Raw genomic sequence first — 57,671 nt, forward strand, 5'->3', positions numbered from 1 at the left:
GCATAAAGGTCCTCAATTCGTTGAGGCGGTTGATCTTGAACCTGCAGGTCATGGGCATTTCAAAACGCCTATGCGGCCTTTAAGTGCTGTCGATGAAAATATCGATACACCAGACTCAAGCAAGGAGAAACACCATGATTGATTTATCTCTGATTTGGGTTGGAATCATCGGCCTTGGTGTTCTGATCTATGTCATTTTGGACGGCTTTGATCTCGGGATTGGCATTCTGTTCCCTTTTATCAAAAGCAGTCAAGAACGTGATGTGATGATGAATACCGTCGCGCCTGTGTGGGATGGCAATGAAACCTGGATGGTACTCGGTGGTGCTGGCCTATTCGCAGCCTTTCCACTGGTCTATTCAACGGTGCTTTCAGCCTTGTATATGCCGATTATCTTGATGGTAATTGCACTGATTTTCCGTGGTGTGGCCTTTGAATTTCGCTTCAAGGCCAATCGCACCAAGTATTTATGGGATCAAGCCTTTATTTGGGGATCAGTTCTCTCCAGCTTTCTGCAAGGCGTGATTCTGGGTGCCTATATTCAAGGCATTCAAACCACCAATGGTATTTTCTCTGGTTCAGGCTTGGACTGGCTGACTCCATTCGCTCTATTTACAGGGCTGGGTGTGGTTGCGATGTATGCCGCTTTGGGCTGTGGCTGGCTAATTATGAAAACTGATCATAAGTTACAAGATCAGATGTATGGATTGATGCCTAAACTGATCATCTTGCTGTTTGCGGTCTTTGCAGGGGTGAGTCTATATACCCCACTCACCCATCCTGAAATTGCAGCACGTTGGTTTGCCTTGCCAAATCTACTGTACTTTAGCCCAGTGCCGATCTTGGTGTTGTTGTTTACCTTCCTGATTTTAAAGGCATGTCAACAACGTCAGGATTTCAAGCCGTTTATCTATACTTTGGCGCTTGTGTTTTTGGCCTTTACTGGATTTGTGATCAGTCTCTGGCCCAACATTATTCCGCCGTCCGTTACCATTTGGGAAGCAGCTGCACCGCATTCCAGTCAAAAGTTTGCTTTGGTTGGTGCATTGATTCTGATTCCGATCATTATCGCCTATACCATCATGTCCTACTGGGTATTCAGAGATAAAGTACGAGTTGGTGATACGGGCTATCACTAGGAGGCGATGTCATGAAACTATCTAAGACACAATGGTTTATTGTACTTTGGCTCGCTGGATTCTTCGGTTTATTGGTGATTGCCATGTTCTTTAGAGTGTTGTTAAAACTCGCTTATTAAGCTGAATTTTGTTCTTTCAATTCAAAAGACTATACTTCGGTATAGTCTTTTTTCCAGTAAGTAACTGATCACTTTTTATTTACAGTGCTTTGGTAAAACTGATCAATCGCATCCACCATTTGTGATAAATAAGACTGTTCTATCAGCAGAATTACAACAATTTGTTATCACATATTCGATATTAGATTACCAAGTCAGTTTAAGAAAAAAATAAGATCAAGCCTTAAGCATAATTGGCTTACAATGCGATCAGAGTTTCCGACCAAGTAAAATTCAGAACAGTTAAAAAGCATGCTAATATCCAAATACTGACAATATACTATGTCAATTTATTTGGAAGGGTTCCAATATGCTAAAAACACAACAAGTTAAGATAACACAAGAATTCGATGCGCCAGTAGACAAGGTCTTTGCAGTGCTCAGTGAACATGAAAACCTCAGTAAAATCTTTGCACCTGCAAAAATTACGCGTATCAGTAATGGTAAGGATGCACGAAATGGCGTGGGTTCTGCACGTAAAATGTCGATCCCTTTAGCCCCTTCTTTTGTAGAAACCAACTTGGTCTATCAAGAAAATGAATTGATTGAATATGCAATTACCAGTGGAATCAGCCCGATTAAAGCGCATCGAGGAATCATGAAGTTTAGTGATTTAGGCGCAAATCGTAGTCGATTGGATTACACCATTAGCTTTAAAGGACGTGTTCCTTTTATTGGCCCAATTATTAAAGCCGCCCTACAAAACGGGATCAATCGTGGGCTTAAAAAACTGAAATTTTGATGTGATTGATGAGTATCTCCTTGACAGTTTAACTCTCTGTTAACGTCAAGGATGATCTGCCTGAACTATGATCCAACTATGCTGAGTTGTTCTTTTCGAGTTGCTGAATGGTCTGGATTTCGCAGTAAAATTAATGCAGAGATTGCAGCCAATAAAATCATTGGAATACTGGATGCAATTACCACAATTTCACTTTGTCCCGTTCCCAATAAATAACCTGCCACCAATGGGCCTGTAACTGCACCTAATCGCCCTACAGCAACAGCAGCACCAACCCCTGTTCCTCGCATTTCCGTTGGATAATATTTTGCTGCTAAGGTATATAAAATTGACTGGCAACCAATTACAAACATTCCGCAACTTGTCGCAAACAAGATGAAACTCGACGCGCTATTGGAGTAAGCCAAACCAATTAAAGAAGCCAGAATACCAACATAAACAATGGCAACAATAAAGAATTTATTGAGTCGATCCAGCATCAGACCTAAAAGTAATACACCAATTGAACCGCCTAAATTAAAACCAATCTGGATATAACTGGCTTGTTGTTTATTAAGTCCTAGCCCAGAAATTAAAGTCGGTAACCAGTTTTGAAATAAAGCCAAAACCAGCAAAGTACCAAAAAAACTGAGCCATAGACTAGAGGTCACCACAACACGTGGTTTGGCAAACAGTACCGACAACACACTTTGTTTTTGTATTGTGACCTGAGGAATTTTATTCAAATATGCTTTTGATTCAGGTAAAAATAAAATCAGGATAGGCACAAGAAGTAGAGGTGCGATCCCACCAATATAAAAGATATGCCGCCATTCGTGATCTGCGGTTAGCGATAAAGCCACCACTGAGGTTAAGACCCCACCGATCGGCATACCACAATACATGGCACTGACCGCTGTTGCTTTATACTTTTCAGGTACTGCTTCAGAAACCATGGTAATAACAATCGGTAAAGCCCCACCCATACCTAAACCAGTCAGAAAACGGACTAAAAGTAAGGAGTTTAAGTCCCTAGTAAAAGGAGTGAGTAAGGACATCAGGCCAAAAATGGCGATCGAAGTAATAAAGACCTTTTTACGCCCTATCGAATCAGCAATTCGTCCCGCAATCAATGCCCCAGGTAATGTTCCTAATACGGCGGCACTAAATACCCATCCCATCTCGGCACTATTTAACAACATTTCTGCTTTCATCCGCGGTGCAGCAACGCCCATAGATTGCAAATCGAATCCTTCAATAATCGCAAAAATAAAACAGAGCACTAATGTGATTATGATTGCTTGTTTTGAAGCTCCTGCCTCTACATTGGTCTCTTTTAACATTGTTATCTTCCCTTTTTTGCTTCTTCCAGTTGATTTATCTAAAATTCCAAATATAGATTTAAAGATCTTTATGACAGTTAAAAAGACTAGCAGAGCAAATATAGTTACGCAATATGCATTAAAATTATGCAATATGTAATTCATACAGCTCGAGGCATTTCATTTGAAATATAAGAAAAATACCACTTTAAAATCCCTATTCTTGGCACCTGTTCCTTTGCTGTTCTTTATGGCCGTTGTTTTTATCCTACTGAACAGTGAATTTAAACTGAGTTCAATCTTTACTGTGATTGCTGGACACATACTGGTTTATTTGGCTTATTGTCTTTTAGCCGTCCCTTTATCATTTTTACTCTCACTGCTCTTGAATCATTATCAGTATTTAAATTTTTTCACGATCTGTCTTAGCGCATTGATTATGGCGGTACCTTTTTTATTCTTTTAGGTTGGAGCCACACAGGTCAACTTCCTGAGTGATGGTGGTTGGTCTATGCGGATATTTTTGTCTTATTTATTGCGCTGATTCCAGCAGTCTGTTACTGGCTGTTTTTAATTAACTTTAGATCTGATCAAAGAACAAGCCAGCTTGATTCATAAAATCTTAGCCAAATCAGATAAATGCTGAATGGTATGGGTGATATTTAATTGCAACTTATTCGGTAGATTGTTGGGATTATACCAACAGGTCGAGATCTGACATGAGGCTGCACCTTGTATGTCAGCTTCGAGACTATCCCCAATGAACAGGACTTCCTCTTTGGCGATCTGGCTTCTATGCAAACATATTTCAAAAAAACGTTGATCTGGTTTTTCAAAACCAATGTCATCAGAAATATATAAATCAGAAAAATGTGGCAATAAACCTGCCAAATCTAAACGCGCTTTTTGTTGACTCAGTATGCTGTTGGATGCAGCAAAGAGCTTATATTTTTGACTTAAATAATGAATGGTTTCAGCAGCACCAGCTTCGAGGGTATGCTCTTTGGCTAAATTTCCCTGAAAAGTATCGCGGAAATGATCATGATTAAGTTTAACATTTAATGCTCGGAATAATTCTTTAAATCGATTATTAATCACATCCTGTACCGTAATTTGACCTCGCTTCTGCTTCTCCCACAAATGATGATTAATCTCTTTATAGGTCGAATAGGTCAAATCATCATGATCTAGATTAAACTCAGCAAAAGATTGAATAAATGCAGAACGATTGGCAACGCTAAAATTCAGCAAAGTATCATCAATATCAAAAAATATAGCCTTATACATCTGAGCAAACTTATAACCGAAGCAAATCTTGAAATAATTTTATTATACCGAGAGATCAAAGAGCAAGCCGATGCGACCTGCTCAGGAGCCGATATTCTATTCTGACAATGCTCTCAATCTTTATCTCGCATCCACATCCAGAGCAATACAGCTGCCATGCAGGCAATCAAAGGATAAACCACCCATGGATGTGGAATAGTCCAGATCATAATGCCAGCTGCAATGCTCATGCTTACGGTCGAGATATATTTTGCTTTTTTGGGGATACGTCGGTTTTCTTGCCACTCATGGATGATCGGTCCAATCAAACGATGGTTGAGAAACCATTGATACAGCTTTTCAGAGCCTCTCGCTGCAAAGAACACTGCCAACAGAATGAAATCAACCGTTGGTAGACCAGGAATAAAAATCCCCAGAATACCTAAGCCGATGCATAACCAAGCCAGACAGATAAATAATAATCGCCACCAAACCGAACGCGCTAACTTGCTGACTGGCTGCGGTGATTGCGACAACAGTTCTGTTTTCACATCATTATCCATACGATGAATGCGCTCCATACCAAGTTATGCCTCTGCTTTTCATTGATTATTTCAATTCGTCGAGCTGGTCCAATGCTTTACCAAAATAGCCAAAGGCATCTAGCGCACCTTGTACAACCCGATCCTGTAGCACCTGATCAAAAGCAGCCTCATCCAGTGCTTCAACAAAGCGTTTCCACACTTTCGCCCGACCTTCTGGATAAGCCGCCAGATTTCGTGCTGCAAAGGTTTCCGAGAAACCTAACTGCTTCTGCGCTTGTTTAAACAGAAATGCGGCACCTAAAGTTGAACCTTCTGACACATAGATCCACCCCAGTGCTTCAGGTAATTTAACTTCTGCACTTTGTAATGCCTGACCTGCGGGCTGAATACCCAAATCCTGCAAATCATCGAAGGCTTGTTTAGAACGACCACGGATGCCCAAATCTGGAATCAGTCCAGCGACCCCGTCTTGTTCAAAAAGATGCTCAATTTCCTGCTGGAAATAATATTGCGACAAGGTAAATTGGGCGTATTTCTCCTTGCTTGAAAATACATCTGCTTGCGCCATTAACTGGTGCATACGCTCATGTTCTGCCGCTGTTTCCTGCTTTAAACGCTGAGAAAGGCTATTGGCAATCATTTGCTCTGTTGCTGCGTTCATCATCATTCTCCTAAAAAAGAATAGTATTCATCGGTTAACGACTACGACTAAGTTTGAGTTGCACGGGGAAATCCACAACAACGGTCACTGCACGACCGTTGACTTTGTAGGGTTTGAATTTGGACTGGCAAGCAGCCTGTAGAACACGCTGATCTAGGCTGCTAATGCCTGAACTTTGTTTGATTAGAATTTCGATGGGCTGACCGTTTTCATTGATGCGTAGCCGTAATTCAACCACACGGTTTTGTTGTTTAAGTTCCCGATCATCGTAAGCAAGCTTGCCAAAGCTCAATACATCAACACGACTAACTTGAACAGGTTCATCACGATCAACTTGGCTTTCAGGTGCACGAGCCAATTCCTGTTGTATTGCTGCTGTATTTACACCACCCGACTGGGATTGAAGCTGTCCAGTTTGTTGTTTCTGACTAAGCGGATTTTCGGTCAACATCTGTGATAACTGATCCGCTTGGGTAGCTTGTTTCACTTTATTTTCTGAAGCTTGGGCCGCTATTGCTGCTGTAGACTTCGCGGCTAAAGTCGCAACTTTATGGCTGCTTTGTGGCTTGGGTACTTCATGCACAGCACTCTGGCTGGTTATTACTTTTTGTTCTGTGTTTTCAGTATTGGTCAGAGCAGCGCGAGTGCTTGTTTGTTTTTCTAACGCAGATATTGTTGATGCTTGGGCAACTTCAACTTTTGCAGTTGCTTGAGGTGATGCATGTTCTGAAGCTGATAAAGATACAAAATGCACTTTCAACGCATTCACTTTGGGTGAAGCTGCCAAAGTATAAGGCTCAATAAAATGGCTCAAAGACCACAATCCTAATAGATGCAAAACAAAAACCAGAATGACCGTGATCCACTTTTGCTGAGTGCGCGAATAGAGCCAAGCCATGGGCTCTTTATTCGCCAATGCATCACCTAGATCGAAGAATTTTGATTTCATCGCCATCCCTCTAGAAACGGTGATCAAGCTTTAAGCTGATATTATGTTTGTCGTAGGAATACAACCAATCCACATTGCTGTTATTACGGTTATAGCGATAGGTCAGGTTCGGCGTCATGCCATAGAATTTGAAACGAGGCATTTGCAATACAAAGGTGTAGTTTTGCTCAAAATCTTGACGACGTGTCTCAAATGCTGCCACATAACGATCAAACTGACGCCAACGATAGGAACTGAACAAGGTCGTGTTTAATCCAATATTCCACGGTTTGCTCAGACCCAAACGAACACCTTGTTGCTGATAGGCTGCCATATATTTTTCTTGAGTATCGTGATCTAAGACATCCACACCACCAAACAGAGTCCATTGTTCAGGTAGGATTTTCCAAAAGGTCAGCATGGCGGAACTTTCTTTACCATCTAAAGTTTTATATGTTTGATAATTTAAATCTTTGATTTCAGCTTCAAGCTTGAGTGCTTTATCGGCGGAGATAAAGCGCATCCATTCTGCACGCGCGCCCCAAGCATTGTACAAACCATCATTGGCATAACGTTTGTGCTCAAATAACGGTGCAATGGTGATTTGATTTTTTAAATCAAAAAAACTATAGCCTGCATTGATATTGAGGGTGGATTCATTAAAGTCGGCATGATCGTCATAAGACTGTCCATAAGCCAAACCACGTAAGGAAACCCCATGATTGCCATACAGAGAAAAGCGTTTCATTAAACTGGCTTCGTAGTCCACACCCGTTGCCGACTCAGCTTTAGGACTTCCACGGGTAATCTCCTGAATGGGGATCACATTGCCCTTTTGGTCAATGCCATACAACATCCAAGTTTTACTTTGTTCAGAAGAACTATTTAGATTCGTGGCATGGATTGGGCCAATCGCAACACTGCCTTGCCATGCATCACGCTGATCAAGTGCTTTAACAAACAAATTAACCGTTTGTTCAACCTCTGGTGGAATCACACCACGATCACTCTGCCCCAATTTGTTTTGAATCGATGTAAAAAGGCGTGCTGCTTGTTTGTTCTTCTGCTGTTCAAACAGCACGCGCGCTAACTCAAGTTCACAAATAAGGTTATTCGGTTGTTTATTGAGACTGCTTTGAAATTTTTGTTCGGCTAATTTGAGCTGGCCTTGCGCACGAGCCAGTGCTCCCTCGGCAAAATCGGTTAATGCTTGGTCATAGCCATCATATTGTTGATAATGCTTTAGATAAACAGCAGCATTACCCCATTGCTTTTGCATAACAGCCAAATATAAAGCTTTTGCGAGGTCATCTTGATTTTTTGCAACTTCGAATACTTGACCGTTAATCACAATATTCGGTAGTTCATCGGTGCTTCGAATTGCACCTTGTTGTTGTAGTTGGTGCTGTTGTTGTAATAAATTCTGGTCAAGGCTTTGATTCAGGCGAAGTTGTGTCTCATCATCTGCATGGAGTGATGAATTCGCCAATAAAATCAAACAGCACAGCAATGTTCTTTTCATAAAAACCGTAAAACAAAAGTAAAAAATCATTCAGTCATAAACAAGAAAAAGGAACCTACAGTTGTAGATTCCTTTCGCCCTGATTAGTTTTTCGCACCACCAAATGCAGTGTTATAAGCAGCATTATTAAACTCGGCAATACCCGCTAAAGCTGCGGCATTTGCACCAAAGAAGTGTCCTTGAACAATACCTGAATTATTTAGCCCAGCCGTACCATTTGCACTTGCACCGCCACTGAATGCCGCAGTACCTGGATTAAATGTCACACCGTCCAAGCTTAAGCTTGAAACAGCAGTCCCTGTTCCAGTTAATGACCCTTCTAAAGTGCCTGCACCAAAGTTAGCAGTTAAATTACCACTTAACAGATTGGTTGCTGAACCATTAATCCCTGCAACGGTATAAGTCGCCGTACCAGAAGTCGGTACTGTCGTATTGGTATTGTCACCTGCGTAATAAACAGTATGACTTGCATTTGCTGCTGTATCGCCCGCTTTCCACCATTCACCAAAATAGACTTCCTGTGTGCCCACCTGACCAAAATTGAAATTACCTAAGGCACTATGTGAAGGTGGCATTGCCGAAACAGGAATATGGGAGATATTAAAAGTTTTAGTACCGACAGTAACATCAGTATTGCTAGCACCACGTGCAGAGAACGCTTGTGCCAAACCTTTTAACGAGCTAAAACCTGTAAATGCATTGTATGGTGCACCAGCCGCTTGTACAGAAACAGCCGCTACACCGCCTGGGTGGCTGGCATTTGCAGCAGCACCAATAATGATATTGTTTTCATTACTTGAAGCACCATCAATACCTGCATGTGCAAACACAGCAGAACATGCAACAAGACCGATGAACAGTTGAGAGATTTTCATTTATTGTTACTCCATTTTTCTAAAGCTAAGTTATTGTTTCAATAAAGATAACGCTATCGTTATCTATTTAGTTATAGGAACAGTAAGATCTATAACCGCCCCTAGTTTTGTAAATAATAATCATTCAATATCATTATTTACCTTTATCTAATCCCGACTAATTTGAAAGTTGGAATTAAATTCTGTGTTAAAACTTGGTGGTCCAGCTGACTTTCAACGTACGGCCTGGTGCAGCCATCGCACTGCGAGTGAGTGGATCGATATAAAACTGGTTTGAAAGGTTATTGCCAACAAATTCAACTGTGTTATAGGTATCAACTTGATAGCGTGCATAGGCATCAAAAATCCAAGTATCATCCCAAGCAAGAGGCACATTGAGGTAATAGCCTTTATTGATACCTGCATCATTATTTTTACGTAATGGACTTTCATAGCCTTTGTAGAAAGTTGCTCGCGCACCCAGCTCAAGCCTTTCATCTAGAAAGCGCGCGCCGAATAAAGCATGTGCGCTGAGTTCAGGTGTCGACATCGTCACGAGATAGCCGTTTGGAAAACCATCATCGACGCAACGTTGATAAGCATCGCGGAATTGAATGCCTTGATCTGTTTGTATTGTGCCGCTATTAATCATTTTATTAATGGCGCTATTACTGTCACAGACTTCATTTTTAAGGTTATAAGCCATGCTTAAATCAGTAAAGAAAGCACCATTGTCAAAACGGCTTTGCAACTCAAGGCCAGAAAGATTTTGCTCATCCATATTGGTAAAAATCAGATTTTGATTTCGCTCAATTACATTTTTGGTTTTGTTGTAGTAATAGGCCAACTTAATATCGGCATTGCGAGCTGAACTGAGCCAGTTACGCATGTCATAAACATAACCTACTTCATAATTAAACGCATGTTCGGGTTTAATTGCTTGAGATGGCATCATCGCCGAGAAGCCGATGGTACTTTCAAATAAGCTGGGTAAGCGATATTCCTCTGCATAGCGTATATAAAGCCGATTGTTTTCAGTCAAATGAATGGATGCGCCAAGTTGAGGTGCCCAACCACTGTCTTTTACTTTCTGAGCCGATTCAATCGGAGTTTGCTCAATTACAACAGGTTGGAAACCACTGCCGATCACCACATACTTCTGCCCTAAGGCATTCAGTTGGTTTAATATATTATCGGCTAGGGCCAAATGACCATTTTCATCAGCTTTCCAAGTGAGTGTATTTTTCTGTGACCAAATTCGGCTGTACAAAGCCGTTTCTGATGCAGGCACCGTTTCTAAACGGCCATCCCAATCAGGATTATTGGCTGCATAACGTTGCGTTAAAAGGTTTAGCATACGTTGTTGCTGAGCATCATAACTCTTAGGCATGGTTCGATATTCAAAGTTGTATTCTTTGACTTTACTTTTCTTGGTAAATAACGGATTTAAAGAGGGATCAATACCATCTCTGATCGATTTATTTAAGAAGTCATCAAAGGCCCAATAAGAGCGATAACGCATACCCGCATCAAAGCTTAGCCAAGAAGCTGGTCGATAGTTGAAATTAAAATCAAAGGTCTTTTCTTCACGGCGTCCCGCACGAGGTAAAGCCTGATATAAGGAATAACTTGGGCCATATTCACCATAAATATCATCAGAAGTGAGCTTTTCTTTTAAGAAGCTTCCGCCTAAAGTTAAATCGAGCTGACCAGTTAATTGTGCTTTATTACTGATACTAATGCCTTGACGTCGGTTGTCTGAGTGACTGATTGCTGTATTGATCAGTCGATTATCTCTAAAATCAATAATCGTTGGCCATCCGCCTCGTGTGTAAGTTTCGCTTTCGGTATCGGTTTGCCAAATATTGGCATAGAAATCGACCCACTGATTGGTCTCAGGTTTAAACTTATATTCTAAGCTGTAGGCTTTAGAACGAATATGACTGAGTGGCCATTGCGGTACACCAATTTCAGGGGTGAGTCCCCATTCAATTCGTGAAGGCATGATCTCACCAAATCTATTTTTGGTATCTCGATAAGTGAATTTCAGCGCTTGATCATCGCTTGGTCGATAACCTGCCTTAAATAGCCAAGACTCCATCTGACTTGAGGTGTTCGGTACTTCATTGCCAGGCTTATAGGAGTGAGCGAAATATGGAATAAAATCAAGACTATTGCTTGGCTCAGCCCGTTTGTAATAGCCGGCGCCATGTGTGCCTGAAAAATAATTGCCTCGTTCACGAACAGCATAAACAGCCAATAAATCAAATTTATCCTGTTTCATTGCCAATGCGAGCCGGCCCGCTAAATCATCCCCAGAGAAGTTAGAATTATCATTTCGGGTTCGGTTCTTTTTATAAATATCTGGATCGTATTTTTGACCATTAATATCCTCCCACGGCGTCGTATCATTATAGTTCTTGCCAATTTTACTCATGTCGGGCAATGAAGGATCAATCGAGTTGGTAGAACCTTCTACTTTTAATTCTGCGCCAAAGGTTTTACCTGGACGAACAATATCATCTGCTTCTAAGGTCTTGACTACAACACCACCACCGACTGAGGTTGTAGTATTCCGTTCCAGTGATGGGCCTTTAATGACTTCAATGCCCGCAATCAGATTTGGATCAATATAATTTCGGTTGTTCACCCCATTATAGCCACGCCACACCGCAATCGACTGCTCAGTACCGTCAATGGTTAAGGGCACTCGACCTACCCCTTGCACACCACGTACACTCGGATCTAAAGCACCACTATTACGGGCATCACCACTATAGACCCCAACCATACCTTGCAAAACATCGGCAGGATTGGTGCCTTTAAAGCGCTCAATGTAGTCTTTACCTGCATAAACAGAAGATCGATTGGCATCATAAACCCGGTTACTGCCTTGTGTATCACGATCTTCTTGGCCATAAACCACCAATGGTGTCAAACGAACGGAGACTTCTTTATCACTGGATTGAGCAGGTGCTGTTTGAGTTGTAACTGTATCGAAAGCATTTGATGTCGCATTGCTATTTTTAGCTGTCTTTTTTGTCAGCGTATATCCTTGCCCGACTTTGACTGCATTAAATCCTGAAGCAGCAAGAATATGTTGAAAGCCTTGTTCTAAAGCATAAGAGCCCTTTAAGCCTGAACTGTATTGTCCTTTGAGCTGCTGTGCATCAATCGCAATTGCAGTCCCCGATTGTTCTGCAAATTGGTTCAACACATTGGCCAGTGTACCTGCTGGAATATTGTAGGATTTTACAGCAACTGTTGCTGCATAAGCCGGTTGTAAGGGAAAAGCCAAGCTGCCAATACACAAGCTATGTACTGCAAATGCAAGTGTTGAGAATCGAAATACGTTCCGATTTCGCATTTGACCTTTTCCGACTTTCTTCATTTTACCCGCCCCAGTAAATGTAAATAAGAATCATTAAACCTATTGAAATAAAATGATCCCAAATTTATTGCTTCTACTTACTATGACGAACAGCTTTTAAAAAGTGGAACCTGAATTTTAAAAAATTTAAATTTTTTTCTTGAATACAAATATTCAAAGCACTTATTCAGGTATTCTAAATATTATTTTTTGATGAAATAACAATAAGATAAGGTGTTATTTGATAAATCTTTAAATTTGGGAAAACCGTTGCCAATAATTTGAGCGCATCCTGTGTTTGATCCAAGGGCAAAACGGCATTCACTTGGATATGACTTAAAGCTTCTGCATTAAATAGGATTTTACCTTTATAATTTTGATCTAATTCCTTTAATACCTGATCGAGCGGTAAATCCTCTACCATCAACTGATGTTTATTCCATTTTTGTTGTTCATTATAAATATTGAGTGCTGAAAGTGGTTGCACTCCGTTCTGATTCATACTCACAGCCTGCCCTGCACTTACAATCACTTGCTGTTTTGCATAGGGATTTGATGCAGCCTGTACACGTACCCGAGAATGCAACATTTTCAGCTCAGTTGCCACAGGTGTATAACTCACACTAAGAGTAGTTCCAAGCGCTTGAATCTGCCCATGTTTGGTTTTGACGAGAAATGGTCTTTGTGGATCTTTAGCAACATCGACATAGATTTGCCCCTGCACCAATTCAACAACGCGCTGATTGGCTTGGAAATCGAGATTAACTGCACTTTTACTACGCAGAATTAAACGGGAACCATCTTGCAAGGTTTGTGTAGTCCACTGCGCTGAATCGCCCTGTATATCAGCGCTTAAATATGCAATCGTGTTATCGGTCAAATAAAAAATACTACCACTGACTGCGAGCAATGCAATTACAAAAGCACTGCCTGCTCGCAGATGCTTATAAGATTTAGCGGAACCTAGACCCGCTTTAAGTGCTGACTTCACCACTTTTTTATGATGCGTATTTTAGGATACTTTCTGAATTGAGCGGATACACTGCTCAATATCTGCTGCAATTTTTTGATGTTGCAGGCTGCTTTGTTTCCATTGATTAAACTTTAATTGTGCATTTTTTCGGATCGACTCATCATCTGAACTGAGCTGCACGATCCATAACGCAGCTTCCTCTACCAGTTGGTGCTGCTGTTTATCCATTGCCATTTAAATACTGACATCCATTTCTAAGCGAGTCTGATAACATCGAATTAAACAACTGGCGAGATATTTTTGGATCATTTTGGTTGAGACACCCAATTGTTCTGCGGTCTCTTTATGGGTATAGCCTTCCAGATAATGTAAGATAAAAGCTTGTTGTGCTTTGACAGAAACATCTTCCAAGGCTTTACAGAGTTGGTCGAGTGCTTGAATAATCTGCATCTGATCTTCAGGCGAAGCAACCGCATCCAGCATGTATTCCATCTGGCTTAAGCCATCGAGATATGCTTGTTCAATACGTTTACGACGAACCTGATCAATCAGTAAGTTTTTTGCAATGGAAGTAAGGTAAGCACGTGGTTCCTTGATACCCAAAAGCTCATCACGCGTCTGTAGCAGCTTAATAAATGTATCTTGAACCAGATCAGCGGCCTGATCAGTATTCCCAAGTTTTTGCCTCAACCATTGGTGAAGCCAACCTCTATGGTTTCTGTATAATTCATCTATAAGCAGAGGTGTTCTGTTCACAATGATCTGACTCAAAACAAAGTGTTTTTAAATGATAATAATTATCATTTAAAAAATCAAGCAAGAATCTTACAATCTTGTATTGGCTGTTATTTTTCCATCTTCGCTAGATTGCAACCAGTTATAGCCCATTGCATAGACCGGGAAATTAAATTTTTTAAGATGTTCTATCTCTTGTTTATTAATTGGTGGAAATGATTCTTTAGGAGTCCATATTTGGGATTCGTTCTTATCCAATAAACTTTGCCACTCATAAATTGATTCTTGTTGCTTGATTTGCTGAATACCCACCATTCCTCCTCCATTTCCCAGCTTCCAGACAGGTTTTTTGAGTGCTGTATTAAAAATATTTGACCCCATAATTCCTGGTACAAAGATAACTGGAATGGTATCTTGCAAAGGAATTTCCAGATGAGTGCCTGTTTTATTAGATGTCGGGCTTGTTGCAGATTTTGTTTGTGAAACGATCTCAGCCATTTTATTTTTCCTTCTTGTTATTTGGTGAAATTTGAAGACTATTTAAAATAAAATCATGCAATTGAAATACGGCTTTTTGGCTAATCGTTGACTGTAATGCTTCATCACTATGGACTAGCTCTGCACTTTCTAGGCTGTAATGAATAAAAGGATCATTATCATTCTCTAATGAACCTAAATACTGCCATGCCGCCGACTCAAAGCCGCGCTCAAAAAAACCCCTACGGTGTGCATGACCAAATATCTCTTCACCTGCCAAACCATGAATTACTTTTTTCTGTTCTCTTAGATTTTCTGTGCTCATCATTGTCTTAAAAATCAAAGGGGCATTGGCTTCATTTTCTTTCACCATTTCAATCAAAGGGCGATCTGACTCCAACCGAACACGATGCTCAATATCGACTCTAACTCGAGGGTAGCTTGGAAAGCTAAAATGCAAATATCCACCTGTAAATGGGATATTTTTACTCATATCGTCTAAGATAAAAAATTCTTTCCAGCATAGACCAGCCTGCTCCTCGCCTTTAGTAGATCTTATTTTTATACTTTTAGATTATGTTGTATTTCTGTTATTGCTTCATCTAAAAGATCATTGCTTGCACCACTTTTTAAAATCAGAAATTTATTGGGTCGAAGATATAAATAAGCATAAATTTCATAGGAGCCTTTTGTATATTCTGTTGGCCTATAGACGACAATATGGCTTACTGTATGACCAGTTGAGTCTAAAGGACCTTGCATTTCTTGCTTTAATAAAACCCCTTCAGTTTCATGCGGTTCATGCTTTAAATACTGAATTTTATCATCAATCAATTTTTGAAAAGCATCATAATTTTTTATATCTTCTAAAACTTCAATACGACTTCCATTGTAGTTAAAATTGCTATATTCCACTTCTGTTTCTTTCGGTACAGTCATTTCAATACGACCAAAACATACTTTCTTTGGATTACTATAATCAATCACTTGAATTCCTTCTTTCTGTTTCTCAACATTTGAACATGCACTAAAAGAGATTACTGTTAGGGTACAAAGTGCTAAGCACTTAAATAATTTCATTATTAACCTTCCGTGATGCTTTATTCTGGAGAAAATACTTCAATATTGAGCGCAGTCATTACATCTTTAGAAAACACACTGGTTTTACCATCTTCACCAGATACGCCTTCAAAAACCTGTCCATCTTCAGCCGTGATTTTGTACTTCAGATTTTTTGCAGGTGCACCATCTGGGTAATGTAAAATAAAATGTTCATCATAAGTGAAAATAGTTTTTCTCAATTCCAAAAGACTATTCACATTAATTTTAGAAAATAGATGCCATAAAATGATATTTCTGCCTTTCAGGCAGATACATTGGCATAATTATTTCACTTTGCTAAAAATAGTTTATAGAAATATAGAGCTTACACAAAAATAATTTACAGGCTCCTTACATATTTAAAACCTGAAGCGAAGGTCATCTATACGCCCCCTTTAATTTATCTAAACTTCGGCTGAATATTGTTTTCTTTGATGATCTTTACAATCGAGTAAAGTACAGAACGTTTGACATGGGCATTGTTATAACTACCTTGATGATCAAATCCCGTCATTTTAAAAACTTGTTTTACTCCCTTTTGTTTTAACGGCGCACAACCTGATTGATAAGGCACAGTGCCATCACCTGGTGCATCTTGAGTAGAGATTGCAAAACTACCTAGCTTGCCACTCGATAATAAGATATAACGAATACCATTATTCTCAAGGGCTAAGTCTCGGTTATTAACATCAGATCCTTTACCTTCTTTAATTTTTTCTATTTGTTCTTGAACGGTTTTTTGACGATATATCCCAATTTGTTGTGCCGTAGCTCTTGGTAGAGTTTGTAACTGTCGGGGGCTAAGCCCTCTCAGTTGGCGATCAAGTGACCAAGTCAATGTCCCAAAGCTCATAAACTTCTTATCATGCCCATAATTGACATAGGTACAAGCATGATATTGTTTAGCTATCGAGGCGTGGAATTTCTTAACCTTATCAATTTTAAGTTTATAAACTTCTTTAGGATTATTATCAGGGTTGTCACCTTTTACCATCTTTGCTGGGTCAACAAGCTCTTCTCTTACCATTTCCCACCAGACTTTGTCGGCCTTATAAATTTGTTCATAAGGATCAACCTCGCCGCGAACATTCTTAGTCGGGAGCTTTACCTGCATTAATTGATTATGCTCATTCTTACCTTGCAAGGTTAACCATGGTTGACGGTTATTGTATTCCGCATTAGGTAACAGTTCTAAGCCACCTGGAGAGTTAGCCAATACTGCGGTAACATGTTCAGTATCTTTACCCAATACAAAAGAGGTGACCCAAGGCTTGACACCCCCACCTTCATAAGATCCAGAGACAATCCTACGATAGGCCGCAGCCGCACCATCAGCGGGCATAACACCATGGACAACTCCTGCGATATCATCTCCACAGAGTTGAGCTAAACGTCGGGTGACCAAACCTCCCATTGAATGCGTCACAATAATAAATTTATGAAATTTGGAACCATACTCGGCTTTTATTTTTTCTAATTTTTTTACAATTATTTGAGCGGAATCTTCATTAGATTGGAGCCAGTTATAGCCCATCGCATAGACAGGAAAATTAAATTTTTTAAGATGGTCAATTTCTGCTGTGGAAGCTGCTTGAAATGGTTCTTCAAATTCCCATTTTGATGTTTCATTTGAGCTAAGTAAACTTTGCCATTCATAAATTGCTTCTTGTTGTTTCATTTGGACCATAACAGCATATCCACCTCCAACCCCACCGCCATAGAGGGGCCTATCTTGTAAACTAACATTGTTCAATGCTAATTGTAAGTAGGTTAAAATATTGCCATAACTATCCCAATGAACTGTCCCCCAATAACGTTTCCTAAGCGTTGCTTCATTCAACCTTAAGCGTTGATCAACCTGAATAGTGCCTGAATCATCAACAGATGTTTGTTGAGGATCTAATTGTCGTTGTAATTCTTCGGGTTTTAGTTGGGATCGTTTATTTGCTGTTTTCAGACCTCCTACTGTGCTATTTGGCATGTCCCATACTTTACCAAGTTTTTGATGTTTAATATTTGAGCCCATGATCCCTGGTACAAAAATGATAGGAATGGTATCTGGCAATGGCACTTCTACGGTAGTCCCCATGCGATTACTTGTCGGTGATGTTGCTGAATGAGCGGTTACCACAGATGAATTATTACTTTTCCCCATCTTTGTTAACCTCATTATTGGAGCTGACTCGTATGCTACTTAATATAAAGTGTCCCAATTGCACAACAGCTTTCTGGTTAACCAAAGCATCGCCATAGCCTTCATTATCCTTTTCATTTTCACTACTTAGATGAAAACCAATTAAAGGATGATGCGGATCATCTAAATTTCCTAAGTATTGCCAGTCCATAATCTCAAACCCGCGTTGAAATGGTTTGCGAAGAGCCGTATTAATACTATATTCCTCTCCTAATAAGCCATTAACCTCTCTTTCTGCAATATTGATTTCTGTATCCTTGGTCAATGTCTTGACCTCAAGAGGGAGCTCGGCTTTATTTTGCTTAACCATTGCAATAAAGGGGGCATCAGATTCATATCGCCCCCTATTATCGACATGTGCCCGTACTTCTGGATAGGAAGGAAAGGTAAATGATACAGAGGCATTAAAATGCCTATTTTCATCCATATTATCCACAATAAAAATTTTATCCCAACACAAACCGGCCTGATTTTCACCTTTAGGCGCTCTTATTTTTATACTTTTTAAGTTATGCTGCATTCTATTAATAGAGCGATCTAAATATTCATTGCTAGCACTACTTTTAAGAATGAGCAGTTGTTTCATACCCAAATAAAGGTAGCCGTAAATTTCATATGAGGTTTTCGTATATTCTGTAGGTCTAGATACAAGAATATAACTTATAGAACCATCAATCGCTTTCATCGGACCTGGCAGTTCTTGTTTTAAAAGCGTCCCTTCTGTTTCATGTGGAGAATTTTTTAAAGTTTCAATCTTATCCTTAATATATTTTTGATAATCTTGATAGGACTTTACACTTGCCTCTATCTCAAAATCACTGCCATTAAAGTTCAGTGGGCCATAAGTCACTTGGGTTTCTTTAGGGACATTAACTTCCAGGCGACCAATACATACTGTTTTAGGTTGGTTATAATCCATCTCTTTAATTCCTGGTTGTTCTTTATTCGGAGAAGAGCATGCATTTAAGGAGCATATTGCGATTAAGCCAATAACTAGGCTCTTACTTAATTTCATCAGGTCTTCCTGCATTTTATTCAGGTAAAAGTACTTCGATTTTTAAAGCACTCATTACATCTTTTGTACAAACGTCCGTTTTACCATCTTCACCAGATACTCCCTCAAAAACCTGTCCATCTTCAGCCGTGATTTTGTACTTCAGATTTTTTGCAGGTGCACCATCTGGATAGTGCAAAATAAAATGTTCATCATAAATGGAAATAGTTTTTATCAATTCCAACCAAAAGATGATTCACATTGATTTTAGAAAAATAAATGCCACAAAATAATGTATCTGCCTTTTAGGCAGATACATTGGCATAATTATTTCAATTTTCTAAAAATAGTTTATAGAAATATAGAGCTTACACAAAAATAATTTACAGGCTTCTTACATATTTAAAACCTGAAGCGAAGGTCATCTATACGCTTCCTTTAATTTATCTAAACTTCGGCTGAATATTATTCTCTTTAATAATTTTCACGATCGAGTAGAGAACTGAACGCTTAACATGTATGTTGTTATAGCTACCTTGATGATCAAAGCCCGTCATTTTAAACACTTGTTTTACACCACTTTGACCTAACGGCGCACAACCAGATTGGTAAGGTACGGTACCATCCCCATCTGAATCTTTATCCGATATTTTAAAGGTCCCAAATTTTCCACTGGTTAACCGAATATATCTTAGCCCATTATTATCTTTAATATTTGCTTTCATATAATACATTGCACCTTGTCCCATAGATATTGCATCCTTGGCTACACCTTGATTATAAGCTTCCACCTCTTGCGCACTTACCCTTGGTAATCGTTGCATTTGCTCAGCGGTTAAACCTCGTAACGCTTGATCTAAGGTCCATGTCAGTGTCCCAAAACTTGAATGTTTGGGGTCATGCCCATAATTGGCATAAGTACATGGATGATATTTATTAGTAATTTTTGAGTGAAAATCATTAACACTGTTAATTTTTTTCTTATAAATATCTTTGACATTTTTATCTGGGTTATCCCGTTTGACCATATTAGCAGGATCAATCAACTCTTCTTTAACCATTTCCCACCAAACGCCATCAGCTTTATAAATTTCTTCATAAGGATCACTTCTAGGTAAAGAAACCACATTGGTTTGTAAGTCTTTCCCATTCATCAACCCTGAACCATTGAGAAATAGCCAAGGCTTACCACCATTATAGGCCTTACTCGGTAATAGCTCTAAGCCCCCAGGGGCATTAGCCAGTACTGCTGTGACATGCTCAGTATTTTTACCCAATACATAGGCTGGTAAAGCACCAACATCCGCAGAGCCTGTTACAATCCGACGATACGCAGCTGCTGCACCCTCAGCAGGCATTACCCCATGCACCACGCCCGCAATATCAGCACCTCGTAATTGTACCAATCGGCGTGTCAGCAATCCGCCCATTGAATGGGTGATAATAATGAATTTACGAAACCTTGCACCATACTCTTGTTTAATTTTATCGAGTTTTCCTGCAACGATAGCTGCTCCATTTTCACTAGACTGTAGCCAGTTATAACCCATCGCATACACTGGAAAATGAAATTTCTTTAGATGTTCAATTTCTTGTTGATTGGTTGCGACAAATGCTTGTGATGGCTGAGGAAACCATTGCTTTGTTTCATTTTTATCTAAAAGACTTTTCCATTCATAAATCGCTTCTTGCTGCTTCAATTGATAAGTTACAGCCGCACTACTGCCTATCCACCCACCCACAATCGGCTTTTCATTTACGTCCACATTATTGAGTACCAATTGTAAATACGTCAGTATTCCACCATAACTATCCCAATGTACTGTCCCCCAATACCGTTCTCTTAATATTTTTTTACTGAGTTTAAGTCGGTTATCGACTTGTATTTCCCCACTTTCATCGACTCGGGTATGCAAATAATCTAACTCCGTTTGTAATGTGGCTGGACTTTTGCCCATTTGCTTGGTTAGCGTAGAGACTTGCCCCGATATTCCATTACCAATCATCCATACAGGTTTTTTGAGAGATGTATTAAAAATATTTGACCCCATAATTCCTGGAACAAAAATAATTGGAATCGTATCTGACAATGGCACTTCGACATAAGTTCCAGATTTATTTGTCGTTGGGCTAGTCGCTGAGCTTGCTTGAGCAATTGCCTTGTTCGCCATCTTATTGCTCCTTCTTATTATTTGGAGAGACTTGAAGACTATTTAAAATAAAATCATTCAACCGAATCACTTCTTTCTGGCTCACCACAGCGTTTAAAGGTTCATCTGGATTGACCATGTCAGCACTATCAAAACTAAATTGAATGTATGGATCATTATGATTATCCAGTGTGCCTAAATATTGCCATTCCCCCACTTCATAACCGCGTTCAAAGTGCCCTCTTCGTGACATATGATTCAATACTTCTTCACCAGCCAAACCATTGATAACTTTTTTCTGTTCTCTTAAGTTTTGGATATTAATCAGCGCCTTTGCGACAGCGGGCAGTTCATTCTGATTTTTTTGCATCAGCTCAATTAAAGGTTGATCTGATTCATAAGTAACTCGATGCTCAATATCAGCCCGAACTTGCGGATAACTTGGGAATTTAAAATGTAGATAGCCACCACCAAAAGGATGGTTTTGACTCATATCATCAGCTATAAAAAAATCTTTCCAGCAGAGACCTGCCTGTTCTTCCCCCTTAGATGATCTTATTCTTATACTTTTTAAATTATGTTGTATCCGTTGAATAGAACGATCAAGATATTCATTACTTGCACCACTTTTTAGGAGGAGTAGTTTATTAGGACGAATATATAAATACCCATCAATATTGAATATTTCTTTATCATACTTATTTTCCCTATATACAATAATATGGCTAACTATACGCCCAGTTGGATCTACAGGGCCTTGCATTTCTTGTTTTAATAAAACCCCTTCAGTTTCATGAGGCTCATGCTTTAGGTAATTAATTTTATCATCAATCAATTTTTGAAAAGCATCATAATTTTTTATATCTTCCGCAACTTCAATATTACTGCCGTTGTAGTTAAAGTTGCTATATTCCACTTCTGTTTCTTTCGGTACAGTCATTTCAATACGACCAAAACATACTTTCTTCGGATTACTATAATCAATCACTTGAATTCCTTCCTGCTGTTTCTCAACATTTGAACATGCACTAAAAGAGATTACTGTTAGGGTACAAAGTGCTAAGCACTTAAATAGTTTCATTATTAACCTTCTGTGATGCTTTGCTTTATTCTGGAGAAAATACTTCAATATTTAGCGCAGTCATTACATCTTTAGAAAACACACTGGTTTTACCATCTTCACCAGATACGCCTTCAAAAACCTGTCCATCTTCTGCCGTGATTTTGTACTTCAGATTTTTTGCAGGTTCCCCATCTGGATAATGCAGAATAAAATGTTCATCATAGTTAGATTTCAATTCAGGCATTGCTGGAAGCTGACTAGACAGTGACGCTCCACCACTAACCTTTACTTGACCAGCTTTAAGTTCCATTAAACCAGGACAGGCAATTTCAATATTTCCACCTTCGATTTTGATATATCCCCCACCACTAGTGATGAGAATACCTTTCCCACTTTCTACTCGTACAAGGTCATTGAGTGAATACACATGCATTTGTTGCTTTGAAGAAAGCGTCATTTTTCCTTTTTGTGCTGTGACATCCACATCACCTTCACCAGATTTAATCTTGATCCCTGCATGTTTTGCAAAAATACTGATTTTATCTAATGCCTTTGCAATCCAACTTTTACCTGTGAAAAACTGGAGATTTTTCGGCGTACTGACGTCAATATTCTGTTTTGCTTCGAGCAACATGTTCTCTTTACTGTTGAACACCATTGCCGACTCACTATGTAAAGCGACTAAAGCGTCTGAACCTTCATTCCACTGTTCAATCTTTTCTAAGAGAGAGTTTTGAGATTCTAGATCAGGTTCATCAACTTCATGGGCTGAAGCCAGCTCTTTAAAATATTGATTACTTTCATTATGAAACTTTAAATTTTCATTCATCTTGGATCTTGTTAACTGTTCACCTTGCGCTTGCTCTGATGACTCTGAAGATAAAAGAATTCCCTTTGACGCACGGATCGCCCCCCATGAATCAGTCCTTAACTCAAACCCCTCACCACGACCCTCACTTTCAGCTTTGTCTTTCGGATGGCTTAAATTACCGAGGTTTAATTGAGTTGAACCATGACTGCTATGTAATTGGGCACTGATTTGTCCTGTCGTATCATCAAAACGCAGTTGGTTATAGCCTTCGCCACTGACTTCCTTTGAACGAATCCCACTGAGTTTTTTGGTATCAGGGAGCTGTCCTTTGATATCGAACTTGGTTGGATTCCGTTCTGCTTCATGGATACGTCCTGTCACAAATGGACGGTCAATATTGCCATCAAAGAAGTCAATCACAACTAATTCATCTTTACGAGGTAAAAAGCGTGCGCCATAGCCTTCACCGGCCCAAGGCGTCAGTACATCTACCCAAGCAGAGTCTGTATCATTATCATTTGAACCTGCACCCCCATCATGACTATGATCATCTGTACGAGTGAATAGGAATCGAACTTTAATACGTCCCCATTCATCCACATGGATTTCTTCACCATCTGTCGTAACTTTTGCTCGTTGTACATGTGCAACTGGGCGATGTTGTAATGGATCATATTCAGGAACAACTGCAATACTTCGACGTACAAGCATCAATTCATTGGCTTGGCGTTCTTGTTCGCTATCTTTACTTGTTTCCCAATGACTGAGGCTAAGCAACTTTTCCAATTGATCTTTCAAATCTTTTGGAAGGTTATTCTGATTGTAATAGTGCTTATTCAGTAACAAAAACTCACGATCATCCGAACTATGATTTTTTTCAAGTTCGGGATGATCGACAAGTTGAAACCAATATCCAACTTGAGTATCTCGGACACTGCTGTGTGCGGTAAAGTATTTGGATTGTAAGGCTTGATATTGATTCAGTTGTTTGTTGAGTTTATCTAATTGGCTATTGCTTGATTTTGTGGCTTGATCTTCACCTTTAAGATCACTGATCCATGCAGGGGAAATACTCCATGCTTGTTCTAGGCTGAGACTTTCATTGTCCCGATTGGAACTGTGTTTATGCGAACTGAGTACTGATCCACTAGCATCTTCTTGACTTAAGCTATCAGCTTGCCAGCGTTGTACATGGATCGCTGTAGGTTGTAAGCTACGTTGTGCGATAAAGCTAGTGATGCTGTCATGCTGCTCTGTTGCATTCGACCTATGGTAGCGTATGCTTCGACGTTCAATGGCTTTGAATTGTGCATTCTCATCGACTAAACGTAGTTTTTGTGCTTCAATACTTTGGCTATTACTTGATACAATATAACTAGCCTCATCAATAAGCCAATTGATTGATTCTTCACGCATTAATCGGGTTAGGTATGCATAATCGCTTTCGTTTGACTGCATCGAGAATGGACGAATATCATAAGACTTAGTTAGACCACTCGTATCTAATTTTAGGCTTGAAGCAAATAGAGCACTTTTAGATTGCCATTCCTTGAAAATTACTTCAATAATTTCAACAACATTCTTATTCATAAACACACGGCTATTACGTCGTTTATGCCATAAGCTGGTCGGGTCTTGCATGGTCAAGCGGTATAGACTTAAAGCACCGTCAGATTGTCCTTGAGAAGCGCCTGTAATAATGCCAGTCGTTCTAAACAATCGACCTGAATCAGTCACTTGATCCACAGCCACTTGGGAACCAATAAATTGTTTGAGTTCTATAAATGGATTCGTTGATAGGCAGATCAATTCCGCTGACATTCCTTCATTGATGCCATGAAAGCCATCAATACGTTGTAGCATAATCTGTGAATTAAGTTGTGCATTTGAAAATTGAGCAGAGATGGCACGTTTTTGTGTTCCAAAGCCAAACCTATCTAAAATGCCAAAAATATTATCCAACATTGTTATTTATTGCCTTATTCTTGATCAAAGAAACCTATCAGAATGATTTGTCTGTTTCAATTCTGAATGAGTTTCGATTTGTTTCAATTCAGTTAGAAAGTTGCGGTAGCTTCTTATTACATGTCGACCAATTTGATATTTTTTTTGTAATTCGACAATTGTCATGGTTTCGAGATCAGATTGATGTTGTTTTACCCAATTTATTTTTTGTTGAGTATGTGAAATGTTAAGTATTTTCCTTAATTGGGCTCGACATCCACTTATAAAAAACTTGTTCGTATTAAATTTTTGAGCAATTTGTTCCAATGGAATATCATTTCGTAATAACTCAATCTGATGATCCAGTATCCACTGCCTCTTGTCTTTTAACTGTTGTTGCCATTGTTCAGATTGAGTCGGTATATTTTTTTCTTGGCATGCTAAATCATGGATTATTTTTGAAATATAGTATGAGAAACCAAATTGCTTTTCTATCTCTTTAATATTGAGCCCAGACAACTCTTCTTTATTTTCTTGAAACCATTGAATATGTTTTCTTTCGCAAGTTGATTCACGTTGTAGCTGTTTACGCACAATACCATGATGGAGTAAACGGTTTGTATACGAAACGATTTGGGGCTTTGTAAGGCCATATTTTTGAGATAGTACTTCATAACTGTCATAAAGAATTTCATCTTGGTGTTCAAGAATCCATTCAAAATTGTACGTTACGGGATGGGATAAGAAGAATCCAATCATTTTTCTAAACCGTCGAACAACAGGCTCAGAAAAACCTAGCGTATTAGTGATGTGGACAATACTATGTTGTGTTATATATTCTGCAATTTCATTGGTTAAAATATAATAAAAATTAGCTTGCCCACCATTTTGAGGTGTTTCAGCATATGGCCATCCTTTATAAACCATGATGCCTGCTTGAGTCTTGTATTCTTCGTATACATCCCAGTATTCACCTTCCCAGTCTTTTATAGTCATTATTTTGAAAATTTTATACTTTCCCATTTGTTGCTTTATTTCACCTTCATTATTTTTTAACTTACTGGTTGAAGCCTTATTTAGTCAATAGAGTAAAGGAAATTTCATTTATGCAAATAATTTCATTAAAATTTTTTAAGAAGTCATCTCATTTTATTTCGGTTTGTCCCACTTAATCCCAGTATTCTTTAAATATTGCTAGTGGTACGTTTGGAATAAGAATGACTGGTACGGTACGGACAAGAATGGGTGGTACATGAATACAAGAATATGCAATTAAAAATCTTTAGACAATGCATTGAATCAAGCAGAAATACTCGCAACAGAATTAGCACTTTCTCAGCAACGAAACAGCGAGTTGCATGTTGAATATGAATAATCTCGCTATCTAAAATAAGTAGAAGATCAATGGATTAAGTTTATGGACAGCATGATTCTTATCGGTCACTTTTTCCATTTTCTCTTTAAATTTTCTACTGATGAAAAATTCATGATTTAGCTTCTAATCCCTCAATAATCGCATAGGCCGTGATACGGGCAGAAAATGGATTTTGACCTGTAATCAAGTTTTGATCTCGTACTACATTGGGTAGAAAAGGAATGAATTTTCTTTCATAGAGTGCGCCACGTTGTTTAGCAAGTTCTTCGGCGTTATAAGGAACTTTCTTTGCGACGCCAGCCAACACTTCTTCGCACCACGCAAAACCAGTCAGCTTTTTTCCAGTAATTAAATACTGTCCCGTAGAAAGTCGAACATTAAGCAATCCACAATAGCCATGACAGACACTGGCAACAATACCACCCTTTTCATAAATATTTTTGGTGATGTCCTGTAATTCTGCATTATTCAAAAAGTCCCACATCACACCATGTCCACCCGTGTAATAGATTGCATCATAATCTTGCCAATTAATCTCGGACGGCTTTTTGGTTGTCTCAAGCAGTTGCATAAATGCAGGATCATTTTTGCGTTTCAGGACAGATGAATCGGCAACAAAACGCTCTAATGATTTAGGTTCTATTGGCGATAAGCCACCGTTTGGACTGACAATATCCTGAATATAATTTTGCTTTTCAAACTCATCATAGGCATGGGTAAGCTCACCTAACCACAGTCCAGTCGGTCGATTAATGCCTTCATACTCAGAGACATTGGTTACAACATGCAGGATACGTTTTGACATCTTTCACCTCGGTTTTTAACTTTATTGTTAGGCTTGCTTTTACATCACTATAAGCTTAAAGTTTGCTTGAATGTCAAGAGGAAAACAGCAAGATGAATATCAGCGAATTATCAAAACAAAGTGGTTTAAGCACGCCAACCATTCGTTATTACGAACAAATCAAGCTGTTACCTAAGGCAAAACGTAAATCAAATGGTTATCGTGAATACAATGAAAATGATCTGAAACAGTTATTCCTGATCCAGCAAGCACAGCAAGTCGGCTTTTCTTTGACAGAAATTAAATCCTTTCTCCCTTCCAATTTAACAACATGGAACCATGATATTTTAATTGGCCTGCTCGAAAGTAAAATCAAAGACATTGAAGAACTTGAACAAAAATTAGCAATCAGTAAACAAAATCTGCAATTGATGATTATGGCCATTAATAATAAACCGGATGAAATTACCTGTGAGGAAAATGCACAGCGCTTACTTAATCTTTACTATGTTAAAGATAAAACCTAAGCATGGTATCCAATAAAAGCCATTTATCAGAGATCGATAAAAGCACTTGACCTTAAACCCAACTTTAAACATAGCATTTATCTCAGCTAATCAATGAGGAGCCTGTCATGTTTAAAGCGTGGAATTTTAACAACTGGTTGATCCGTATTTTCATGCTGATGTTGGCGAGTAGTCCAGTCTATGCCGCTGACGCTGCGAAACAGCAAGCTAAAATCAAAGACAAGATTTTAGTGGTCATGACCAACCACTCTGCTTACCCCACTCGATCAGATCACACTGGCTTATGGCTAACCGAACTCACCCATTTTTATGATGTCGCACAAACTGCAGGTTATGACATGGATTTTGTCAGCCCCCAAGGTGGTGCAGTCCCCTTGGATGAGCGTAGCCTCAAGTCAATTTATATGGATCAATCCGCAAAAAAACATCTGGCTGATCCTCAATTTATGCAACGCTTAAACAATACTCTGACGCCCAAAGCTATTGATCCTTCCCACTACAAAGCAATTTACTATACGGGTGGTCATGGCACCATGTGGGATTTTCCCAATAGCCAAGGCTTAAAGCAGATCAGTGAAAAGATTTATCAGCAAGGCGGTGTTGTATCTGCGGTATGTCACGGCGTAGGCGGATTATTGCCGCTTCAAACCGCAACGGGTCAAGCACTCATTGCAGGTCGTACGGTTACAGGCTTTGCCAATATTGAAGAGACCTTTTCAGGGATTAAGTCCCAAGTTCCGTTCTCTTTGCAAGATGGATTGATACAAAGAGGAGCAACATATAAACGGGCTTTTCTTCCCTTTACTTCTTATGTAATCACTGATGATCGGATTATCACTGGACAAAATCCACAATCCAGTAAAGAAATTGCAGTGGCGGTCGTTAAGCGCTTAAAAATATTAAATTAAACATCAGGCCTAAAGCCAGCTCAAAAGAGTTGGTTTTTTATCGGCTCGATGATAGTCAATGGCACAGTCTGTCTGAGGAATTAAATACCTTTGAATTTGGACAGAAGCTATTTCATAAAATCTCCAATTGGTTCACAAAAACCAATGACAGATTTTTCTATCATTGGTTTTTGCTCGATCAATCTATTCTATTGCCCTAGTATTGACAACTTCTTGCTCAGTTTAAGATGAAAATGAATAGGTGCGCATCCGTTTTTTATATTGGCGCGTACGGCAAGTCATTGCTGTTTGCTGTAACGCCAATGCCCAGAGTGGAGATACCTTTGGATTGGTGGTTTTACCCAGACTGAGTTTACGTAACTGGAACTTCACTGTTGCCATGTTGGCAAGCGATGCTAAAGTTTTATTTTCCCATCTAATCGGTTTGAGTTCAGGTGCGTTATTTTGCCCTTGTTTCCATTCATTGGGGAGGTTGGGATCAATCGCGAGTGCTGTGGCAATCCCCACCATGTCAACACCGCTTTCAATCACCTGTTCCGCCACTTGTTTACGACGAATACCACCCGTCACCATCACAGGCATTTTTGCAACTTTAGCAATCTCTTGGGCAAATTCTAAGAAATAAGCTTCACGTGCCAAAGTACGCCCATCGCGTGCCTGACCTTGCATGGCAGGTGCTTCATAACTCCCACCAGACAGTTCGACCAAATCAACAGCCTGTTCATTCAACATCATAACCACTTGCTGCGCATCTTCAGCACTGAAACCACCACGTTGGAAGTCAGCAGAATTGAGTTTGACTGCAACTGTAAAAGTGTCTGAAACCACAGCACGTACTGCTTTGACAATCTCGATCAAAATACGCGCACGGTTTTCTAAAGAACCACCCCATTGATCTTGACGTTGATTGCTCAAGGGCGAAAGAAACTGACTCAATAAATAACCATGTGCTGCATGAATCTCAACACCAGTAAAGCCAGCTTTTTCTCCCAATCGTGCAGTATTGGCAAAACGTTGGATCACTTCATCAATCATGTCTTGGGTCATTTCAATCGGTGTATTAAAACGATCTGACATTTTGCCTAAATCCAGGGCAACTTCTGAAGGTGCCCAAGTTTCTTGACCTAAATTGGCTTGCATTTGACGACCAGGATGATTAATTTGCAACCAAACTTGCGCCCCTTTAGAACGGCCAATTTTCGCCCAGCGTTTGAATGTATCCAAATACTTTTCATCTTCCAGAACCACGCCACCAGGCCCTGTCATGGCACGACGATCCACCATCACATTACCCGTGATAATCAAACCAACACCACCATCTGCCCAAGCTTGATATAAGCGCATCAGTTCTTCAGATGGCGCATGATTTAAATCCGCCATGTTTTCTTCCATTGCAGCTTTTGCAATACGATTTGGGATATACGAACCATTTGGGAAAACTAATTTTTCAAACACTTTCATTTTTGTCACCTCTTTGACGATGTCTTTACTTTAAGATTAAAGTAAACTTTAATGTCAAGCGGTTTTATCTCCGTTCATATATGCGTTCTTAAAATAAAAAAGAGAGGCATCAATGCCTCTCTTTTTCAGTTTAAACTTGAATATCATCAATCACCCTTATGCGCGGATAAATGCCAATAGATCTGGATTAATCACATCCGCATTGACCGTGAGCATCCCATGTGAGAAACCTTTATAGGTTTTTAAAGTCCCATTTTTTACCAACTTTGCAGACAATACCCCAGAGTTTTCATAAGGTACAACCTGATCATCGTCACCATGCATTACCAGTACAGGGACTGAAATCTTTTTTAAATCCTCAGTAAAATCAGTCTGAGAAAAAGCCACAATCCCATCATAATGTGCTTTGGCACCGCCCATCATGCCTTGACGCCACCAATTCCAGATTACTGGCTCGGAAGGTTTCGCATTTGGACGGTTAAATCCATAGAAAGGACCTGCGGGTAAATCATAGTAAAATTGCGAACGGTTTTTAAATAACTGGTTTTGCAAGTCGTCGAAGACTTCTTTCGGTAAACCATTTGGATTACTCGCTGTTTTCACCATAATGGGCGGAACTGCACTGACCAAAACTGCCTTAGAAACATTTGCTTCACCATGGCGTGCAATATAGTGAGCCACTTCACCGCCACCTGTTGAGTGACCAATATGCACCGCATTTTTTATACCGAGATGTTGTACCACCGCAGCGACATCGTCTGCATAATGGTCCATATCATGACCATCCCAAACCTGACTTGAACGACCATGACCGCGACGATCATGTGCCACAACACGGAAACCTTCATTCAAAAAGAATAACAATTGAGCATCCCAATCATCTGAGCTGAGCGGCCAACCATGATGAAAAAATAAGACCTGTGCATCGCGAGGTCCCCAATCTTTATAAAAAATATCTACACCATCTTTTGTCGTAACGTAAGCCATCTTTGTTTCTCCTGTGTAAGATTTACACTGTCGAGTTCTGATCTATGTTCTAATCAATGTTCGTGGAATCACATATTTTTCAAACTATCCGCATGGATAGTGACTCTATACTAAGATTAAAGTTAGCTTTAAGGTCAACATAATTAGTCCCATTCTGATAACAAAAATGTAATTTAATGCTTAATAACTCACAGTGATTGATCCTGCTTAATATTTGAAATCTAAATTTTTATTTCTATAGCACAGACTTTTTGTGCGAATTATCTTTACATTGTTATAACGAATCCGTGATGTGTGTTTCAAGTCATCAATTTTCCTACTTGACTTTAAAGTTGGCTTTAATCTTATAGTGACTCTCAAGCAATCAATGTGCAGGTCTTGGCATAAGACTGGATGGATTGGGTCAATATAGGTTAACCAACATGAATAGTCGTCAGCAATTTACTGAAGTTGAATTTGGAGAGCAAAAAGTCAAAGTACCGAAAGGTGGTTACTATGATCGCTTTAGCATGCATCCCGATTTAGACCAAGTCGCTCAAGATCCTGCAGCGGGGAATATTGATTTCTTCCGTAAGATTCCTAAAAAACTGCTTGAATCCAGAGTCGGCCCTGTTTGGGCTCCCAATTTTTATTATCGTAGCGCTAATGTGCAGGTCCTGATGCTCGCACCGCTTAAACAACTCAAGAAAAAACTGCCTGCTCCTTTAGAACCACTACAGGCTTTTCCGGGTTATGGACTGGCCGCACTCACCTTCTTTACTTATTCTGTTTGTGATAACGACCCATATAACGAAGTCTCAGTCGCAATTGTAGTGCGCCAACCCGATGCACGTGGCCCACATGCACTGGAACTGATCAACTCGATTCGGCAACGACATTTCTATGCTCATGTTTTAGCTCTACCAGTTGATACAGAAATAGCACGGGTACGCGGCGTTTATGGCTATCAGTTGCCCAAGTGGCTGACTGAGATTAATGTCGACATCAACCCGATCGAGGTGAATGCCAATTTGATGGATACGGAAGGAAAAATTGATTTAAGCCTCAGCGCAGCAACGCCACCTTTACAGCAAGTGCAGTCAGAGACACGAACCAGTGAAGCAACAATGCTACATTTGGTGGATCACAAATGGCATCAAACACACGTGCAATCGAATATCCTCTCTTTTGCACAAACCTTGTTGCCGAGAAAAGTGAATTTGGTTCGTCATGGTGGGCCTTTAAGCCAGTTATTGGATGAACTTGGTGCATCGAAAATTCTTCGTTTAGATGTGATTCAAGATGCCCAAGTTGCGCTACATTTACCGCAAGCACTTTAAAAATTCAAACGATCAAACAACTAAGGAAAAATAACACATGAACCAAACAAAATATGATCTTGTGGTCTTCGGCGCCACCAGTTTTGTTGGCCAGATCCTCACCCGATATCTGGCAGAATACTTTGCTGACCACAAAGAACAGCTGAATTGGGCAATTGCAGGACGTTCACAGCAAAAACTACAACACGTAAAAGATGCTTTAGGCACAGCAGGACAAGCTATCCCGATCTTGGTTGCTGATGCCAACAATCAAACCGAACTCGATGCGCTTTGTGCACAAACCCGTGTAGTGGTCTCAACGGTTGGCCCATATGCTTTATACGGTGAACCTTTGGTTCAAGCTTGTGTAAACAATGGGACAGATTATTGCGATCTGACTGGAGAAACCCAGTGGATTAAACAAATGATCACTAAATATGAAGCGCAAGCCCAGCAATCAGGTGCGCGTATTGTGCATTGCTGTGGTTTTGACTCAGTTCCATCCGACATGGGGGTCTATTATTTACAACAACAAGCACAGCAACAGTTTAATGCACCTGCGACCCAAGTCAGCATGCGAGTCAGAACCTTAAAAGGTGGTGCATCGGGTGGCACAGTGGCAAGTTTGATCAATGTCGTTCAAGAAGCCGCTGCCGACCCTGCTTTACGTAAAGATCTGCTCAATCCCTATATCCTTTGTCCTGCAGATCATGGCAATACCCAAAGACAAATTTATATCAAAACAGCCAAATTCGACCCCGATTTTAATGCATGGATTGCACCTTTTGTGATGGCTGCTGTCAATGAACGTGTGGTCCATCGCTCAAATGCCTTATCTGGCAATGCCTATGGCAACAACTTTAGCTATAACGAAGCCATATTGACGGGTGAAGGGCTAAAAGGACGATTAAAAGCTTTAGGCGTGGTTTCTGGTCTAGCTGCTTTTATGCTCGCGGCAGTGAGTAAACCAATCAGCCAAGTCATGGAACGTTATTTATTGCCAAAACCAGGTGAAGGCCCAACTCCAGAACAACAGCTAACAGGCCGATTTGACCTACGTTTTGTGGGTAAAACAGATGCAGGACAAAGCCTGAAAGTTAAAGTCACAGGTGACCGTGATCCTGGTTACGGTTCTACAGGAAAAATGTTGGGACAAGCTACATTGAGTCTTGCAATTGACCATGCCAAAGACAGTGAAAAAGTTGGACGTAACGGTGGATTTTGGACACCTGCGACGATGTTTGATGATCGCTTCATTCAACGTTTAACTGATCATGCAGGGCTCAAATTTGAACAGATTTGAAACATTCTCTTATAACTGCTCTATCAAATTACTTAAGTTTAAATCGAAAAATATTCATGTGTCCCCTACATGATGAATATCAAGGAATCACATGACAACATTCTGTTTATTCCTGATGATCTCGGCTTAGGTGAAAGCGGTATTTTTTGGAAATCTTTATGATGGTTTAGTCGCATTTATTGCCACAGGCCGAATTCCGTGACAACAAGGTAAGCATAGTGAGCGCTCATCATTTAAAAAACCCGCCTAATAAAATGTATCAGGCCTTAAAGATTAAGGCCTGATATCGAAACTTAAAGCTTGAGACGTGTTCTTGCTGCAAAATATTCTCTTTCAAGCCGACTCACTAGTTGCTCGACTGAAGTCGTGGCTTTAATTGCATTTAACCCTTGTCCGCATCCCCAAATATCACGCCATGGTTTGACCTTGTGCTGTGTACCATCTTCATTCGGGGTACTGAAATCCATATCTTTCAGATTACCTTCAGGTAAATCAGCAGGATCAAGACCCGCCGCGCGAATACTTGGTGCAAGATAGTTACCATGCACACCAGTGAATAGATTGGAATAAACAATTTCATCTGAATTGTGATCGACTATCGCCTGCTTATAAGCATCTTCAGCATTGGCTTCATGGGTGGCAATAAATGCTGAACCAATATAAGCAAAGTCTGCCCCCATTGCCTGTGCTGCAAGAACCGCATCACCTGTAGAGATCGCACCCGATAAAGCCAGCGGTCCATCGAACCATTCACGGATTTCCTGAATCAATGGAAATGGACTCTTCACGCCGGCATGACCACCTGCACCTGCTGCAACCGCAATCAAACCGTCCGCCCCTTTTTCAATCGCTTTCTTGGCAAAGGTATTATTGATGACGTCATGCAAGACCAAACCACCATAGCTATGGGTGGCATCATTAATCTCGGTTCGTGCGCCCAAAGACGTAATCACAATCGGTACTTTGTATTTGACGATGAGTTCCATGTCATGTTCCAGACGATTATTACTTTTATGCACGATCAGGTTAATTGCAAAAGGTGCCGCAGGTCGCTCTGGATGTAAAGCATTATGTTCAGAGATTCCTTCGGTAATTTCTTTTAACCATTCTTCCAGTTTTTCGGCAGGTCGTGCATTCAATGCCGGCATCGAGCCAATTACACCTGCTTTACATTGAGCCAACACCAACTGCGGCGTACTAATAATAAACAAGGGCGACGCAATGACAGGGAGTTTCAGGTTTTTCATTAATTCTGGAATTTTTGACATCACTTTTATCCTTTAGATATTCATTATTTCAGATAGATAAAGCCAATTTTAGAAATAATAAGCATTTCGCTATTCTTTAAATTCACTCAATCATATCGGGATAAAAGTTTTTATGCAACAAGTTGCATAAATTCTATATTCACTCCACTTGCTTGATAAAAAATGATAAGCTCATCGAATAATAAACACCTATAAAAATTATAAATATTAATAACTTAATATTTTTAAAATTATTTTTAATCTGTAAGACAATTATATATCGTCGTGAATTCTTGAAAAAATTTAGAAATTTCTGCTTTTAGAACATGCTTTTATCCGCTTTTATAAAGGTTATTAAATAAGAATCGTTACCAACAATATCAATGCGATAGCGCTTAAAGATGATATGCTGCGTTAATTTTTGATTCTCTTATTCATCTCTCGGAGCTATGTTATGAGCACAATGACAGAAAAATTGCGGCAAATGCGGTTTACTTCTGTACTCGAAGCAGTAACCTTGTTGCTGTTATTTGTTGTGGCAATTCCCTTAAAGTACGCATTTGATTTACCGATCGCGACAAAAATCATGGGACCTATTCATGGTCTGGCGTTTTTATTCTATCTTTGGAATTTGGTGCGCACCGCTTCGCTTTGGTCTGGTATCGAATTGTTCAGATTATTTGTGCTGGCCTTTATTCCGTTAGGTGGTTTCTTTAACGAAAAATACATCGCACAACGTCAAACCAAGCTATAAGTTTTAGATGCTGATCATAAAAAAGGAAGTTCGATGATTTCCTTTTTTGTTTTGAAGCACATGACAAAATCGATCTACTCTTGATCAACTTGCCTAAACGCTTGTGCAAGTTGGCTTAAGTTTTTGATCTGTTTACCATAACGGCGACAGGAACGACAAGCCAACAAGTGTAGTTGTAGATGAGTCTGCTCACGAAGTAATAAAGGTCTATCCTGCTTTTCGGATAATAATTGGGTGGCTTGGCGGCATGTCAACATGAACAATCCTCCTGCAATAACCATTTATTTTCTAAACATTCACGTAACCGTGTTCGGCTGCGATACATCAGTACGTTAAAATGTGAAACCGTCAGTTCAAGCTTCTCGCAAATTTCAGTGCTACTCAGCTCAATCATTTCACGTAACATAAATACCTGCGCATATTTAGCAGGTAAATGATTGAGACAAGCATCAAAGATTATCCAGAAATCTTGTTGCTCCATCATCTCTTCAGGGCTTTGCCATGCTTGTGGCGCTTCATATTTATGCCAATGACCTGAGGCGTCAAATAACGCTTCGATACTCAGCTCACTCTCTTCATCCTTAAAGAGTTCACTCATACTGACTAAACGAGATTTCTGCCGAATCAAATCTATAATCTTATTTTTTAAAATTGCAAATACCCAAGTTTTAAACGCCGCCCGTCCTGTAAATGAATCTAGATGCTGAAATGCGCTGGTCAATGCTTCCTGAACCACATCCTCTGCCTGCGGCAATGAAGCAAGCTGCAAGACAGCAAACTTAATCATTTGCTGTCTTAAATCCTGTAAAAAAGCAGGATTATGCAACTGATGGAATAGGTCATCATGTTTTGCTGCTGAAGCTGAATTCATCCCTGTATCTCATCATTATTATGCGGAACGTGAATTAATCTTAACCGAGTTAATAATGCTTTTAACCCATAAATTTGTAGTTGAATTTGCTCTTCATCAAAATCAGGAAGTATTGATTGAATCAGTCGCTGTAGATCTTGTTCAATAACCCTATTCTGTTGGATGAGTTCGATCATCGCAGCATATAAAGGTGACACAACCTCAACGCGAACCTGATCGAGATCATCTCGCCATACCAAAATCACACTTGGCGCTTGTTGTACCTGTTCAAGCTTCATTGTCGTCGTCCAACGATAAACAGGATATTGATAGACTAATATCCAAACTTGGGTGGTCAACTGCCAATCTTGATCTTCTATCAGAATAGGCGTTTCGATTTCAACCGTATCCAAATAGAGTTCTAACCATTCATACTGTAATAATTCGTTTAACCAGGGATAGTCTTGTAATATCTGATGCTGCTGTTCAGTGAAATACTCTCGAAACTGTAAAGAAATATCGTTATAGAACGGTGACTGACATTGCGACTTCTGGAAAAATTCTGCCAATAATTGTTGCCATTGTTGCTCAGCAAACATGCTACGTGCAACAGGAAATACCAAGTTGATAAAAGAGCAGACATTATTAAATAGCAAATCCCGATAGACTTGCATACGATTCACTGCAAAATTTTGAGGGGGCTCTAATTCAGGATCACGAATCCAGTCACAAAACTGTCGTTGCGTAGTGTGAAAGGATATTGGCTTTGCTTTCATCACGACTCTCCTGTTGTTGCATGATTTTGATTCTGTTCAACTCATCTTGTAGCTGCTGCCATGATGGAATATTAAAGTCACGTTCTAATAAGGTCGGTTTAACACCATAAATTTGATAAGTGTATTGTAAAAGCTGCCAAACAGGATCATTGATTGCAGCTCCATGTGTATCAATCAATAGGTTTTTTTCAACTTGTTCATGACCTGCAATATGTAAGTAACGAATCCGCTCTTTGGGCATTGCATCAATAAATGCATAAGCATCACTGCCATGATTCATGCTATTCACATAGACATTATTCACATCAAGTAGTAATTCACAGTCTGCTTTTAACAGTACTTCACGTACAAATTCGGCTTCATGCATTTCTGCATTGGGCATTAAATACGTAGAGACATTTTCAATCACCAGTCGCTGCCCCAAAATATCCTGTACACGTAAAATTCGTTCCGCTACATAATCAACAGCAGCTTCTGTCATCGGGATCGGTAATAAATCATATAAATAACCACCATCGTGGGTATAACTTAAGTGTTCTGAGTAAATCGGTACTTGATAGCGTTGTAGAAAATTTTTAACTTGCTGGATAAATTCAAGATTGAGTGGATGAGGCCCACCAATGGATAAAGACAGTCCATGACAGATTAAAGGCGCTTTCTCCACACATTGCGAGAGTAGCTTGGCATGCCGACCGCCAAAACCCATCCAGTTTTCAGGAGCTACTTCGATAAAATCTGCAGCAGTCTCAGCATTTAAAAACTCATCAATGAACTCACGTCTTAAGCCCAGACCTACACCAACCAATTCAGCCATGTTTAGACTCCTATGATCGAATGATGTCGATCTAAAGCTTAGACCGACATCATTCATGATTGAATGGTTTATTTTGCGCCGCACTTGCCGTCTGCAACTTTTTTATCCGCACCGCATTTTGCATCCGCTGCTTTTTTAGTTGCTCCACACTTTGCATCCGCTGCTTTTTTGGCCGCACCGCATTTCGCTTCAGCAGATTTTTGCTGATGTTTTGCTTTATTGGCACCACATTTCGCTTCACCACACTTTCCATCCGCGGCTTTGCTGGCATGTGTTTCTGTGGTTGTTGGTGTTGCTGCAACAGCGACATGGGTTACGCCAGCAACTGAAAGTGCCAATAATGCTGCAACTGAGGTCATTGAATTAAGTTTGCTCATTGTTCTATTCCTTTTAAGGTTATTTCTCGGTTTGTACACAGGTACATAAAGTTAGACGGTATAAATCCCAATTTATTACAGTGCAAATAAAAAAAAATTTATGTAAGAAACAGAATCCTCACCCGACTAATGATCATTCAATCCTATTCGGTGTGAAATTATCATGAAGAACTTTTTGTATGCTCTCGCTCAGTATTACCCAAAAATTTGCTCTGCATTCAAACATGCAGATGGCATCGCGGCACTTGCCTTACGTTTTTATTTAGTCCCAATCTTTTGGATGGCAGGTACAAATAAGCTAATGCACTTCCAAGATACAGCTGAATGGTTTGGCAATGCAGATTGGGGTTTAGGTTTACCCTTTCCTTTTCTTATGGCGGCATTGGCAACATCGACCGAGATCGCAGGTGCTGTGCTATTAGCACTCGGTTTATTCACCCGTTTGATTAGCATTCCCTTGATCGTTACCATGCTGGTTGCCATTGTCACAGTGCATCTGCCGAATGGCTGGCAAGCGATAGCTGATCCCAACGCCTCCTTTGCCAATGCTCAAGTCTTGGCCTCGGCTGAGAAATTGGAAAAGGCACGAGAAATTTTAGAAAACTATGGCAATTATGACTGGCTGACATCGAGTGGTTCATTTGTTATTTTGAATAATGGAATTGAGTTTGCCGTGACATATCTGATTATGCTGATAGCATTGATTGTTCTGGGCGGCGGTCGTTATTTCAGCTTAGATTTTTGGCTTAAACAAAAAAAGGCTAAGCACTTTTCCTAACATCAAATTGGAGATGCATAATGCTGTTATTTTTGAGAATGTTATATCGTTAATGTCGAGAAGCTGACAGCAATATTACAATTTTGTTATTTATAAAACTCATATTCTCTTTAACGCTAAAATGCAACCATAAAACTTTGAGCTTGATGAAAACATGCGAATACTTCTAGTTGAAGATGAACAAAAAACGGGGGACTATCTCCAAAAAGGCCTAACCGAAGCTGGTTATGTAACTGATTGGAGTCAGGACGGTATCTCAGGTTTACATCTGGCCGTGACAGAACAATATGACCTGATCATTTTGGATGTGATGCTGCCGAAACTGGATGGCTGGAAGATTCTCACGGAGATTCGCAAAGTAAATACCTTCCTCCCCGTGCTGTTTCTGACGGCCAAAGACCAAATTGAAGATCGAGTCAAAGGCCTGGAACTCGGTGCAGATGATTTCCTGATTAAACCCTTTGCCTTTGCTGAATTGCTCGCACGGATTAAAACTCTGTTGAAACGCGGTCAGATTAAAGAAGAACAAACTTTTTACGCAGTTGCAGACTTACATCTTGATTTGATTAAACGGCGTGTGGTGCGTTCTGGACAACGGATTGACCTGACCGCCAAAGAGTTTTCTTTATTGGAACTCTTTATGCGCCGCCAAGGTGAAGTATTACCCAAGTCACTGATTGCTGCACTGGTTTGGGATATCAATTTTGATAGCGATACCAATGTGGTTGAAGTTGCGATTCGACGCTTGAGAAATAAGATTGATACCGATTTTAGCCCCAAGCTGATTAGAAACATACGTGGTATGGGTTATGTCCTAGAGATTGAAGATGAGAAATAAATTATTTCGTTCCATCGCTTTTAGGATCAGCTTTATTTCAACCTTATTCACGACGTTGATCCTGATTGTCATGGGGATATTCGTTAATCAACATGTCGTCAATTATTTTTATCAACAAAACCAAAAAGAAATTGAAGGTAAAATTCAACTGATTGAAAACTTGTTCCAACAAAAACCCAGCAATTTTAAAGACAGTTTAGATGAGGCGCTGATTGGGCATGATAATCTGCTGATCCAGATCAAACTTGCCAATGGCCAAATTCTTTATAACAAAAAAAATATGCACGCTGACCTCAATCAATTGATTCAACAAAAGAATGGGCGTTGGATCAATTGGAAACATAATAATCAGAGCTATCAAGGCATTGTTGTCAATAAAACCATTCGTTATGACCAAAGTAGTCAAAACATGCAAATTATTGCTGCGATTGAAGTTACCGATAACTATTATTTCCTGCACTCGTTTAAACAGCAGTTGCTCATGGTTGGCCTACTCGGGGTGATTGGCCTGATGTTTTTAGGATGGTGGGCAACTTGGCAAGGGCTAGGCCCGATTCGAAAAATGGCAAAACTTTCAGAAAATATTTCTGCAAATAATCTTTCTAACCGCCTCGATCTGAGCAATGTGCCAATTGAACTAGCCCCACTGGCCACGGCATTTAATGACATGCTGAATCGTTTGGAAATCTCAGTTGACAAACTTTCTGCATTCTCAAGTGACTTGGCTCATGAAATTAGAACCCCAATCAATAATCTGATGATGCAAACCCAAGTTTCATTAACCAAGCCAAGAACGCTAGAACAATATCAAGATGTACTATTCTCAAATCTGGAAGAATATGAACATCTGGCCAAAATGATTTCAGATATGTTGTTTCTAGCAAAATCTGATCATAATCTGGCACTGAAAAACAAGAAAAATATCGATTTAGCGCAAGAAATGGAAGTTCTGTTTGAATATTTCGAAGCTTTTGCCTCGGAAAAGCAGATTCAATTCAAACTAACAGGTCAGGCATCGATTCAAGCTGAACCAGCCATGATTCGTAGAGCCTTCAATAATTTAATTTCCAATGCAATTAAATACGGTGAACCAGATTCAATCTTAGAAATCAAACTGAGCCAAGATGATCGACACTCGATGATTCAGATTAAAAATAAAGTATCTGCTGAAATGCAAGTGCTTAGCCCTTTACAGCTTTCACGCTTTTTTGACCGATTTTATCGGCTAGACTCATCCCGACACAAAGCGGAAGATGGCACCGGCTTAGGACTGGCAATCACCAAATCGATTATTGAAATTCACCATGCAACAATTGATGTCTTTATTGAAGAAGAAAATATTGTCTTTAGAATGGTTTTTAAAGTGGAATGACTGAACCGTACCGGGTTTGTCGGAGACTTTTTTATTTAAGTTAGGCCACCTGACCTAACGGGTTAATCTTATCATAGTACATTGCTTCAAACTCAAAAGGCGATACATAACCCAGTGCACTGTGTACACGCTTTTTATTGAACCAATCTACCCAGTTTAGTGTCGCAAGTTGTACATCTGCTAAACCTTGCCAATCTGCTTTTAAATATTCAATCACCTCTGTTTTGTATAAGCCATTCACCGTTTCAGCCAGAGCATTATCGTATGAATCACCTGTCGTACCGACTGATGCTCGTAAATTTGCAGCATCTAAACGATTGGTATAGCGAATAGAAAGATATTGAACACCTCTATCGGAATGATGAATCACATTCTTTGGCATGCCTCGATCGTGCAATGCTTGCTCCAATGCATCGAGCACCATATCTGTATTCATCCGTGTAGATACTTTCCATCCAACAATTGCTCGTGAGAACACATCAATAATAAAGGCGGTATAGACCCAGCCTGAATGTGTTTGAATATACGTAAAGTCACTGACCCATAATTGGTCAGGTCGATCAGCACTAAAATTCCGTTTCACTAAATCATCTGCTCGTTTTTGATCATCTCGGCTACGGGTGGTTTGTTTATTCTTACCACGCCAAACACCTTGTATACCTAGCTTTTGCATCAATCGAGCAACTGTACAACGTGCAATAACATAACCCTCACGTTTCAATTTTTGCCAAACTTTACGTACACCATATCGACCTGAACTTTCTTTCCAAATACGTTTGATTTGCTCTGCATGATGTAAATCATGCAGAGCACGTTTCGCTCGATGTTCTGGGTTATCAACGAAATCTAAAGCCCGATAATAGGTCGAAGCTGCAATCGGTAAAATTCTACAAATCGCTTCAACACCATATAACGCCTTATTGTTATGGATAAAATCCACCATTATTTGTGTGGGCGGTCGAGCTCCGCCTGGGCGAAAAAAGCGGCTGCTTTACGTAGAATTTCATTGGCACGTTTTAATTCTTTAATTTCACGTTCCATTTGCTTCATTTTTTCTTGGTCAGATACCTGTTGTACTTTGGCGGGATTTTGTTGATCTAAGTATTTTTGATACCAAACACGAAGTGTTTCAGGAGTACAGCCAATTTTAGGAGCAATTGCGGAAACTGCTGCCCAATTCGATGGATAATCTTTTTCAGATTCAATTAGTAATTGAACCGCTCTTTCTCTAATTTCGGGGGTATAGTTTGGTTTTTTCATCGGAATAGTCTCTCAGAATATTGAGTCTCCGACAAACCCGGTACGGTTCAGACTGAAAGATATAAAGGATCATAAAACTTGGGGGAAGCTTATGATCCTTACAAAATCAAATCTTATCTTGCCTGGTTTTGACCATTGCTACCTTGTACAGTTGTATTGCGTTCTTGGTTTTTCTCCAGGAACATTAATCCACCATCTGCATAGCTTAAGCTTGCTGTTGTTGCAAATGATAGGATAAAGATGAGTTTAACCAATGCTTTCATTTCTATTCACCTATTCTCTCTTAACTTCTTATAAGATAGAACAGGCAGCCCAACAGCAGCATGACCTGAAAATGACAATTTTGTCATTTCAATAGAAGCTTGACAGTACAGTTGATCTATCAAATATAAAGATCTCTCGATTCGATCTTATGGTTGATCTAGAGCTGTTCATAAATGCGTGACAGCTTGACCTACATATCAAACCACGTTCCATCAGACTACTGCTTCATATATCCATAAATACTTCAATCAGATACGCTCAGTGGCCTCTAATCACAATATTTTGGCCTCATCCATCCTCTAAATCAATCTATGAAACGATTATTCTGCAAACAACACATGATACTTTTAACTTGAGTGCATTATGTCTAAACAACAATTCTCTTCAAATAACAATATTCGTATCGCCATTATCGGAACTGGATTTGGTGGCTTAGGTTTGGCGATTCAGCTTAAACGTGCTGGTTTTGAACAGTTCACCCTATTTGAAAAAGCCAGTGATGTCGGTGGCGTGTGGCGGGACAATACCTATCCGGGAGCGGCTTGTGATGTACCCTCGCATCTCTATTCATTTTCATTTGAACAAGATCTGGGATGGAAAAACCGCTATGGCTCATCACAGGAAATCCATCAATATTTGAAGCATTGCACAGAGAAATATCAGCTGTATCCGCATATCCAGTTTAATACTGAAATTGCCAGTGCTGACTTTGATGCAGCACAAGGTGTTTGGCAAATCCAGAGTGTAACGGGTGAAAAATTCGAGGCCGAATTTCTGATTGCAGCGGTCGGTCAACTCAATCGACCTGCCTACCCAAAGATTCCAGGACTAGACACCTTCCAAGGCAAGACTTTTCATTCAGCGCGTTGGGATCATGACTATGATTTAAATAATAAACGTGTGGCTGTGATTGGTACTGGTGCCAGTGCGATTCAGTTTGTGCCTGAGATCGCTAAACAAGTCGCCCACTTAGACATCTATCAGCGTTCTGCACCTTATGTCATTCCCAAGCCAGACCGTATTTATTCAGACTTGGAACGTAAGGCTTTTCAAAAGCTGCCTGTTTTACAAAGTCTGGATCGTATCTTTCAATACAGCTATAACGAGATTCGTCTGAAAAGCTTTACCGCAACGCTGAATGAAATTCCTTTAGCAGAATATATTTTTCAGCGTCACATTCGTGAAGAAATTAAAGATCCCCATTTCCGCCACCGACTCATGCCCGACTACCCAATTGGCTGTAAACGTATTCTGATTTCTAATCATTGGTATCGTAGCTTGGTTCGTCCCAATGTAGAGGTGATCAACAATGCAATTCAAGAAGTGACTGAAACGGCTATTATCGATAAAGATGGGAAAGCACGTGAAGTCGATGCCATTATTTATGGAACAGGCTTTGCTGCAACCGACTTTATGGCACCGATGCAAATTACTGGACTCAATGGCAAGATACTTAGACAACAATGGGCCGATGGTGCAGAAGCGTATTTAGGCTTAACTGTGAGCGGTTTCCCTAATTTCTTCATGCTGTATGGCCCAAATACCAATTTGGGGCATAACTCAATCGTGTATATGATCGAAAGTCAGGTGAACTATATTTTGGATGCAATTCGAATCCATATCCAAAACAATTTATCCTTCACCAACCTAAAAGCTGAAATCCAGACCCAGTTTAATCAGGAAATCCAAGAAAGAATGAAATCAACCATGTGGTCACAAGGTTGTAACAGTTGGTACCAAACCGCGACAGGAAAAAATACCAATAACTGGCCAGGATTTACTTTTGAATATCGTCAACGTACCCGTCATTTTGATCTGGAAAACTATATCCAAGTACCAAAATCAGTATTGGTAAAAGAACAGATGGAAAATCCAGTCAAACAAATAGCCGTCTAAGCCTCTTCATTCAGTTACACAAAATTTGGATAGTCCTTTGTTTGAATACGATAAAGGACTATCCATACAGGGGCTTTAGCTCTGTTTGCATACAATCCTAAAAGTTGATTAATCCGCTTGACCTTCCCATAATGTCAAGGTCTATGCTGAAAGCAATCGGATTATCTCTATAGGTCTATCTTATGGAAATGCAAACAAATACAATCGCTCAAGACATGAAAGTCACCCTTCAAGTAGAAGGCATGACCTGTGCCAGTTGTGTCGGTCGAGTTGAAACAGCACTTAAAAAGGTCGATGGCGTTGCATCTGCTTCGGTGAATCTGGCAACTGAACGTGCCGATATTACTTTGGCAAAACCTGTTGATCGTCAGGAATTGATTAAAGCGATTGAGCAAACAGGTTATGACGTCCCTGCCAATAAGGTGGAATTGGCAATTGAAGGCATGACTTGTGCCTCATGTGTCAGTCGTGTCGAAAAAGCCCTAACTGCTGTTGCAGGCGTACAAAGTGCCAATGTTAATCTTGCAACTGAACGTGCAACCGTGAGCGGTAATGCCAGCATCGATAGTCTCATCGCAGCAATTGATAAAGCAGGTTACGATGCTAAAGAAATACAGGCCTCTATTCCAGATCAAACTGAACAACTCGAAAAAAAAGATCAAGAACGAGCTGAGCTTAAACGTGACTTGATTATTGCGACAGTTCTCGCCTTGCCTGTGTTTATCTTGGAAATGGGTTCTCATCTGATTCCCGGTGTTCATCAACTGATTGAACAAACCATTGGCATGCAAAATAGTTGGTATCTCCAATTCGTTTTAACCAGCTTGGTCCTGATTATTCCGGGGCGCCGTTTTTATCTCAAAGGTCTTCCCGCCTTATTCCGTTTAGCACCTGATATGAACTCTTTGGTTGCTGTCGGTACACTCGCTGCCTATTTATTTTCATTGGTTGCAACGTTTACACCGAAGCTACTCCCTGCTGGAACGGTCAATGTTTATTACGAAGCCGCCGCTGTGATTATTGCTTTAATCCTGCTTGGTCGTTTTCTTGAGGCCAAGGCCAAAGGACGGACATCTGAGGCGATTCAGCGCTTAGTTAGCTTACAGGCAAAAGTGGCCCATGTTTCACGTGATAACCATGTCATTGATATCCCAATTGATCAAGTCGTCTCTGGTGATTTTGTTATTGTCAAACCTGGTGAACGAATCCCTGTTGATGGTGAGGTGATTGAAGGACAAAGTTTTGTCGATGAATCGATGATTACCGGTGAACCAATCCCTGTTGAGAAAAATCTCGGCAGTCAGGTCGTTGGTGGCACCATTAACCAGAATGGTACTTTGAGTTTTAAAGCTGTCGCTGTCGGTGGTGACACCATGCTGGCGCAGATCATTCGTCTGGTCGAGCAAGCACAAGGCGCTAAAATGCCGATTCAAGCCGTAGTCGATAAAGTGACCTTATGGTTTGTACCTGCGGTGATGATTGCTGCGCTGCTCACCTTCCTTGTCTGGCTAATTTTCGGCCCTTCTCCTGCTTTAACCTTTGCACTAGTGAATGCGGTGGCCGTGCTGATTATTGCCTGTCCCTGTGCCATGGGCTTGGCAACACCAACCTCAATCATGGTCGGTACTGGACGGGCTGCAGAACTTGGCATCCTGTTCCGTAAAGGTGAAGCATTACAGTTATTAAAAGATGCCCGAGTGGTTGCGGTGGATAAGACGGGTACCTTGACTGAAGGTCATCCAGTACTGACTGATTTTGAAGTGACATCTACCTTTGATCGGAATAACGTCCTCAGTCTGGTTGCAGCAGTTGAAGTACTTTCTGAACATCCCATTGCCAAAGCCATTGTCGATGCGGCAAAAAATGAAGGTTTAGATTTGCCAAAGGTTGATCGCTTTGATTCAGTCACAGGTATGGGTGTCAATGCCACTGTGAATGAAAACCAGAACATTTACATTGGTGCAGACCGTTATATGACTGAACTTGGTCTGGATATCACGCCATTTTCCCATACAGCACAACGTTTGGGCGATGAAGGTAAATCTCCACTGTATGTGGCGATTGATGGTGCTTTGGCAGGGATTATTGCAGTTGCAGATCCAATTAAAGACACCACCCCTGCTGCCATTCAAGCATTGCATCAACTGGGTCTAAAAGTAGCCATGATTACGGGGGACAATGCGCGTACCGCACATGCGATTGCCAAACAACTCGGGATTGATGAAGTAATTGCCGAAGTTCTACCTGAGGGTAAAGTCAATGCCGTGCAGGAATTGAAAGTAAAATATGGCAATATTGCCTTTGTCGGTGATGGTATTAATGATGCACCAGCATTGGCTCAGGCCGATGTCGGCCTTGCGATTGGAACAGGTACGGATGTTGCGATTGAATCTGCGGATGTCGTACTGATGTCTGGGAACTTGCAAGGCGTTGCCAATGCAATTGCACTGTCTAAAGCAACCATCGGCAATATTCATCAAAACTTGTTCTGGGCCTTCGCTTATAACACGTTATTGATCCCTGTGGCTGCGGGTGTACTGTACCCTGCTTATGGCATCCTGATGTCTCCGATTTTTGCCGCAGCTGCGATGGCGCTTTCAAGTGTATTTGTACTTGGAAATGCACTGCGTTTACGCCGTTTCCAACCACCGTCTGTGCACAACGTGTAATGGAGGATATGATGAATATTGGTAAAGTCTCTCAAGCTTCAGGCGTAACCAGCAAAATGATCCGCTATTATGAACAGATTGGTTTAATTCCAGCAGCGGGACGTAGCAATGCAGGCTATCGCTCTTATTCAGATAATGATGTGGAACGTTTGAAATTTATCAAACGCAGCCGTGAATTGGGCTTTTCGGTCACAGAAATTACCGATTTGCTTGACTTATGGAGTAACAGCAATCGCCATAGTGCTGATGTAAAACATTTGGCTCAATCACATATCCAAAAACTGGAACAGCGTATCCAAGATTTACAGCAAATGGTGCAAACATTGCAAACTTTAGTGGATTGTTGTGCTGGCGACCATCGACCTGATTGTCCAATTCTTGAAGGGCTTAAAGAGCCTTTGAATGAAAGTAGAGATATTCACTCTCACAATGATCTGCTTTCAATTTCACCCTTGGCAGGGAAAAAATAGAATCAGCAAAGGCTATAGCAATATAGCCTTTGTTTTTGAAATATTTCCAAATAAAAAAGCGGCTGATCGCCGCTTTTTTAACACTATATGCTTAACGTGGTGGGAAACCCGCTTCTGATAATGCATCAGCAACTTGCTGCTGCGTTGCCGTGGTTTCGACTTTCACACTACGATTCGGGGGATCAGTAATCACTTTTGCATTTGCATCTACGGCCTGAATAGCGCGCGTTACACCACGTGCACAACCACCACAAGTCATATTTTCAACATGAAATTCCATCGCAAAACTCCATTCAGTTTTTAAGAAGATGAATAGACTATAAACCTTGCTATTATGGCAAGGTCAAGTGTTTAAAGTGGCACATGTATAAAAAAACTGAGTCTGCATTCAATAAAAAAGTGCATGATCAACATGCACTTTCTCAACGTGTTTTAACCCAGTTTTAAACAGCTAAACCAACAGCTTTGGCACGTGCTTGATGTAGCTTTTTATAACTATCGATCAGACGTAAATGACGATCCAATCCTTCCAGTTTCATACTGGTTGGGGTTAAGCCATAAAAACGAACTGTCCCCTCAACTGAACCGACCACCGCATCCATACGTTCATTACCGAACATACGACGGAAATTAAACTCGTAATCTTCCAATTCCATTTCATCATCAAGCATAACTTCCAATACCACATTCATGCATTGATAGAACAAGCCACGCTCAACTGTATTGGTGTTGTATTGCAAGAAGGTTTCTACCAATTCCTTGGCTTCTTCAAACTGCTGCAATGCCACATAAATCAGCAGCTTTAGCTCAAGCAAGGTTAACTGCCCCCAAACGGTATTATCATCAAACTCAATACCGATTAAGGTAGTGATTTCAGTATAATCATCCAGTTCGCATTCTTCCAAACGCTCGACTAATGCTTCCAGTTGCGCTTCATCTAAACGATGCAGATTGAGAATATCTTCGCGGAACAGCAAGGCTTTATTGGTATTGTCCCAAATCAAGTCTTCAACCAGATAAATTTCAGAATAATCTGGAACAAGAATACGGCAGGCAGTTGCACCTAAGTGCTCATACACAGCCATGTAAACTTCTTTACCCATTTCTTCAAGGATGCCAAATAACTCTGCTGCTTCTTCTGCATTTGAGTTTTCACCTTCATTGGTGAAATCCCATTCAACAAAGTCATAATCCGATTTGGCACTGAAGAAACGCCAAGACACTAAACCACTTGAATCGATAAAGTGTTCCACAAAGTTGTTTGGTTCAGTGACTGCATTGCTTTGGAAGGTCGGTTGTGGCAAATCGTTTAAACCTTCAAAACTGCGACCTTGCAGTAATTCAGTCAAACTCCGTTCTAATGCCACTTCAAGACTAGGATGTGCACCAAATGAGGCAAATACACCACCTGTACGTGGGTTCATTAAGGTCACACACATCACAGGGAATTGACCACCTAATGAAGCGTCTTTAACCAGCACAGGGAAACCCTGTTCCTCTAACCCTTGGATACCTGCAACAATGCTTGGGTATTTTGCCAGTACCTCTTGTGGTACGTCTGGTAATGCAATTTCACCTTCTAAAATTTCACGCTTAACCGCACGTTCAAAAATTTCAGATAAACATTGAACCTGAGCTTCAGCCAAGGTATTGCCTGCACTCATCCCGTTACTGAGATAGAGGTTTTCAATTAGATTCGATGGGAAATAGACGATTTCATCATCTGATTGGCGTACAAATGGCAATGAACAAATACCACGTTCCGTATTACCTGAGTTAGTATCGTATAAATGTGTACCCAGTAATTCATCATCAGGGTTATAAATTTCTAGACAATATTCATCAAGAATTTCTTTGGGTAATTCGCCATTTGGACCCGGTTTAAACCACTTTTCATCTGGATAATGCACAAACTCTGCATTGGCAATCTCCTCACCCCAAAATTGGTCGTTATAGAAGAAATTACAGTTTAAACGTTCAATGAATTCACCCAAAGCCGATGCTAAAGCACTTTCTTTGGTTGAGCCTTTACCGTTGGTAAAACACATTGGCGATTGCGCATCGCGGATATGCAATGACCACACATTCGGTACGATATTGCGCCAAGATGCAATTTCAATCTTCATGCCTAAACCAGCCAAAATCTCGGACATATTGGCAATGGTTTGTTCTAGCGGTAGATCTTTACCCAGAATATAAGTGTTGTTTTCTGAAGTCAGACTCGGCATTAACAAGGCCTGAGCATCCGCATCAATACTTTCAACTTCTTCAATGACGAATTCAGGACCGGTTTGAATCACCTTCTTTACGGTACAGCGATCAATCGAACGTAAAATCCCTTGGCGGTCTTTTTCAGAAATGTCAGCAGGTAATTCAACCTGAATTTTAAAAATCTGTTTGTAGCGATTTTCAGGATCAACAATATTGTTCTGTGATAAACGAATGTTGTCGGTTGGAATATCACGCGCAGCACAATAGACTTTAACGAAGTAAGCTGCACATAACGCAGATGAAGCAAGGAAATAATCAAATGGGCCGGGTGCAGAACCATCGCCTTTATAGCGAATCGGCTGATCGGCGATTACCGTAAAGTCATCAAACTTCGCTTCTTGTCGAAGATTGTCGAGATAATTAACCTTGATTTCCATGCGTGCACCTAAATATTCTTACGTGTTGCAAGCACATAAGATTGAAAATATTGAACTATAAGCCGAATCGTGGATAAGCAATAGACTTAGAAAAGTGTGGCTAAGGTCATCTCGTCACGGTATCTAAACACTGACCTTAGTAATGATGGAAGCTATTATAGAAGTATTTTAGGCAATTGATAACTTTTGTCTGTTTTTCTAGCTTTTTTATGAACAATTAAGACGATGAGTGTCTGAAAAACCAGACGGTAACCATGTTCAAAGCTGTTTTGCCATTTCAATGAATGCTTGTGCAATCGGGGTTATTTGCTTATGGTTTTTGACAGCCAAAGCGATCGATCTTTTGATATTCGGCATGAGTGGACGTTTTACCACATTTGGATACAGTTGAAGAATATTCTGGTCTAGCGCCATGTCGGCAACAATGGAAACGCCTGCATTTTCATTGACCATATTCAAAATCGATAAAATTTGCGACAAGTTATATTTAATCTGTGGTGTCAGTTGCGCCGCCTTAAACAGTTCCATGACATGATTTTGACTTCCCGCCTGAGTCATCAAAAATGGATGCTCAACCAAATCCTCCAACCGTACTGAACTTTGCTGAGCTAGCGTTAGCTGAGCAGGAATTAAAGCTACAAAAATGTCTTCTAAAAGAGGATAGGTATCTAGGTGTTCTTCAGGTAAAACCACGAAACCAATATCCACTTTTCGTTCCTCAATCCATTGCATGACCTCCCGATCTGTACCCTCCATAATCAGTACTTCGACCTCAGGATATTTTTGGCGAAATGCTTTCAGAATCAATGGAATCAGTACATTGGAAGGTGATGCACCAAAGGACCCAATCCTCAAAGTACCTGTTTTTAGACCTTTAAGATCCATCACCTCTTGATGAATAATATGAGAAACATTCAAGATTTCATTTACATAAGGCAGCAAGCGTTGCCCTGCGGCTGTCAGCTCCACTTCATTGTTATTTCGATAGAATAGTTGAGTATCCCACTTTTTTTCCAATGCTTTCAGTGCATGTGAAATTGCTGACTGCGAAATATTAAGTTGCTGGGCGCTCAGGGTAAAATTTTTGAATTCTGCCAGTTTCGAGAATATTTCTAATTGAGTCAGGGTCATGATCCATCATTCGTGTTTCTGGACTGGCTACGGTGTCACAATCAAATGGCATAGAAACCGAAACAATTAAACATTCGCTTTGCTTGAATGAATAAGTTTCTGTACCAATATAGCCACGCTTTTGACCTTGCAAAACAAACACTAAGGTTGGTTCTTGTAATACTGCAATCGGTGGTGTGTTGTGATCGACACGCATCAAGGTTATGCCATCAATAGATGTGGCAAAAAAGCCTTCTTTATGTACCAGTTTTAGGAATAAATTGATCAGTGTCTGGTCATTCATCATATGTCATCTGATGATTGGAAATGTGATTTTTATTATTAAATAGCAAACAGATAAAAACTGTTAGTTTTATGCAGAATTAGGCATGGAAAAGAGAGTTTTAGCAAAGGTTTTATTACCTCTGTGAGTGCAAATCTAGATGATTCGAGCCTAATAAAACTGACTCGAATCCAGCATCTGTAAGGTAATTTTTTTCACTTCATCACGACTTTGCATAATATGCGCTTCAATTGCATTGATCGCGTGTTCAGTGTGTCGATCGAAAATAAAACCTAAGATTTTTTGATGTTCCTGATAAGTCGCCTCGACTCGATAATCTTTGGAGAAGTCCAAACGGCGGATAATACGAATGCGTTCACTCAAATCACGATGAATCCTCGCCATTTCATTATTGCCCGAAGCACGAACCAAGGCACAATGAAAGTCCTCATCTTGCTGAGACAACTGTTTGATATCTTTTAAATACTCAGACGGTTGCACCAACCATAATTCTTTTAAAACCGACAACTCAACCGAGTTATGATGATCGATTTGACAGAGTTTTCGAATTGAATCTTTTTCCAGAACGATACGGACATCATAGAGTTCTTCGTAGTAACGAAAGTTAAGCGGTCGAATCTGCCAACCGCTCCGAAAGCTCACATCAACATAACCTTCTTGTTGCAAGCGATACAAGGCTTGTCGGATGGGAGTACGACTCACCTCATAGGCTTTGGCAACTTCTGACTCAGTAAAACGTTCACCTGGCATCAATTTGAAATCAAAGATGTCATTCTTGATGCGTTGGTAAACCAGCTCAGACAAATTGTCTGAGCTTTTTGCTGTGTTTTTTATGTTGATGCTGGCTTCTTTCATTCAAGCTTATTCCATATATACCAATGGCTCACCACTATGTACGGTTTGACCTGCTCGGCAAATAATGGCTTTGACGATACCATCTTCCTCTGCATAAACTGGTAACTCCATTTTCATGGCTTCAATAATCGCAACAGTTTCCCCTTTCTTGATCTCTTGACCATGTTCCACAAAGATCTTCCAGATATTTCCTGTCATTGAGGCATTTAATGAAGAAAGATGACTGTAATCGACGTGATTGGCTTGCTCAACATGTTGTTCAGGTTGTGCAGCAAATTCCTCTTTCCAACGACTGACTTCACTACTAAACGCCTGTTGTTGCTTCTGTTTAAATGCAGCAATACTTTCCGCTTCATTCTCCAAAAACTGTACATAGTCAGCATAGTCAAACTCGGTTTCTTCAATCTGAATTTGAGCACGGCCATTTTCAAAATCTGCACGCCATTCATTCAATTCAGCTTCAGTCACAGGGAAGTATTTAATCTGGTCAAAGAATTGCAAGAACCATTGCTTATCACCAAATTGCTTGTTCTTTTTAAACTTGTTCCAGATCGGTAGCGTCCGTCCAATCAACTGATAACCACCGGGTGAATCCATGCCATAAATACACATGTACATCCCACCAATACCAACAGTACCTTCTGCAGTAAAGGTACGTGCAGGGTTGTATTTAGAACTGAGTAAACGATGACGTGGATCAATTGGTACCGCACATGGTGCCGTCAGATAAACATCGCCCAAACCAAGGACTAAATAGTTGGCATCAAAAATAATGTCTTTCACTTCATCACGATGTGCTAGGCCATTAATCCGTTGGATAAAATCAACATTGTTCGGTAACCACGGCGCTTTGGCACAGACACTTTCCTGATAACGCTCTACTGCGCCTAAAGTGGCACTATCCTCAAAAGTCATTGGTAAATGCACAATACGTGATGGAATTTTCAGTTGGCTTAAATCACCCATTTGCTCTTCAAGTTTCAGCAATTGCTGAATCAGCTCAGTTTGAGGAATCACCAGACCATCATATTTAATTTGTAATGAGCGGACCCCTGGTGACAGTTCCAAAACGCCTGCCAGATTGGCATTACGAATCATCTGAATCAGTTGGTGCACACGCAAACGTAGTGCTAAATCTAAAACGTTTTCACCATATTCTAATAAAATATAACTATCACCCGCTTGGCGATACACGGTTTTTGGCGAGAGCTCTGTTGGTTCACGTTGGGCTAAAATGGTGGTAAAAATATCTTGAGCAGGCTCAATGGTTTCAACAACTTTGGCAGCATCTGCAAAGTTTTGGATATTATCAATTTGTTCCCGTTCTAACGCATTGGCTTGTTCTGCCGTGATTGGATAAAAACGGATTTTATCATCGGCTTTCAGTTGGCCTACTTTCCACAGCTCAGCTTTCGCAATCGTGACTGGACAAACGAAACCGCCGAGACTTGGGCCATCTTTTGCCAAAATCACGGGGAAATCACCGGTAAAATTGATCGCACCAATTGCATATTCACAGTCATGCACATTGGATGGGTGTAGGCCTGCTTCACCGCCATTTTCTCGTGCCCAACTCGGTGTCGGACCTGATAGTCTGACCCCTAAACGGTTTGAGTTAAAGTGAACCGTCCACTCAGAGGCAAAGAACTCTTCCACATATTCAGGTTTAAAGAAATCAGGTGCACCGTGCGGCCCATACAGCACTGCGATTTCCCATTCATTGCTATATTCAGGGATGAGATCTTTGGAAAGCGCTTGTGGTGTATCGGTTGCCAGCGGCAATTCGGCACTGGCCAGTTCTGTATCAACCATTTTGATCATGTCACCAACACGTAAAGTCCGTCCTGCATGACCACCAAAATTGCCCAATGCAAAGGTTGAGCGGCTACCCAAATATAAGGGAACATCCAGCCCATCACGCACGGCCAAATAAGTCCGGCAGCCTGATGCCACTTGTCCAACTTTTAAGGTCTGACCGGCTTTGACTTTTATCGGCTGCCAAAACGCAATCCGTTGCTCATCTAACACTGCTGTACAGCTTGCGCCTGTAAGTGCAATCGTTGTATCGGCATGGAACTTTAAAGTTGGCCCGACCAAGGTAAATTCAAAGCCCGCTGCTTTTGCATCATTACCGACAATACGATTGGCCAGCTGGAAGGCATAATCATCCATTGGCCCTGAAGGTGGTACACCGATATCCCAATAACCAGTACGTCCTGGATAATCTTGAATTGAACTCAATGTTCCTGCTTGTACCACCTCAATCACTTTTGGTGAATAGTTGAAATCATCGAGCATCCGTGTCCAGATTTGCATAGACTCAAAACGTTGGTCTGAAACAATGGCTCGAGCATAATCCAAGTTGGTGCTGATACCATTTAAACGGGTTTCAGCCAAAACTACTTTTAATTTTTCAATTGCAGCAGCCCGATCTTCGGCATGTACAATAATCTTGGCAATCATAGGATCAAAATATTGTGATATTTCGGTCCCTGTTTTGACCCAAGTATCGACGCGAATACCTTCTGGAAAAGAAACTTCGGTCAGAATCCCCGGACTTGGTTGGAAGTTTTTAACGGGGTCTTCAGCATAGATACGGACTTCAATCGCAGCACCTTGCGGTTGGATATTGCTGAGATAGTCCCAATCCAAGGCATCGCCTGCCGCGACTTTGAGCATACACTCGATTAAGTCGAGACCTGTCACCATTTCCGTCACAGGATGCTCTACCTGTAAACGTGTATTCACTTCAAGGAAATAAAACTCATCGCGTTGCGCATCATAAATAAACTCAACCGTTCCTGCACTGCGATAATTGACAGAGCGCCCCAGTTCCACTGCGGCCTGATGTAACTTTTTACGGGTTGCTTCAGGTAAGTTCGCTGCAGGCGTTTCTTCAACCACTTTTTGGTTACGGCGTTGCAATGAACAATCCCGCTCACCCAATGCCACCACTTGACCTTGACCATCACCAAAAATCTGTACTTCGACATGGCGTGCTTTATCAATAAAGCATTCAATAAACACACCAGCATCTTTAAAGAACTGCTCACCTAGGCGTTTCACACTTTCATAAGCATCCGTGAGTGCTTGTGGAGTATCACAACGGGTGAGACCAATACCACCGCCTCCAGCAGTGCTTTTTAGCATGATTGGATAACCAATACGCTCAGCTGCACTCAATGCTTCTTCTAAACTATCCAGTAAGCCTGTACCGGGTGTCATTGGAACATGAGCTGCTGCGGCAAGTTCACGTGCACGGTGTTTTAAACCAAATTCCAGAATCTGCTCTGCGGTTGGCCCCATAAAGGCAATATTGTTTTCTTCACAGGCACGAGAGAAATCTGCACTCTCAGACAGGAAACCATAGCCCGGAAAAATCGCTTCAGCCCCAGTTTGTTTAGCAGCTTGAATGAGTTTTTCGATACTCAAATACGTATCAGCAGGCTTTAATCCATCCAGTGCAATTGCAACATCTGCATCCTGCACATGTTGAGCATAACGGTCACTCTCCGAATAGACCGCGACACTAGTGATACCTAATTTTTTTAGTGTTCGAATTGCACGGACAGCAATTTCACCACGGTTTGCAATAAGTACAGTCTTAAACATGATGATTCCCCTCAAAAATTAGTTGGCTGCATTGGCTGATTGACTGTTGCGATGCTGGATATAAGCTCTCCAACCGCCAAAATGGCTGATATTCTCTGCATCACCTAAGCCATACGGCTCACAAATAAAGCCTTTGACCCAGCGACCATCTTCCAGTTCAACATTACCCATGCCCAACGGCGTTGGGATTTCTGCCACAAACTCGCCAAAGCGCGCTGTAGGTACATCCCACAATTCGACAATGATGTTTTGCCCCTCTTGCTGACGCGCCAAGCCTGGTTTTGGGGGAACAGTGCCATTTAAGGCATATAGGGCATAATCCTGAGAGGTTTTAGTGGTTTCGACATGTACTGCACCACGTGTGGTGAGCTGAAAATTCAATGGCATGCCGGTCAAATGTGCACCGACAACCGCGACTCGGATATGATGAGGTGATACCAAAGTTGGTGCACTGATCGATGATGTTTTATCTAAAGCACCGAGTTTCAGGGCCAAGTAGTTTTGCCAAGCTTTACCAAAATGTACCAAGGCTGCATCATGCCAAGCAGGTGCAATCAAAGTGATACCAAATGGTAAATTGTCTGCTCTAAAGCCAGCGGGTAATGCCAATGCGCTTAAATCGGCGAGATTGGTGAAATTGGTATACGTGCCGAAATGTGCGTTATATTCAATCGGATGCTGCTGTATTTGTTCAATGGTATAAATCGTTGGCGAAGTTGGCACAATCAACGCATCAAATTCAGCCAAACTGTCCTGAATCTTTCGAGCCAAATCCAATCTTAAATATTCAGCATTGTAGGCATCGACTGCAGAATATTTTTCACCCTGCCGTACAATTTCCAGTACCGTCGGATCAAAATCATCAGCATTGCTTGTGAGTAAATCTTTGACCGCAGCAGTACGTTCAGCGACCCAAGAGCCTTGATAAAGCTGTGCCGCCAATTGTTGAAAAGCTGAAAAATCAATTGGAGTAATTTCAGCATTTAAACTTTCCAGTAATTGGATGGTCTGTAAAAAAGCTTTTTCTGCCTGTACATCACCAAAGAAGTTCAATTGATCTGGAATTGCAAACTTCAACTGACTTGAAAAGCGTGCCGGTACATTCTTAGGATGCTGACGTGAATAACTATCTAAAGGATCATAGACTTCGGCTTGGGCGGCAACTAATTCAGCATCTGCAACAGTTAAGGCAAAGATTGAAATACA

General features: G+C 40.5%; 48 protein-coding genes, 6 pseudogenes and 1 other annotated feature (2 of these 55 running past the window's edge). Of the genes and pseudogenes, 15 read left to right on the forward strand and 39 right to left on the reverse strand.

The window, feature by feature from the left end; translation table 11 throughout:
• The 3 genes from NQU59_RS12975 to NQU59_RS12985 all read left to right on the forward strand — a co-directional run.
• Window positions 1–142, forward strand: partial view of a cytochrome ubiquinol oxidase subunit I gene (locus NQU59_RS12975; RefSeq protein WP_257063720.1) — the 3' end only. Its footprint begins 1,301 nt before the window's first position; the window shows 142 of its 1,443 coding nt (coding positions 1,302–1,443); its start codon lies off the left edge, out of view; the stop codon is at window positions 140–142.
• Window positions 135–1,139, forward strand: a complete 1,005-nt coding sequence (gene cydB / locus NQU59_RS12980) for a cytochrome d ubiquinol oxidase subunit II (RefSeq protein WP_257063721.1) — start codon at window positions 135–137, stop codon at window positions 1,137–1,139. Before NQU59_RS12975 ends, cydB begins: the two co-directional genes overlap by 8 nt.
• Before the next feature lie 468 nt (window positions 1,140–1,607).
• The gene (locus NQU59_RS12985; protein ID WP_005241590.1) at window positions 1,608–2,039 is read left to right on the forward strand and encodes an SRPBCC family protein; all 432 of its coding nucleotides are present in this window, start codon (window positions 1,608–1,610) and stop codon (window positions 2,037–2,039) included.
• A gap of 65 nt (window positions 2,040–2,104) precedes the next feature.
• On the opposite strand, the gene mhpT is transcribed toward NQU59_RS12985, so the two are convergent.
• On the reverse strand, window positions 2,105–3,361 hold the full coding sequence (gene mhpT, locus NQU59_RS12990) for a 3-(3-hydroxy-phenyl)propionate transporter MhpT (protein WP_257063723.1): 1,257 nt from the start codon (window positions 3,359–3,361) through the stop codon (window positions 2,105–2,107).
• A 163-nt stretch (window positions 3,362–3,524) separates the two neighbouring features.
• On the opposite strand from mhpT, the pseudogene NQU59_RS12995 reads away from it, so the two are divergent.
• Window positions 3,525–3,958, forward strand: a pseudogene (locus NQU59_RS12995) (hypothetical protein).
• On the opposite strand, the gene NQU59_RS13000 reads toward NQU59_RS12995, so the two are convergent.
• The 21 genes and pseudogenes from NQU59_RS13000 to NQU59_RS13100 all read right to left on the reverse strand — a co-directional run bounded on the left by NQU59_RS13000 (window position 3,953) and on the right by NQU59_RS13100 (window position 27,108).
• On the reverse strand, window positions 3,953–4,627 hold the full coding sequence (locus NQU59_RS13000; RefSeq protein WP_257063724.1) for a YjjG family noncanonical pyrimidine nucleotidase: 675 nt from the start codon (window positions 4,625–4,627) through the stop codon (window positions 3,953–3,955). The pseudogene NQU59_RS12995 and the gene NQU59_RS13000 sit on opposite strands and share 6 nt — an antisense overlap.
• A 113-nt stretch (window positions 4,628–4,740) precedes the next feature.
• Window positions 4,741–5,187 (reverse strand): YbaN family protein, encoded by a 447-nt coding sequence (locus tag NQU59_RS13005; RefSeq protein ID WP_257063726.1) that lies wholly within the window; start codon window positions 5,185–5,187, stop codon window positions 4,741–4,743.
• A gap of 28 nt (window positions 5,188–5,215) precedes the next feature.
• Window positions 5,216–5,815 carry a biliverdin-producing heme oxygenase gene (locus NQU59_RS13010; RefSeq protein WP_096911078.1) on the reverse strand — a complete coding sequence of 200 codons (600 nt, stop codon included), beginning with the start codon at window positions 5,813–5,815 and terminating at the stop codon, window positions 5,216–5,218.
• Window positions 5,816–5,846: 31 nt separating this feature from the next.
• On the reverse strand, window positions 5,847–6,761 hold the full coding sequence (locus NQU59_RS13015) for an energy transducer TonB (RefSeq protein ID WP_257063729.1): 915 nt from the start codon (window positions 6,759–6,761) through the stop codon (window positions 5,847–5,849).
• 10 nt (window positions 6,762–6,771) lie between these two features.
• Window positions 6,772–8,262 (reverse strand): surface lipoprotein assembly modifier, encoded by a 1,491-nt coding sequence (locus tag NQU59_RS13020; RefSeq protein WP_373462938.1) that lies wholly within the window; start codon window positions 8,260–8,262, stop codon window positions 6,772–6,774.
• 83 nt (window positions 8,263–8,345) lie between these two features.
• The gene (locus tag NQU59_RS13025; RefSeq protein ID WP_005241609.1) at window positions 8,346–9,137 is read right to left on the reverse strand and encodes a Slam-dependent surface lipoprotein; all 792 of its coding nucleotides are present in this window, start codon (window positions 9,135–9,137) and stop codon (window positions 8,346–8,348) included.
• A gap of 187 nt (window positions 9,138–9,324) precedes the next feature.
• Entirely contained in the window at window positions 9,325–12,483 is a 3,159-nt protein-coding gene (locus tag NQU59_RS13030; protein ID WP_257066274.1) for a TonB-dependent receptor, read from the reverse strand.
• Window positions 12,484–12,682: 199 nt separating this feature from the next.
• Window positions 12,683–13,693, reverse strand: a pseudogene (locus NQU59_RS13035) (FecR family protein).
• Window positions 13,694–14,215: a sigma-70 family RNA polymerase sigma factor gene (locus NQU59_RS13040; RefSeq protein ID WP_257063730.1), complete on the reverse strand. Its 522-nt coding sequence runs from the start codon at window positions 14,213–14,215 to the stop codon at window positions 13,694–13,696.
• Between the two features lie 72 nt (window positions 14,216–14,287).
• Window positions 14,288–14,692, reverse strand: a pseudogene (locus NQU59_RS13045) (hypothetical protein); the annotation flags it as partial.
• A 1-nt stretch (window position 14,693) separates the two neighbouring features.
• Window positions 14,694–15,164, reverse strand: a complete 471-nt coding sequence (locus NQU59_RS13050; RefSeq protein WP_257063732.1) for a T6SS immunity protein Tli4 family protein — start codon at window positions 15,162–15,164, stop codon at window positions 14,694–14,696.
• A 68-nt stretch (window positions 15,165–15,232) separates the two neighbouring features.
• Window positions 15,233–15,751: a hypothetical protein gene (locus NQU59_RS13055; RefSeq protein WP_257063733.1), complete on the reverse strand. Its 519-nt coding sequence runs from the start codon at window positions 15,749–15,751 to the stop codon at window positions 15,233–15,235.
• A 20-nt stretch (window positions 15,752–15,771) separates the two neighbouring features.
• Window positions 15,772–15,951, reverse strand: a pseudogene (locus tag NQU59_RS13060) (hypothetical protein); the annotation flags it as partial.
• 221 nt (window positions 15,952–16,172) lie between these two features.
• Window positions 16,173–17,927, reverse strand: a complete 1,755-nt coding sequence (locus NQU59_RS13065; RefSeq protein WP_257063735.1) for an esterase/lipase family protein — start codon at window positions 17,925–17,927, stop codon at window positions 16,173–16,175.
• Window positions 17,914–18,981 carry a T6SS immunity protein Tli4 family protein gene (locus tag NQU59_RS13070; RefSeq protein ID WP_257063736.1) on the reverse strand — a complete coding sequence of 356 codons (1,068 nt, stop codon included), beginning with the start codon at window positions 18,979–18,981 and terminating at the stop codon, window positions 17,914–17,916. Before NQU59_RS13070 ends, NQU59_RS13065 begins: the two co-directional genes overlap by 14 nt.
• Window positions 18,982–18,997: 16 nt before the next feature.
• Window positions 18,998–19,183: pseudogene (locus NQU59_RS13075) on the reverse strand (hypothetical protein); the annotation flags it as partial.
• 220 nt (window positions 19,184–19,403) lie between these two features.
• On the reverse strand, window positions 19,404–21,131 hold the full coding sequence (locus tag NQU59_RS13080) for an esterase/lipase family protein (RefSeq protein WP_257063738.1): 1,728 nt from the start codon (window positions 21,129–21,131) through the stop codon (window positions 19,404–19,406).
• 1 nt (window position 21,132) lies between these two features.
• Complete coding sequence (locus NQU59_RS13085; protein ID WP_257063739.1) at window positions 21,133–22,191, reverse strand: T6SS immunity protein Tli4 family protein; 1,059 nt, start codon at window positions 22,189–22,191, stop codon at window positions 21,133–21,135.
• Window positions 22,192–22,216: 25 nt separating this feature from the next.
• Window positions 22,217–24,949, reverse strand: coding sequence for a type VI secretion system Vgr family protein (locus NQU59_RS13090; protein ID WP_257063740.1), 2,733 nt, complete (start codon window positions 24,947–24,949; stop codon window positions 22,217–22,219).
• Window positions 24,950–24,973: 24 nt separating this feature from the next.
• On the reverse strand, window positions 24,974–25,951 hold the full coding sequence (locus tag NQU59_RS13095) for a hypothetical protein (RefSeq protein WP_257063741.1): 978 nt from the start codon (window positions 25,949–25,951) through the stop codon (window positions 24,974–24,976).
• A 461-nt stretch (window positions 25,952–26,412) separates the two neighbouring features.
• The gene (locus NQU59_RS13100; protein ID WP_257063742.1) at window positions 26,413–27,108 is read right to left on the reverse strand and encodes a type 1 glutamine amidotransferase domain-containing protein; all 696 of its coding nucleotides are present in this window, start codon (window positions 27,106–27,108) and stop codon (window positions 26,413–26,415) included.
• 92 nt (window positions 27,109–27,200) lie between these two features.
• Between NQU59_RS13100 and NQU59_RS13105 the strand changes: the two genes are divergently transcribed.
• Together NQU59_RS13105 and NQU59_RS13110 are read left to right on the forward strand one after the other, a co-directional pair.
• Complete coding sequence (locus NQU59_RS13105) at window positions 27,201–27,614, forward strand: MerR family transcriptional regulator (protein ID WP_005241621.1); 414 nt, start codon at window positions 27,201–27,203, stop codon at window positions 27,612–27,614.
• Between the two features lie 107 nt (window positions 27,615–27,721).
• Complete coding sequence (locus NQU59_RS13110; RefSeq protein ID WP_043970719.1) at window positions 27,722–28,522, forward strand: type 1 glutamine amidotransferase domain-containing protein; 801 nt, start codon at window positions 27,722–27,724, stop codon at window positions 28,520–28,522.
• Between the two features lie 222 nt (window positions 28,523–28,744).
• On the opposite strand, the gene NQU59_RS13115 is transcribed toward NQU59_RS13110, so the two are convergent.
• Window positions 28,745–29,983, reverse strand: a complete 1,239-nt coding sequence (locus NQU59_RS13115) for an NADH:flavin oxidoreductase/NADH oxidase family protein (RefSeq protein WP_257063743.1) — start codon at window positions 29,981–29,983, stop codon at window positions 28,745–28,747.
• 156 nt (window positions 29,984–30,139) lie between these two features.
• The gene (locus tag NQU59_RS13120) at window positions 30,140–30,970 is read right to left on the reverse strand and encodes an alpha/beta fold hydrolase (protein WP_043970715.1); all 831 of its coding nucleotides are present in this window, start codon (window positions 30,968–30,970) and stop codon (window positions 30,140–30,142) included.
• A 422-nt stretch (window positions 30,971–31,392) separates the two neighbouring features.
• On the opposite strand from NQU59_RS13120, the gene NQU59_RS13125 reads away from it, so the two are divergent.
• Together NQU59_RS13125 and NQU59_RS13130 are read left to right on the forward strand one after the other, a co-directional pair.
• Entirely contained in the window at window positions 31,393–32,289 is an 897-nt protein-coding gene (locus NQU59_RS13125; protein WP_257063744.1) for an acetoacetate decarboxylase, read from the forward strand.
• 37 nt (window positions 32,290–32,326) lie between these two features.
• Window positions 32,327–33,571 carry a saccharopine dehydrogenase family protein gene (locus NQU59_RS13130; protein ID WP_257063746.1) on the forward strand — a complete coding sequence of 415 codons (1,245 nt, stop codon included), beginning with the start codon at window positions 32,327–32,329 and terminating at the stop codon, window positions 33,569–33,571.
• 293 nt (window positions 33,572–33,864) lie between these two features.
• Here NQU59_RS13130 and NQU59_RS13135 read toward each other — a convergent pair whose 3' ends face one another.
• Window positions 33,865–34,839, reverse strand: a complete 975-nt coding sequence (locus NQU59_RS13135) for an NAD(P)H-dependent flavin oxidoreductase (protein WP_257063747.1) — start codon at window positions 34,837–34,839, stop codon at window positions 33,865–33,867.
• A gap of 433 nt (window positions 34,840–35,272) precedes the next feature.
• Here NQU59_RS13135 and NQU59_RS13140 point away from each other — a divergent pair, with 433 nt between their 5' ends.
• Window positions 35,273–35,572, forward strand: a complete 300-nt coding sequence (locus tag NQU59_RS13140; RefSeq protein WP_257063749.1) for a DUF3817 domain-containing protein — start codon at window positions 35,273–35,275, stop codon at window positions 35,570–35,572.
• Window positions 35,573–35,646: 74 nt separating this feature from the next.
• On the opposite strand, the gene NQU59_RS13145 is transcribed toward NQU59_RS13140, so the two are convergent.
• The 5 genes from NQU59_RS13145 to NQU59_RS13165 all read right to left on the reverse strand — a co-directional run bounded on the left by NQU59_RS13145 (window position 35,647) and on the right by NQU59_RS13165 (window position 38,389).
• The gene (locus NQU59_RS13145; protein WP_257063750.1) at window positions 35,647–35,829 is read right to left on the reverse strand and encodes a zf-HC2 domain-containing protein; all 183 of its coding nucleotides are present in this window, start codon (window positions 35,827–35,829) and stop codon (window positions 35,647–35,649) included.
• Window positions 35,823–36,443 (reverse strand): RNA polymerase factor sigma-70, encoded by a 621-nt coding sequence (locus tag NQU59_RS13150; protein WP_043970709.1) that lies wholly within the window; start codon window positions 36,441–36,443, stop codon window positions 35,823–35,825. Before NQU59_RS13150 ends, NQU59_RS13145 begins: the two co-directional genes overlap by 7 nt.
• On the reverse strand, window positions 36,440–37,198 hold the full coding sequence (locus NQU59_RS13155; RefSeq protein WP_257063752.1) for an HvfC family RiPP maturation protein: 759 nt from the start codon (window positions 37,196–37,198) through the stop codon (window positions 36,440–36,442). The genes NQU59_RS13150 and NQU59_RS13155 overlap by 4 nt, the downstream gene beginning before the upstream one ends.
• Window positions 37,149–38,012, reverse strand: a complete 864-nt coding sequence (locus NQU59_RS13160) for an HvfB family MNIO-type RiPP peptide maturase (RefSeq protein WP_043970705.1) — start codon at window positions 38,010–38,012, stop codon at window positions 37,149–37,151. The genes NQU59_RS13155 and NQU59_RS13160 overlap by 50 nt, the downstream gene beginning before the upstream one ends.
• Before the next feature lie 68 nt (window positions 38,013–38,080).
• Window positions 38,081–38,389, reverse strand: a complete 309-nt coding sequence (locus NQU59_RS13165) for an HvfA family oxazolone/thioamide-modified RiPP metallophore (RefSeq protein ID WP_043970702.1) — start codon at window positions 38,387–38,389, stop codon at window positions 38,081–38,083.
• Between the two features lie 163 nt (window positions 38,390–38,552).
• On the opposite strand from NQU59_RS13165, the gene NQU59_RS13170 reads away from it, so the two are divergent.
• The 3 genes from NQU59_RS13170 (at window position 38,553) to NQU59_RS13180 (ending at window position 41,377) form a co-directional block, all read left to right on the forward strand.
• Window positions 38,553–39,167, forward strand: coding sequence for an HvfX family Cu-binding RiPP maturation protein (locus NQU59_RS13170; protein WP_096911080.1), 615 nt, complete (start codon window positions 38,553–38,555; stop codon window positions 39,165–39,167).
• Window positions 39,168–39,321: 154 nt separating this feature from the next.
• The gene (locus NQU59_RS13175; protein ID WP_004653555.1) at window positions 39,322–40,005 is read left to right on the forward strand and encodes a heavy metal response regulator transcription factor; all 684 of its coding nucleotides are present in this window, start codon (window positions 39,322–39,324) and stop codon (window positions 40,003–40,005) included.
• Complete coding sequence (locus NQU59_RS13180) at window positions 39,995–41,377, forward strand: heavy metal sensor histidine kinase (RefSeq protein WP_005241655.1); 1,383 nt, start codon at window positions 39,995–39,997, stop codon at window positions 41,375–41,377. Before NQU59_RS13175 ends, NQU59_RS13180 begins: the two co-directional genes overlap by 11 nt.
• A gap of 40 nt (window positions 41,378–41,417) precedes the next feature.
• Here the strand turns inward: NQU59_RS13180 and NQU59_RS13185 are convergent.
• Together NQU59_RS13185 and NQU59_RS13190 are read right to left on the reverse strand one after the other, a co-directional pair.
• A protein-coding gene (locus tag NQU59_RS13185) for an IS3 family transposase (RefSeq protein WP_107114716.1) occupies window positions 41,418–42,637 on the reverse strand; the annotation gives its coding sequence in 2 pieces (ribosomal slippage) (window positions 41,418–42,361 and window positions 42,361–42,637; 1,221 coding nt in all).
• Window positions 42,246–42,362: a sequence feature (AL1L pseudoknot), on the reverse strand. It overlaps the preceding gene by 117 nt.
• 113 nt (window positions 42,638–42,750) lie before the next feature.
• The gene (locus NQU59_RS13190) at window positions 42,751–42,900 is read right to left on the reverse strand and encodes a hypothetical protein (protein WP_005241657.1); all 150 of its coding nucleotides are present in this window, start codon (window positions 42,898–42,900) and stop codon (window positions 42,751–42,753) included.
• Between the two features lie 364 nt (window positions 42,901–43,264).
• Between NQU59_RS13190 and NQU59_RS13195 the strand changes: the two genes are divergently transcribed.
• From NQU59_RS13195 to cueR, 3 genes are all read left to right on the forward strand, one after another.
• Window positions 43,265–44,797 carry a flavin-containing monooxygenase gene (locus tag NQU59_RS13195; protein ID WP_257063754.1) on the forward strand — a complete coding sequence of 511 codons (1,533 nt, stop codon included), beginning with the start codon at window positions 43,265–43,267 and terminating at the stop codon, window positions 44,795–44,797.
• A 182-nt stretch (window positions 44,798–44,979) separates the two neighbouring features.
• On the forward strand, window positions 44,980–47,466 hold the full coding sequence (locus NQU59_RS13200; protein WP_257063755.1) for a heavy metal translocating P-type ATPase: 2,487 nt from the start codon (window positions 44,980–44,982) through the stop codon (window positions 47,464–47,466).
• Window positions 47,467–47,477: 11 nt separating this feature from the next.
• A complete protein-coding gene (cueR, locus tag NQU59_RS13205; protein ID WP_005241660.1) occupies window positions 47,478–47,936 on the forward strand; it encodes a Cu(I)-responsive transcriptional regulator in 459 nt (152 codons plus the stop codon).
• A gap of 91 nt (window positions 47,937–48,027) precedes the next feature.
• Here cueR and NQU59_RS13210 read toward each other — a convergent pair whose 3' ends face one another.
• The 7 genes and pseudogenes from NQU59_RS13210 to atzF all read right to left on the reverse strand — a co-directional run.
• Window positions 48,028–48,216 (reverse strand): heavy-metal-associated domain-containing protein, encoded by a 189-nt coding sequence (locus NQU59_RS13210; RefSeq protein WP_043970688.1) that lies wholly within the window; start codon window positions 48,214–48,216, stop codon window positions 48,028–48,030.
• Between the two features lie 163 nt (window positions 48,217–48,379).
• The gene (locus NQU59_RS13215) at window positions 48,380–50,584 is read right to left on the reverse strand and encodes an OsmC domain/YcaO domain-containing protein (RefSeq protein ID WP_005241662.1); all 2,205 of its coding nucleotides are present in this window, start codon (window positions 50,582–50,584) and stop codon (window positions 48,380–48,382) included.
• Window positions 50,585–50,842: 258 nt separating this feature from the next.
• Window positions 50,843–51,715, reverse strand: a complete 873-nt coding sequence (locus tag NQU59_RS13220) for a LysR family transcriptional regulator (RefSeq protein ID WP_257063757.1) — start codon at window positions 51,713–51,715, stop codon at window positions 50,843–50,845.
• Window positions 51,687–52,001: pseudogene (locus NQU59_RS13225) on the reverse strand (AraC family transcriptional regulator); the annotation flags it as partial. The pseudogene NQU59_RS13225 and the gene NQU59_RS13220, both read right to left, overlap by 29 nt.
• Window positions 52,002–52,148: 147 nt before the next feature.
• Window positions 52,149–52,853: a GntR family transcriptional regulator gene (locus NQU59_RS13230; RefSeq protein ID WP_257063758.1), complete on the reverse strand. Its 705-nt coding sequence runs from the start codon at window positions 52,851–52,853 to the stop codon at window positions 52,149–52,151.
• A gap of 6 nt (window positions 52,854–52,859) precedes the next feature.
• On the reverse strand, window positions 52,860–56,465 hold the full coding sequence (gene uca / locus NQU59_RS13235) for an urea carboxylase (RefSeq protein WP_257063759.1): 3,606 nt from the start codon (window positions 56,463–56,465) through the stop codon (window positions 52,860–52,862).
• An 18-nt stretch (window positions 56,466–56,483) separates the two neighbouring features.
• On the reverse strand, window positions 56,484–57,671 hold the 3' portion of the coding sequence (gene atzF, locus NQU59_RS13240) for an allophanate hydrolase (protein ID WP_257063760.1). It continues 639 nt past the right edge of the window; only the last 1,188 of its 1,827 coding nucleotides appear in the window; its start codon lies off the right edge, out of view — the gene reads right to left on this strand; it ends in the stop codon at window positions 56,484–56,486.

The organism is Acinetobacter colistiniresistens (assembly GCF_024582815.1).
GTDB lineage: Bacteria > Pseudomonadota > Gammaproteobacteria > Pseudomonadales > Moraxellaceae > Acinetobacter.

What these genes read in the sequence shown, in the direction of transcription:
- cydB (WP_257063721.1), top strand. Translation starts at nt 135, where the DNA reads ATGATTGATTTATCTCTGATTTGGGTTGGAATCATCGGCCTTGGTGTT.
- NQU59_RS12985 (WP_005241590.1), top strand. Translation starts at nt 1,608, where the DNA reads ATGCTAAAAACACAACAAGTTAAGATAACACAAGAATTCGATGCGCCA.
- mhpT (WP_257063723.1), bottom strand. Translation starts at nt 3,361, where the DNA reads ATGTTAAAAGAGACCAATGTAGAGGCAGGAGCTTCAAAACAAGCAATC.
- NQU59_RS13000 (WP_257063724.1), bottom strand. Translation starts at nt 4,627, where the DNA reads ATGTATAAGGCTATATTTTTTGATATTGATGATACTTTGCTGAATTTT.
- NQU59_RS13005 (WP_257063726.1), bottom strand. Translation starts at nt 5,187, where the DNA reads ATGGAGCGCATTCATCGTATGGATAATGATGTGAAAACAGAACTGTTG.
- NQU59_RS13010 (WP_096911078.1), bottom strand. Translation starts at nt 5,815, where the DNA reads ATGATGAACGCAGCAACAGAGCAAATGATTGCCAATAGCCTTTCTCAG.
- NQU59_RS13015 (WP_257063729.1), bottom strand. Translation starts at nt 6,761, where the DNA reads ATGAAATCAAAATTCTTCGATCTAGGTGATGCATTGGCGAATAAAGAG.
- NQU59_RS13020 (WP_373462938.1), bottom strand. Translation starts at nt 8,262, where the DNA reads ATGAAAAGAACATTGCTGTGCTGTTTGATTTTATTGGCGAATTCATCA.
- NQU59_RS13025 (WP_005241609.1), bottom strand. Translation starts at nt 9,137, where the DNA reads ATGAAAATCTCTCAACTGTTCATCGGTCTTGTTGCATGTTCTGCTGTG.
- NQU59_RS13030 (WP_257066274.1), bottom strand. Translation starts at nt 12,483, where the DNA reads ATGCGAAATCGGAACGTATTTCGATTCTCAACACTTGCATTTGCAGTA.
- NQU59_RS13050 (WP_257063732.1), bottom strand. Translation starts at nt 15,164, where the DNA reads ATGAGTAAAAATATCCCATTTACAGGTGGATATTTGCATTTTAGCTTT.
- NQU59_RS13055 (WP_257063733.1), bottom strand. Translation starts at nt 15,751, where the DNA reads ATGAAATTATTTAAGTGCTTAGCACTTTGTACCCTAACAGTAATCTCT.
- NQU59_RS13065 (WP_257063735.1), bottom strand. Translation starts at nt 17,927, where the DNA reads ATGGGGAAAAGTAATAATTCATCTGTGGTAACCGCTCATTCAGCAACA.
- NQU59_RS13070 (WP_257063736.1), bottom strand. Translation starts at nt 18,981, where the DNA reads ATGAAATTAAGTAAGAGCCTAGTTATTGGCTTAATCGCAATATGCTCC.
- NQU59_RS13080 (WP_257063738.1), bottom strand. Translation starts at nt 21,131, where the DNA reads ATGGCGAACAAGGCAATTGCTCAAGCAAGCTCAGCGACTAGCCCAACG.
- NQU59_RS13085 (WP_257063739.1), bottom strand. Translation starts at nt 22,191, where the DNA reads ATGAAACTATTTAAGTGCTTAGCACTTTGTACCCTAACAGTAATCTCT.
- NQU59_RS13090 (WP_257063740.1), bottom strand. Translation starts at nt 24,949, where the DNA reads ATGTTGGATAATATTTTTGGCATTTTAGATAGGTTTGGCTTTGGAACA.
- NQU59_RS13095 (WP_257063741.1), bottom strand. Translation starts at nt 25,951, where the DNA reads ATGGGAAAGTATAAAATTTTCAAAATAATGACTATAAAAGACTGGGAA.
- NQU59_RS13100 (WP_257063742.1), bottom strand. Translation starts at nt 27,108, where the DNA reads ATGTCAAAACGTATCCTGCATGTTGTAACCAATGTCTCTGAGTATGAA.
- NQU59_RS13105 (WP_005241621.1), top strand. Translation starts at nt 27,201, where the DNA reads ATGAATATCAGCGAATTATCAAAACAAAGTGGTTTAAGCACGCCAACC.
- NQU59_RS13110 (WP_043970719.1), top strand. Translation starts at nt 27,722, where the DNA reads ATGTTTAAAGCGTGGAATTTTAACAACTGGTTGATCCGTATTTTCATG.
- NQU59_RS13115 (WP_257063743.1), bottom strand. Translation starts at nt 29,983, where the DNA reads ATGAAAGTGTTTGAAAAATTAGTTTTCCCAAATGGTTCGTATATCCCA.
- NQU59_RS13120 (WP_043970715.1), bottom strand. Translation starts at nt 30,970, where the DNA reads ATGGCTTACGTTACGACAAAAGATGGTGTAGATATTTTTTATAAAGAT.
- NQU59_RS13125 (WP_257063744.1), top strand. Translation starts at nt 31,393, where the DNA reads ATGAATAGTCGTCAGCAATTTACTGAAGTTGAATTTGGAGAGCAAAAA.
- NQU59_RS13130 (WP_257063746.1), top strand. Translation starts at nt 32,327, where the DNA reads ATGAACCAAACAAAATATGATCTTGTGGTCTTCGGCGCCACCAGTTTT.
- NQU59_RS13135 (WP_257063747.1), bottom strand. Translation starts at nt 34,839, where the DNA reads ATGTCAAAAATTCCAGAATTAATGAAAAACCTGAAACTCCCTGTCATT.
- NQU59_RS13140 (WP_257063749.1), top strand. Translation starts at nt 35,273, where the DNA reads ATGAGCACAATGACAGAAAAATTGCGGCAAATGCGGTTTACTTCTGTA.
- NQU59_RS13145 (WP_257063750.1), bottom strand. Translation starts at nt 35,829, where the DNA reads ATGTTGACATGCCGCCAAGCCACCCAATTATTATCCGAAAAGCAGGAT.
- NQU59_RS13150 (WP_043970709.1), bottom strand. Translation starts at nt 36,443, where the DNA reads ATGAATTCAGCTTCAGCAGCAAAACATGATGACCTATTCCATCAGTTG.
- NQU59_RS13155 (WP_257063752.1), bottom strand. Translation starts at nt 37,198, where the DNA reads ATGAAAGCAAAGCCAATATCCTTTCACACTACGCAACGACAGTTTTGT.
- NQU59_RS13160 (WP_043970705.1), bottom strand. Translation starts at nt 38,012, where the DNA reads ATGGCTGAATTGGTTGGTGTAGGTCTGGGCTTAAGACGTGAGTTCATT.
- NQU59_RS13165 (WP_043970702.1), bottom strand. Translation starts at nt 38,389, where the DNA reads ATGAGCAAACTTAATTCAATGACCTCAGTTGCAGCATTATTGGCACTT.
- NQU59_RS13170 (WP_096911080.1), top strand. Translation starts at nt 38,553, where the DNA reads ATGAAGAACTTTTTGTATGCTCTCGCTCAGTATTACCCAAAAATTTGC.
- NQU59_RS13175 (WP_004653555.1), top strand. Translation starts at nt 39,322, where the DNA reads ATGCGAATACTTCTAGTTGAAGATGAACAAAAAACGGGGGACTATCTC.
- NQU59_RS13180 (WP_005241655.1), top strand. Translation starts at nt 39,995, where the DNA reads ATGAGAAATAAATTATTTCGTTCCATCGCTTTTAGGATCAGCTTTATT.
- NQU59_RS13190 (WP_005241657.1), bottom strand. Translation starts at nt 42,900, where the DNA reads ATGAAAGCATTGGTTAAACTCATCTTTATCCTATCATTTGCAACAACA.
- NQU59_RS13195 (WP_257063754.1), top strand. Translation starts at nt 43,265, where the DNA reads ATGTCTAAACAACAATTCTCTTCAAATAACAATATTCGTATCGCCATT.
- NQU59_RS13200 (WP_257063755.1), top strand. Translation starts at nt 44,980, where the DNA reads ATGGAAATGCAAACAAATACAATCGCTCAAGACATGAAAGTCACCCTT.
- cueR (WP_005241660.1), top strand. Translation starts at nt 47,478, where the DNA reads ATGAATATTGGTAAAGTCTCTCAAGCTTCAGGCGTAACCAGCAAAATG.
- NQU59_RS13210 (WP_043970688.1), bottom strand. Translation starts at nt 48,216, where the DNA reads ATGGAATTTCATGTTGAAAATATGACTTGTGGTGGTTGTGCACGTGGT.
- NQU59_RS13215 (WP_005241662.1), bottom strand. Translation starts at nt 50,584, where the DNA reads ATGGAAATCAAGGTTAATTATCTCGACAATCTTCGACAAGAAGCGAAG.
- NQU59_RS13220 (WP_257063757.1), bottom strand. Translation starts at nt 51,715, where the DNA reads ATGACCCTGACTCAATTAGAAATATTCTCGAAACTGGCAGAATTCAAA.
- NQU59_RS13230 (WP_257063758.1), bottom strand. Translation starts at nt 52,853, where the DNA reads ATGAAAGAAGCCAGCATCAACATAAAAAACACAGCAAAAAGCTCAGAC.
- uca (WP_257063759.1), bottom strand. Translation starts at nt 56,465, where the DNA reads ATGTTTAAGACTGTACTTATTGCAAACCGTGGTGAAATTGCTGTCCGT.